The organism is Shewanella bicestrii, from assembly GCF_002216875.1.
Lineage (GTDB): Bacteria > Pseudomonadota > Gammaproteobacteria > Enterobacterales > Shewanellaceae > Shewanella > Shewanella seohaensis.
Map to the genome: position 1 here is coordinate 1786362 of NZ_CP022358.1, position 56951 is coordinate 1843312.

57 protein-coding genes and 1 pseudogene (2 of these 58 cut by a window edge) are annotated in these 56951 nt (G+C 47.2%); 35 read left to right on the forward strand and 23 right to left on the reverse strand.

The window, feature by feature from the left end; genetic code table 11:
• The 7 genes from CF168_RS07760 to CF168_RS07790 all read left to right on the forward strand — a co-directional run.
• A protein-coding gene (locus CF168_RS07760) for a TonB-dependent receptor plug domain-containing protein (RefSeq protein WP_089067511.1) crosses the window boundary here: on the forward strand, window positions 1-23 show its 3' portion. 2785 nt of this gene lie to the left of the window's left edge; 23 of the gene's 2808 nt are visible here — the last part of the coding sequence; the start codon falls outside the window, past its left edge; its stop codon occupies window positions 21-23.
• Between the two features lie 486 nt (window positions 24-509).
• Window positions 510-1292, forward strand: a complete 783-nt coding sequence (locus CF168_RS07765; protein ID WP_011717519.1) for a DUF3450 domain-containing protein — start codon at window positions 510-512, stop codon at window positions 1290-1292.
• Window positions 1292-2647: a MotA/TolQ/ExbB proton channel family protein gene (locus CF168_RS07770; protein ID WP_011717518.1), complete on the forward strand. Its 1356-nt coding sequence runs from the start codon at window positions 1292-1294 to the stop codon at window positions 2645-2647. Before CF168_RS07765 ends, CF168_RS07770 begins: the two co-directional genes overlap by 1 nt.
• Entirely contained in the window at window positions 2647-3174 is a 528-nt protein-coding gene (locus CF168_RS07775; RefSeq protein WP_011626575.1) for a MotA/TolQ/ExbB proton channel family protein, read from the forward strand. Before CF168_RS07770 ends, CF168_RS07775 begins: the two co-directional genes overlap by 1 nt.
• Window positions 3175-3187: 13 nt before the next feature.
• A complete protein-coding gene (locus CF168_RS07780; RefSeq protein ID WP_011623215.1) occupies window positions 3188-3592 on the forward strand; it encodes an ExbD/TolR family protein in 405 nt (134 codons plus the stop codon).
• Between the two features lies 1 nt (window position 3593).
• Window positions 3594-4217, forward strand: coding sequence for an energy transducer TonB (locus CF168_RS07785; RefSeq protein ID WP_011717517.1), 624 nt, complete (start codon window positions 3594-3596; stop codon window positions 4215-4217).
• Between the two features lie 2 nt (window positions 4218-4219).
• Window positions 4220-5467 (forward strand): tetratricopeptide repeat protein, encoded by a 1248-nt coding sequence (locus tag CF168_RS07790; protein WP_086902580.1) that lies wholly within the window; start codon window positions 4220-4222, stop codon window positions 5465-5467.
• A gap of 51 nt (window positions 5468-5518) precedes the next feature.
• Here CF168_RS07790 and CF168_RS07795 read toward each other — a convergent pair whose 3' ends face one another.
• Window positions 5519-6028, reverse strand: coding sequence for a diguanylate cyclase domain-containing protein (locus tag CF168_RS07795; protein ID WP_089067512.1), 510 nt, complete (start codon window positions 6026-6028; stop codon window positions 5519-5521).
• A gap of 80 nt (window positions 6029-6108) precedes the next feature.
• On the opposite strand from CF168_RS07795, the gene CF168_RS07800 reads away from it, so the two are divergent.
• The 5 genes from CF168_RS07800 (at window position 6109) to CF168_RS07820 (ending at window position 9717) form a co-directional block, all read left to right on the forward strand.
• Window positions 6109-7938, forward strand: coding sequence for a DUF885 domain-containing protein (locus tag CF168_RS07800; protein ID WP_089067513.1), 1830 nt, complete (start codon window positions 6109-6111; stop codon window positions 7936-7938).
• Window positions 7939-8117: 179 nt separating this feature from the next.
• Window positions 8118-8396: a peptidylprolyl isomerase gene (locus tag CF168_RS07805; protein WP_011623210.1), complete on the forward strand. Its 279-nt coding sequence runs from the start codon at window positions 8118-8120 to the stop codon at window positions 8394-8396.
• Window positions 8397-8470: 74 nt separating this feature from the next.
• Entirely contained in the window at window positions 8471-9007 is a 537-nt protein-coding gene (locus CF168_RS07810) for a GNAT family N-acetyltransferase (RefSeq protein ID WP_089067514.1), read from the forward strand.
• Window positions 9008-9077: 70 nt separating this feature from the next.
• On the forward strand, window positions 9078-9308 hold the full coding sequence (locus CF168_RS07815; protein WP_011623208.1) for an RNA-binding S4 domain-containing protein: 231 nt from the start codon (window positions 9078-9080) through the stop codon (window positions 9306-9308).
• 22 nt (window positions 9309-9330) lie between these two features.
• Window positions 9331-9717 carry a ribonuclease E inhibitor RraB gene (locus CF168_RS07820; RefSeq protein ID WP_011623207.1) on the forward strand — a complete coding sequence of 129 codons (387 nt, stop codon included), beginning with the start codon at window positions 9331-9333 and terminating at the stop codon, window positions 9715-9717.
• 53 nt (window positions 9718-9770) lie between these two features.
• On the opposite strand, the gene CF168_RS07825 is transcribed toward CF168_RS07820, so the two are convergent.
• A complete protein-coding gene (locus tag CF168_RS07825; RefSeq protein WP_089068927.1) occupies window positions 9771-10679 on the reverse strand; it encodes a LysR family transcriptional regulator in 909 nt (302 codons plus the stop codon).
• A 141-nt stretch (window positions 10680-10820) separates the two neighbouring features.
• Here CF168_RS07825 and CF168_RS07830 point away from each other — a divergent pair, with 141 nt between their 5' ends.
• The 4 genes from CF168_RS07830 (at window position 10821) to CF168_RS07845 (ending at window position 17687) form a co-directional block, all read left to right on the forward strand.
• Window positions 10821-11591, forward strand: coding sequence for a TSUP family transporter (locus CF168_RS07830; RefSeq protein ID WP_023267800.1), 771 nt, complete (start codon window positions 10821-10823; stop codon window positions 11589-11591).
• A gap of 278 nt (window positions 11592-11869) precedes the next feature.
• Window positions 11870-13072 carry an exonuclease SbcCD subunit D gene (locus tag CF168_RS07835; protein WP_089067515.1) on the forward strand — a complete coding sequence of 401 codons (1203 nt, stop codon included), beginning with the start codon at window positions 11870-11872 and terminating at the stop codon, window positions 13070-13072.
• A complete protein-coding gene (locus tag CF168_RS07840; RefSeq protein WP_089067516.1) occupies window positions 13069-16125 on the forward strand; it encodes an SbcC/MukB-like Walker B domain-containing protein in 3057 nt (1018 codons plus the stop codon). Before CF168_RS07835 ends, CF168_RS07840 begins: the two co-directional genes overlap by 4 nt.
• Window positions 16126-16391: 266 nt before the next feature.
• The gene (locus tag CF168_RS07845; RefSeq protein WP_086902587.1) at window positions 16392-17687 is read left to right on the forward strand and encodes a peptidoglycan DD-metalloendopeptidase family protein; all 1296 of its coding nucleotides are present in this window, start codon (window positions 16392-16394) and stop codon (window positions 17685-17687) included.
• A 332-nt stretch (window positions 17688-18019) separates the two neighbouring features.
• Here the strand turns inward: CF168_RS07845 and CF168_RS07850 are convergent, their stop codons facing one another.
• The 4 genes from CF168_RS07850 to CF168_RS07865 all read right to left on the reverse strand — a co-directional run bounded on the left by CF168_RS07850 (window position 18020) and on the right by CF168_RS07865 (window position 21055).
• Complete coding sequence (locus tag CF168_RS07850; protein ID WP_089067517.1) at window positions 18020-18478, reverse strand: hypothetical protein; 459 nt, start codon at window positions 18476-18478, stop codon at window positions 18020-18022.
• A gap of 126 nt (window positions 18479-18604) precedes the next feature.
• A complete protein-coding gene (locus tag CF168_RS07855) occupies window positions 18605-19114 on the reverse strand; it encodes a M48 metallopeptidase family protein (protein ID WP_089067518.1) in 510 nt (169 codons plus the stop codon).
• 55 nt (window positions 19115-19169) lie between these two features.
• Entirely contained in the window at window positions 19170-19607 is a 438-nt protein-coding gene (locus tag CF168_RS07860) for a DUF3010 family protein (protein WP_089067519.1), read from the reverse strand.
• A gap of 98 nt (window positions 19608-19705) precedes the next feature.
• Entirely contained in the window at window positions 19706-21055 is a 1350-nt protein-coding gene (locus CF168_RS07865) for a DEAD/DEAH box helicase (RefSeq protein WP_089067520.1), read from the reverse strand.
• A gap of 322 nt (window positions 21056-21377) precedes the next feature.
• On the opposite strand from CF168_RS07865, the gene rssA reads away from it, so the two are divergent.
• The 7 genes from rssA (at window position 21378) to CF168_RS07900 (ending at window position 28494) form a co-directional block, all read left to right on the forward strand.
• Complete coding sequence (rssA, locus tag CF168_RS07870; RefSeq protein ID WP_089067521.1) at window positions 21378-22325, forward strand: patatin-like phospholipase RssA; 948 nt, start codon at window positions 21378-21380, stop codon at window positions 22323-22325.
• A gap of 109 nt (window positions 22326-22434) precedes the next feature.
• Window positions 22435-23115, forward strand: coding sequence for a hypothetical protein (locus CF168_RS07875; protein ID WP_089068928.1), 681 nt, complete (start codon window positions 22435-22437; stop codon window positions 23113-23115).
• A 353-nt stretch (window positions 23116-23468) separates the two neighbouring features.
• Window positions 23469-25586 (forward strand): anaerobic ribonucleoside-triphosphate reductase, encoded by a 2118-nt coding sequence (gene nrdD / locus CF168_RS07880; RefSeq protein ID WP_086902592.1) that lies wholly within the window; start codon window positions 23469-23471, stop codon window positions 25584-25586.
• Window positions 25587-25691: 105 nt separating this feature from the next.
• On the forward strand, window positions 25692-26153 hold the full coding sequence (gene nrdG, locus CF168_RS07885) for an anaerobic ribonucleoside-triphosphate reductase-activating protein (protein ID WP_086902593.1): 462 nt from the start codon (window positions 25692-25694) through the stop codon (window positions 26151-26153).
• A 125-nt stretch (window positions 26154-26278) separates the two neighbouring features.
• Window positions 26279-26635 carry a YibL family ribosome-associated protein gene (locus CF168_RS07890; protein WP_011623193.1) on the forward strand — a complete coding sequence of 119 codons (357 nt, stop codon included), beginning with the start codon at window positions 26279-26281 and terminating at the stop codon, window positions 26633-26635.
• Window positions 26636-26898: 263 nt separating this feature from the next.
• Window positions 26899-27510: a GTP cyclohydrolase II gene (gene ribA / locus CF168_RS07895; protein WP_023267813.1), complete on the forward strand. Its 612-nt coding sequence runs from the start codon at window positions 26899-26901 to the stop codon at window positions 27508-27510.
• A gap of 207 nt (window positions 27511-27717) precedes the next feature.
• Window positions 27718-28494: a hypothetical protein gene (locus CF168_RS07900; RefSeq protein WP_430980741.1), complete on the forward strand. Its 777-nt coding sequence runs from the start codon at window positions 27718-27720 to the stop codon at window positions 28492-28494.
• 64 nt (window positions 28495-28558) lie between these two features.
• On the opposite strand, the gene CF168_RS07905 is transcribed toward CF168_RS07900, so the two are convergent.
• Complete coding sequence (locus tag CF168_RS07905; protein ID WP_089067523.1) at window positions 28559-29005, reverse strand: FlxA-like family protein; 447 nt, start codon at window positions 29003-29005, stop codon at window positions 28559-28561.
• A gap of 453 nt (window positions 29006-29458) precedes the next feature.
• Here CF168_RS07905 and CF168_RS07910 point away from each other — a divergent pair, with 453 nt between their 5' ends.
• Window positions 29459-30502: a PQQ-dependent sugar dehydrogenase gene (locus CF168_RS07910; protein ID WP_089068929.1), complete on the forward strand. Its 1044-nt coding sequence runs from the start codon at window positions 29459-29461 to the stop codon at window positions 30500-30502.
• Between the two features lie 135 nt (window positions 30503-30637).
• Here the strand turns inward: CF168_RS07910 and CF168_RS07915 are convergent, their stop codons facing one another.
• From CF168_RS07915 to CF168_RS07930, 4 genes and pseudogenes are all read right to left on the reverse strand, one after another.
• Entirely contained in the window at window positions 30638-31000 is a 363-nt protein-coding gene (locus CF168_RS07915) for a VF530 family DNA-binding protein (RefSeq protein WP_089068930.1), read from the reverse strand.
• A gap of 138 nt (window positions 31001-31138) precedes the next feature.
• Complete coding sequence (locus CF168_RS07920; RefSeq protein ID WP_089067524.1) at window positions 31139-32587, reverse strand: carbon starvation CstA family protein; 1449 nt, start codon at window positions 32585-32587, stop codon at window positions 31139-31141.
• Between the two features lie 195 nt (window positions 32588-32782).
• Window positions 32783-33493 carry a two-component system response regulator BtsR gene (gene btsR / locus CF168_RS07925; protein ID WP_089067525.1) on the reverse strand — a complete coding sequence of 237 codons (711 nt, stop codon included), beginning with the start codon at window positions 33491-33493 and terminating at the stop codon, window positions 32783-32785.
• Window positions 33490-35171, reverse strand: a pseudogene (locus CF168_RS07930) (LytS/YhcK type 5TM receptor domain-containing protein). Before CF168_RS07930 ends, btsR begins: the two are co-directional and overlap by 4 nt.
• 128 nt (window positions 35172-35299) lie before the next feature.
• Between CF168_RS07930 and CF168_RS07935 the strand changes: the two are divergent.
• Window positions 35300-35551: a YecH family metal-binding protein gene (locus CF168_RS07935; protein ID WP_089067526.1), complete on the forward strand. Its 252-nt coding sequence runs from the start codon at window positions 35300-35302 to the stop codon at window positions 35549-35551.
• A 269-nt stretch (window positions 35552-35820) separates the two neighbouring features.
• Here CF168_RS07935 and CF168_RS07940 read toward each other — a convergent pair whose 3' ends face one another.
• The 6 genes from CF168_RS07940 to CF168_RS07965 form a co-directional block, all read right to left on the reverse strand.
• Entirely contained in the window at window positions 35821-36162 is a 342-nt protein-coding gene (locus CF168_RS07940; RefSeq protein ID WP_089067527.1) for a replication protein RepA, read from the reverse strand.
• Window positions 36149-36817: an AAA family ATPase gene (locus CF168_RS07945; protein ID WP_086902600.1), complete on the reverse strand. Its 669-nt coding sequence runs from the start codon at window positions 36815-36817 to the stop codon at window positions 36149-36151. The genes CF168_RS07940 and CF168_RS07945 overlap by 14 nt, the downstream gene beginning before the upstream one ends.
• Before the next feature lie 77 nt (window positions 36818-36894).
• Window positions 36895-37197 carry a PilZ domain-containing protein gene (locus CF168_RS07950; protein WP_089067528.1) on the reverse strand — a complete coding sequence of 101 codons (303 nt, stop codon included), beginning with the start codon at window positions 37195-37197 and terminating at the stop codon, window positions 36895-36897.
• A 151-nt stretch (window positions 37198-37348) separates the two neighbouring features.
• Window positions 37349-37753, reverse strand: a complete 405-nt coding sequence (locus tag CF168_RS07955; RefSeq protein ID WP_011623180.1) for a phosphate-starvation-inducible protein PsiE — start codon at window positions 37751-37753, stop codon at window positions 37349-37351.
• 148 nt (window positions 37754-37901) lie between these two features.
• Complete coding sequence (locus CF168_RS07960) at window positions 37902-39074, reverse strand: NnrS family protein (RefSeq protein ID WP_089067529.1); 1173 nt, start codon at window positions 39072-39074, stop codon at window positions 37902-37904.
• Between the two features lie 412 nt (window positions 39075-39486).
• Entirely contained in the window at window positions 39487-39996 is a 510-nt protein-coding gene (locus CF168_RS07965) for a DUF2062 domain-containing protein (protein WP_089067530.1), read from the reverse strand.
• Window positions 39997-40028: 32 nt separating this feature from the next.
• Between CF168_RS07965 and CF168_RS07970 the strand changes: the two genes are divergently transcribed.
• Genes CF168_RS07970 through CF168_RS07985 form a run of 4 tightly spaced genes read left to right on the forward strand, consistent with a single transcriptional unit; the run spans window position 40029 to window position 45362 of the window.
• Complete coding sequence (locus CF168_RS07970) at window positions 40029-42350, forward strand: DNA internalization-related competence protein ComEC/Rec2 (RefSeq protein ID WP_089067531.1); 2322 nt, start codon at window positions 40029-40031, stop codon at window positions 42348-42350.
• Window positions 42351-42382: 32 nt separating this feature from the next.
• Entirely contained in the window at window positions 42383-44185 is a 1803-nt protein-coding gene (gene msbA, locus CF168_RS07975) for a lipid A export permease/ATP-binding protein MsbA (RefSeq protein WP_089067532.1), read from the forward strand.
• Window positions 44186-45193, forward strand: a complete 1008-nt coding sequence (lpxK, locus tag CF168_RS07980) for a tetraacyldisaccharide 4'-kinase (RefSeq protein ID WP_089067533.1) — start codon at window positions 44186-44188, stop codon at window positions 45191-45193.
• Window positions 45183-45362 carry a Trm112 family protein gene (locus CF168_RS07985; protein WP_011623174.1) on the forward strand — a complete coding sequence of 60 codons (180 nt, stop codon included), beginning with the start codon at window positions 45183-45185 and terminating at the stop codon, window positions 45360-45362. Before lpxK ends, CF168_RS07985 begins: the two co-directional genes overlap by 11 nt.
• Before the next feature lie 105 nt (window positions 45363-45467).
• Here CF168_RS07985 and CF168_RS07990 read toward each other — a convergent pair whose 3' ends face one another.
• Window positions 45468-45932: a hypothetical protein gene (locus CF168_RS07990; RefSeq protein WP_089067534.1), complete on the reverse strand. Its 465-nt coding sequence runs from the start codon at window positions 45930-45932 to the stop codon at window positions 45468-45470.
• Between the two features lie 163 nt (window positions 45933-46095).
• On the opposite strand from CF168_RS07990, the gene CF168_RS07995 reads away from it, so the two are divergent.
• A complete protein-coding gene (locus CF168_RS07995; RefSeq protein WP_089067535.1) occupies window positions 46096-46785 on the forward strand; it encodes an energy-coupling factor ABC transporter permease in 690 nt (229 codons plus the stop codon).
• A gap of 59 nt (window positions 46786-46844) precedes the next feature.
• Here CF168_RS07995 and CF168_RS08000 read toward each other — a convergent pair whose 3' ends face one another.
• The 3 genes from CF168_RS08000 to CF168_RS08010 all read right to left on the reverse strand — a co-directional run bounded on the left by CF168_RS08000 (window position 46845) and on the right by CF168_RS08010 (window position 51301).
• Complete coding sequence (locus tag CF168_RS08000) at window positions 46845-47201, reverse strand: glutaredoxin family protein (RefSeq protein WP_086902606.1); 357 nt, start codon at window positions 47199-47201, stop codon at window positions 46845-46847.
• Window positions 47202-47434: 233 nt separating this feature from the next.
• A complete protein-coding gene (locus CF168_RS08005) occupies window positions 47435-50653 on the reverse strand; it encodes a DUF748 domain-containing protein (RefSeq protein WP_089067536.1) in 3219 nt (1072 codons plus the stop codon).
• A 267-nt stretch (window positions 50654-50920) separates the two neighbouring features.
• A complete protein-coding gene (locus CF168_RS08010; RefSeq protein WP_086902608.1) occupies window positions 50921-51301 on the reverse strand; it encodes a VOC family protein in 381 nt (126 codons plus the stop codon).
• 351 nt (window positions 51302-51652) lie between these two features.
• Between CF168_RS08010 and CF168_RS08015 the strand changes: the two genes are divergently transcribed.
• From CF168_RS08015 to CF168_RS08025, 3 genes are all read left to right on the forward strand, one after another.
• Window positions 51653-52357 (forward strand): DUF445 domain-containing protein, encoded by a 705-nt coding sequence (locus CF168_RS08015; protein WP_089067537.1) that lies wholly within the window; start codon window positions 51653-51655, stop codon window positions 52355-52357.
• Between the two features lie 75 nt (window positions 52358-52432).
• Complete coding sequence (locus CF168_RS08020; protein ID WP_089067538.1) at window positions 52433-52780, forward strand: VOC family protein; 348 nt, start codon at window positions 52433-52435, stop codon at window positions 52778-52780.
• Window positions 52761-52967 (forward strand): DUF1289 domain-containing protein, encoded by a 207-nt coding sequence (locus tag CF168_RS08025; RefSeq protein ID WP_089067539.1) that lies wholly within the window; start codon window positions 52761-52763, stop codon window positions 52965-52967. The genes CF168_RS08020 and CF168_RS08025 overlap by 20 nt, the downstream gene beginning before the upstream one ends.
• 112 nt (window positions 52968-53079) lie before the next feature.
• Here CF168_RS08025 and cdd read toward each other — a convergent pair whose 3' ends face one another.
• Together cdd and sbcB are read right to left on the reverse strand one after the other, a co-directional pair.
• Window positions 53080-53970 (reverse strand): cytidine deaminase, encoded by an 891-nt coding sequence (gene cdd / locus CF168_RS08030; RefSeq protein ID WP_086902612.1) that lies wholly within the window; start codon window positions 53968-53970, stop codon window positions 53080-53082.
• A gap of 197 nt (window positions 53971-54167) precedes the next feature.
• On the reverse strand, window positions 54168-55580 hold the full coding sequence (sbcB, locus tag CF168_RS08035) for an exodeoxyribonuclease I (RefSeq protein ID WP_089067540.1): 1413 nt from the start codon (window positions 55578-55580) through the stop codon (window positions 54168-54170).
• Between the two features lie 175 nt (window positions 55581-55755).
• On the opposite strand from sbcB, the gene CF168_RS08040 reads away from it, so the two are divergent.
• Window positions 55756-56562: a hypothetical protein gene (locus CF168_RS08040; RefSeq protein WP_089067541.1), complete on the forward strand. Its 807-nt coding sequence runs from the start codon at window positions 55756-55758 to the stop codon at window positions 56560-56562.
• Window positions 56563-56595: 33 nt separating this feature from the next.
• A protein-coding gene (rlmA, locus tag CF168_RS08045; RefSeq protein ID WP_089067542.1) for a 23S rRNA (guanine(745)-N(1))-methyltransferase crosses the window boundary here: on the forward strand, window positions 56596-56951 show its beginning. Its footprint extends 460 nt past the window's final position; the window shows 356 of its 816 coding nt (coding positions 1-356); it begins with the start codon at window positions 56596-56598; its stop codon lies off the right edge, out of view.

Below are 56951 nucleotides of genomic sequence, written 5' to 3' on the forward strand. Positions count from 1 at the left end.
TACGTGCGACTACTAAGTTCTAATATTAGTTTTCCTAGTTAACAAAAGCCGAATACAGTCCAGTATTCGGCTTTTTTATTCAGTGCTGCTCACTTTTCTAAAATTATCGTCGTTTGACATATTCGTTTTAGCTTTGCATTCAGGATTAGCAATTTTGAATTAAAAAGCCCTTCATTTATCCGCCGCTTATACCACTCATGAGTGATTGTTCTTTGTACCTAAAGCAACCAAAACTTTTAGACTGCTTAAAAAAACACCTTTCGTAAAAAAATTCATAACTAAGACTTCTTTACACTAGTTTTTACGTGTCCCGAATGTTGACACAGGTCAACATTTTGTGAAATGATGCCAGCGGGTCTATGCCTGTAAAGGCATAGGAAAGGGAAGAAAAAACTAAGAATCACAAGAGAAAGATGGACTTACAGTAAGCATTTACTAAAGTAAGTCTTGCTTAAAGTGATGTTGCTGTTAAGTTAACTTTTTTATTCACTTCAAATTGGTTGGGAACTATGTCCAAGGTAAGCAATAGAACAAAAATCGCTACTGCACTTGTTGGCGTGCTGGCATTAGCGAGCAGCAACTTAGTAGTTGCAGATCCTCTTACCGACGTGCAAAAAGCGGATAGTATGATCCATGCTGATGCTGCTGCGTCGCAAAAGAATGTTGATAAGTATTTCGATCAAGCACAAGACATGCTTTTTGAGTATGGTTCTGTTGCTGATGAGCGTGAATCACTGAAGTCCTATAACGATTACGTTGCCAGCTTAGTCGCTGATCAACAAAAAACGATGGACGCGATTCAAACTGACATTAACGGCGTAGATAAACTGCGTCAGGGCGTTGTGCCTTTAATGTTTAAAATGGTTGAGTCTTTAGAACAGTTCGTTCAATTAGATCTGCCATTTAACTCTGAAGTTCGCGCTAACCGCGTTAAAGAGTTAAAAACACTGTTAAACACTGCTGAAGTAACTTTAGCTGAAAAATACCGTTTGATTCTGGATGCGTACAGCATCGAGCGTGAATACGGTAGTGCTGTTGCAGTTAACCAAGGTAAATTGACCTTAGATGGTAAAGAAGTATTAGTAGACTTCTTTAACTTAGGTCGCGTAGCTCTTTATGCTCAGAGCTTAGATCAAAAGACTGGCTGGATGTACAACCCAGAATCTAAGGGTTGGGATAAGTTAGATGACAGCTATTTGCGTGAACTGACAAAAGGTATCCGCATTGCCCGTAAACAAGGCGCTCTAGATCTATTCGCGTTACCAATTCCTGCTGCGGAGACTGCACAATAATGAAGAAGTTAATTACTACAGCTGTATTAGCTGCAAGTTTTTCTTTAACTGCTGGTATGGCTAGCGCTGCTGATGCGCCTAAGACCATCGATCAATTATTGCAGCAAGTTAAAGTTGATCGCGCTGCTGAAGGCAAAGTTAACAGCAAACGTGAACAAGAGTTCCAAGCTGAACGTGGCGATAAAGCGGCTCTGTTAAAGCGTGAAAAAGATGCTTTAGCGGCTGAAAAGCAACGCGGTAAAGACTTAAACCAAGCTTTCTTAGACAACGAGCGTAAAATTGCTCAGTTAGAAGAAGACCTGAAAACTGCTCAAGGTGACTTGGGTGAGATGTTCGGTGTGGTTAAAGGTGAAGCGGGCGATTTCGCTGGTAAGTTAGCCAGTTCAAACGTAAGTGCTCAATACCCAAATCGCGATAAGTTCATCGCTGATTTAGGTGCGCGTAAGCAATTACCAAAAATCGAAGAGTTAGAGCAATTTTGGCAAGAACAATTATTCGAAATGGCACAATCTGGTAAGGTTGTTAAATTCGAAGGTTCTGTAACTGGTATCGACGGTAGCGTTAAAAACACCACGATTCACCGTATCGGTACTTACAACTTAACTGCTGATGGCAAGTATGTTGTTTACAACCCAGAATTAGGTTTAATTCAAGAGTTATCACAACAGCCAGAAGGCTACCAAGTTAGTGCAGTAGGTAAGTGGGAGCAAACTACTTCAGGTACTGCGCCATTCTACATCGACCCAGCTCGTGGCGTGCTGTTAAACATCTTCACTAACAAAGCAAGCTTTGAAGATCGTTTAGAAGCGGGTGGTACTATCGGTTACATCATTATCGCTCTGTTAGCATTAGGTCTGTTGATCTCTATCGAACGTTTAGTGACTATGACTATCATCGGCGCTCGTGTTAACAGCCAACGTAAGAACATTGATAAGCCAGGTAACAACGCATTAGGTCGTATCCTGAAAGTGTATCAAGAGAACAAAGACGTTGACGTTGAAACATTAGAGCTGAAACTTGACGAAGCGATTCTGAAAGAAACGCCAGCGTTAGAGTCTCGCATTTCAATCATCAAAGTTCTGGCCGCTATCGCACCTATGATGGGTCTGTTAGGTACAGTAACGGGTATGATTGCAACCTTCCAAAGTATCCAATTGTTCGGTACTGGCGATCCAAAACTGATGGCTGGCGGTATTTCTATGGCGCTGATCACTACAGTTCAAGGTCTGGTTGCGGCTCTGCCTCTGATGTTAATGCACGCAGTTGTTGTTGCTCGTAGCAAGTCAATCGTGCAAGTTCTGGAAGAGCAAAGTGCTGGTATCATCGCAGCGCACGCTGAGAAGAGGGCTGACTAATGATGATTCACCTGATGGACATATGGGATTCCGTCAGGGGCTTCATGGCCTCCGGAGGCGACGTCCTCTGGTTAGTAGCGTTTGTGCTGTTCTTAATGTGGGTATTGATGCTTGAGCGTTACTGGTATCTTAATTGGATATCACCAAAGCAACATAAAGCAATCATAGCTGCATGGGATGCTAGAGAGGAAACCACCTCTTGGTATGCACACCGTATCCGTGAAGCTTGGCTGTCCCAAGCGAAGCAAGATTTGAATGCACGTATGCTGGTCATTAAAACCTTAGTAGCGATTTGTCCTATGATAGGTTTGTTAGGTACTGTTACCGGTATGATTTCAGTGTTCGATGTGATGGCAGTTCAGGGGACGAGTAATGCTCGTTTAATGGCGGCTGGTATTTCAATGGCAACAATGCCCACTATGGCGGGGATGGTTGCAGCATTATCGGGAGTATTCTTCAGTACTCGCCTTGATGCCAAAATGAAAATCAGCTTAGAAAAGCTAAAAGACAGCATGCCGCACCACTAGAGAGAGATTGAACATGGCACGTAAAAAGCATTCCAGTGTAGACGAGGAAGCGCAAATTGATATGACACCGATGCTCGACATCGTGTTCATCATGCTGATCTTCTTCATTGTAACAACGTCATTCGTGAAACCATCTGGTTTGGACTATAACAAACCAAAAGCTTCACAAGCGACTTCTAAGCCTTCGGCTAACATCTTTATCGGCGTCAGCAAAACTGGCGTGATCATGATGGAAAACCGTCAGGTTGATATCGAGCGTGTAACTGCAAACGTTGAGCGTATGCTAGCTGAAGCGCCTGAAGCAGCAGTGCTGATCCAGGCCGACAAAGATACGCAACACGGCTTAGTTGTTAAAGTTCTAGACCAAGTCAAAGCGGCTGGTATAGATAAGATTTCGGTATCTGCGGGGAACGATTAATATGCTAAGAGCACTAGTATCAATCATTATTGGTGCTGCTGTGACTTTTGGTCTGTTCGCTTTTATGGCGTTCTTGGTCGGTGGTGGGGCGCAACGCGCTGAAACATCGGCCGAGACCCCTGTAATTGAAATCACCATGGATAGACAGGATGCAAAAGCACAGAATAAGCCAAGGGTAGTGCCTAAGCCGCCACCACCACCAGAGCAACCACAAAAGCCTGATACTACGCCACCAGACACTTCATCAAATATTGATACGTCTATGTCGTTCAATATGGGTGGTGTTGAAGCTGGTGGTCATAGTGCCGGTGGTTTCAAATTGGGTAACATGATGACACGTGACGGTGATGCAACACCTATCGTCCGTATTGAACCACAATATCCAATTGCAGCGGCGCGTGACGGTAAAGAAGGTTGGGTGCAGTTACGCTTTACGATTAACGAATTAGGTGGTGTAGATGACGTTGAAGTTATCCAAGCTGAACCTAAACGTTTATTCGACAAAGAAGCAATTCGTGCACTGAAGAAGTGGAAGTACAAGCCAAAGATTGTTGACGGCAAGCCACTAAAACAACCAGGCATGACAGTACAACTAGACTTCACTTTAGATAAAGGAGGCAAATAACAATGCGTAATGCTAATAAAATCGCAGTTGCGTTATTACTGTCTCTTTGTGGTGGTGCCTTATCCGTTTCTTCAGCTGTTGCGGCTGAGAAATGTGAAATCGATAAGCGCCAATCTAAAGCGGTAGGTGAAAGTGCTGCGAAGAAGGTTCAGAAATCCTTTGAAGCTTACACCAATGGCCAGCTTGACGAAGCGATTGCCGTATTGTTGGAAGCCAACCCAAAGAACGATTTCGATAAAGCGTATGTTGCGCGTATGCTCGGTAACTTCTATGCCGAAAAAGGCAAGATGGATACTGCGATCAAGTACCTAAAACAAGCCGTTGAAGCGGACATTTTAGGTGGAACAGATCACGCGGCGACACTGCGCCTCTATGCCGACTTATTGCTACAAGAGAAGAAGTTTAAGGAAGCGATTCCTTACTATTACAAGTGGATGGACTTCACTTGTAAGGCTGACTCTCAAATGTATCGTCGTATCGGTATTGCTTACACAGAACTGAAACAGTGGGACAAAGTGATTGAAGTGGCTGATAAAGGCCTTTCACTCGCCGAAGCTCCTGATAAAGGTCTGTATCAGATGAAACTGACGTCTTACTTCAACCAGAAGAAGTATAAAAAAGCCGTTGGTGTGTTAGAAGTCATGGTGCCGTTATTCCCGGATGATGGCAGATTATGGGTTCAGTTAGCACAGTTTTATCTGATGGTAGAAGACTATGATAAGTCGCTAGCGACTTATGATTTGGCTTACCGTAATGGTTTCTTGGATACTGGAGCTAACATCACTCGTTTAGCTCAGCTGATGGCACAGAAAGGTGCGCCATATCAAGCAGCTAAAGTATTCCAAAAGAACATGAAGTCGGGCCTCATCACTGAAGATGCTAAATCTTACGAGATTTTGGCTGGTTTCTACCAAAACGCGAAAGAGTTCAAAGAAGCTGCTGAGTTTTATGGAAAAGCGGCTGCTATCAATAACGATGGCAAGCTGTACCTGAAACAAGGTCGTTTACTGAGCTTGAATGAGAAATACTCTGAAGCGATTCCAGTGCTTGAGAAAGCCATCTCTTTAGGTATCGAACATCCAGGTGAAGCAAACTTCGAATTGGCGTTAGCCCATTTAAGTTTAAAACAGTACAAGTCAGCTTATAACCGCGCTGTATTAGCCGCGAAGGATAAGAAGACTGAGAAGAGTGCAAACAGCTATATCGCTTATATCAAAGAAAAAGCGCGTATGCACAACGTTGAACTGTAATTCACTGTATTCGCAATGCAGATCTAAAAAGCCCCGTAAGGGGCTTTTTCTTTATTGCAGCTTGATAAGCAATTGGGATTGTTGCTGATTCCGTTCAAGCTCAAGTGATAGCTTTGAGACATTATTAAATAAGGATTCGATACGCTTTTCTTGGGTCGGTAAGCACAGGCAAGCGGCAAGTTTATAATCGATTTTCAGCTTGTGATTTTTACCGAATTCTTGATTAAACTCTTGAATATGTTGTTCAATACGCTTTAACACCACCTCAGTACCTTCCTCATCAATATTGAAAAGTCCTAACGCAAAATGATTGTGATCTAACCTTGCAATCAAATCTGTCGCCCGTAGCAGTGCTTCTTGTACCTGTTTAGTAAAGAATTCGAGTAAATGGGGTTGTTTGACGGTTTCATGAATGTGAGGGCACAGATACAATAACGCCAAGCTTTGCTGCTCACGTATGTGCCTGTGCCACTCTCGGTTGAATACCTCCATGAAATAGGTTTGGTTATAGACCCCTGTTTCAGGATCCCTAAAACCTGAGTTACGAAATGAGTAGATCATAGATGAATCCCGTAAGCAGACTTTGAACTAAGTATAGGAAGAGTTTGGCTATCACGGACCCAAAAGGAGAAATATAAAAGATGAAATTAAGTTTATTGGCGGGAACGATAGCGTTAGTGTTTGCTTTACAAGGCTGCTCAAAGCCAGAAACAACGGCAGCGGTACAAGAAGGCTCAACCCAAGCCGCTGCGGCGCAAACTGAAACTCAAACCGCTGAGTCTAAATACGTCGCCTTAGTCGATGCCTATTTTAAAGATTACTTAAAGTTAGAGCCGATTTACGCCACTTTTGTCGGTGTTAATGACTACAACGCGCAGTTCGGCGGCGACTTAACTGAGGAATATCTTAAGGCGCGTCATGATCTGAATACCCGTTATTTAGCGCAAGTGAGGGCGATTGACCTTGAGCAATTGCCTGCCGATTTACAACTCAGTTACGCGCTGTTTGTTTATGACCGCGAAATGGCCCTAGTGGACGAAACCTTCCCATCACGCTTTATGCCGATCAGCCAGTTCTACAGTACTGTGATCACTATGGTGCAATTGGGCAGTGGTGAGAGTGCGCAGCCTTTTAATACAGTGCAGGATTATCGCAACTGGGAGCAGCGTGTTAACGGCTTTATTGATTGGATCCAATTGGCCGAGAATCGTATGAATGAAGGTATTGCCAGTAAGGTGGTGTTACCTCGCGTGTTAGTTGAGCGGATTATTCCACAGCTTGATGCCATGCTTACTACGGATGCCAGCCAAAGCATTTTCTATTCACCGATTAATCACTTCCCAGAAGGGTTTTCGGATCAAGATAAAGCGGAGCTAACAGCAAGTTATCAAGCGATGATTAATGAGCGTTTAGTGCCTGCATTAACGGGACTGCGTGATTACTTCAAGCAGACTTACTTACCTAAGTCCCGCGCGACGGACGGTTGGTCTGGTCTACCAAACGGTAAAGCTTGGTATCAGCAATTAGCCAATTCTCATACCACCACAACCATGCCAGTGGATGAAATTCACCAAATTGGTCTCAATGAGGTCGCACGCATTCTTTCTGAGATGGACAAAGTCCGTGAGCAAGTAGGTTTTAAAGGTGACTTAAAAGCCTTTTTTGCTTCTTTATCGTCTGAGCCACAATACTTCTATAGCGATCGCCAAGGCTTAATCGATGGTTATATGGTGTTGAAAGATAAGATTAACCAAGTATTGCCACAATATTTTAATGTTATGCCAAAGGCCGACTATGTGGTTAAACCGGTAGAAAGCTTTAGAGAGCAATCTGCTGCTGGCGCGTCCTATGAATCACCAGCTGTGGATGGGAGCCGTCCAGGGGTGTTTTATATCAACACCTATAACCTAAAAGCACAGCCGAAATGGGGTATGACGACGTTGTCATTACATGAGGCCGCGCCTGGTCACCATTTCCAAATCGCCATTAAGCAAGAGCTAACAGGCGTGCCTGAGTTCCAACGTTTCAGTGGCTATACCGCCTTCGAAGAGGGCTGGGCGCTGTATGCTGAATACTTAGGCATCGAAATGGGGCTCTTTAGCGACCCTTATCAGTACTTTGGTAAGCTGTCAGACGAAATGCTGCGTGCAATGCGCTTGGTGGTGGATACGGGATTACATGCCAAAGGCTGGAGCCGCGAACAAGCGATTCAATATATGAAGGATAATTCGCCCATGGCCGAGTCGGATATTATTGCCGAGGTTGAACGTTACATGGCGATTCCGGGTCAAGCGCTCTCCTACAAAGTGGGCCAGCTAAAAATCCTCGCCCTGCGTGAACGTGCTGAAAAAGCCCTGGGTGATAAGTTTGACCTAAAAGCCTTCCATGATCAGATCCTCACCTCTGGTTCATTACCTATGGCGGTGATGGAGCAGAAAATTGATCGCTGGATTGCAGCGACTAAGGCTTAACACTGAGTCAATTCTGCTGCGCCGTTATCGATAACAAAATCAATCGCGGCGCGGTTTAAGACTTTTTAATTAAACAGAATGTTTTTATACTCAACATTCACATCCCGTTTTCAGTCATAAAAACGGAAACCATATGATATTTGGGGCAAATGTCTCAGGATTATTCAGGGAGTTTTATCATGGTTCAGGCTACAGCAAGACATTTGTTAGTGAGCAGCGAAGAGCAGTGCCAAGCACTTAAACAACAGATCCTCGACGGTGCAGATTTTGCGCAAATCGCTCGCGCCCATTCTTCATGCCCATCGGGTGCACAAGGTGGTGAATTAGGTTCATTCGGCCCAGGCATGATGGTGCGTGAGTTTGATGAAGTGGTATTTAGTGCACCATTAAACGTGGTTCAAGGTCCAGTTAAAACCCAGTTTGGTTATCACTTACTCGAAGTCACCAGCCGCGGTTAATCGTCTTCTTGCCGAGACAATGGCAGCGTTTGGCTGCCATTTTTTTTAGTTCGTCCATCCATTGGGGAGCCGCTATGCTTGAACTCTATACCGACAGACTAAGACTTCGCAGTTTACAAGAGCAGGATTGGCCACATTTCTTGGCATTACATCAAGATCCTGACATCAATCGCTATGTGCGTATTCCTGAATCTGCCGAAGTGATCCGGCAAAAGTTTGAGCAGCGCTCAGTCACCTGGGACTATGCCTCTGGCGATTGGCTTACGCTGACGATCGAAACGCTGGATAGCGGTGAGTTTATCGGTTTAACTGGCCTTCATTGCCATAGTGTGGAGGAGCAACGTGCTGAGGTTGGTTATTTGCTGGCGCACGCAGGGCAAGGTAAAGGCTATGCCACTGAGAGTTTACTGGCGGTTGTCGATTGGGCCTGTTTAAGTCTGTCAGTCCATAAATTGGTTGGGTACTGCGCTAAAGATAATATCGGCTCAGCTCGGGTGATGGAGAAATGTGGCTTTCAACTGGAGGGCATATTTCGGCAGCATTTTAAGATAGGCGATGAGTGGCTAGATGAATCCGCCTATGGGCTGCTCACCGATGAAAGGCAAAGATAAGTTAAATTATCTGCATCCCATGGTACATGCTGCTATAATGCCGCAGGTTTATTTTTTGAGGCGTGTTTAAGTGGCGCAAATTAATCAGTTAGCTTTGTATCCTGGCGAAGATTTTATTGAATTGTACAAAGTGTTAAAGGTACAAGGCATGTCGAATGCCGGCGGCGAAGCCAAGCATGTTATTGATGAAGGTTTAGTTACCGTCAATGGCGAAGTGGAAACGCGCAAACGTAAAAAAGTCGTTGCGGGTGACATCGTCAGCTTTAATGGTGAATCGGTTCAAATCATTGCGGCTGAATAAGCCTGAAACTGTGGAGTAGGATATGCAATTTCCAGACGACGATAATGGCAAAATGCTGGCTGCGATGGCCGAAGCCGGAATTGACCTCACTAAAGCCCTCGATGTTGATTTCTTTTTAGTTTTCGATGATCAGCGCGATGCTGAAACTGCACTCGAAGAGTTAGCTAACTCCGATTTAGAAGGCGAAGTTGAGCTGAACCTTAACGATGAGCTCGGTAAGTGGGAAATCATCGTATGCATCAACATGGTGCCAGACTACGATGACTTGGTTGAGCAAGAGACCATACTCAATGATTTTGCGGCCGAGTTTGGCGGCATGACCGATGGATGGGGCGTAATGCAACATCAAGAAGGTGATGATGAGTTTATGGATGACGACCATGTTCACGATGAACATTGCCATCACTAAGCCTATCGCCGGATAAGCGTAAAAAAACCACCGCTCAGGTGGTTTTTTGCTATCTAGGCTTTGTCGATATCTGACGATTGCCGATATGGTGCAAATAACTCGAGCATCCAATCGATAAAGGCTTGCACCTTTAGCGGTAGGCTAGGGGATTTGGGCGTGAGTAAGTAATAAGCGTATGGGCTGGTAAAAGGTGCTTGAAACGGGATCACTAAGCTGCCATTGGCCAATTGTTCTTCGATAAAAAAACGTGGGATCAGCGCTGCGCCCATGCCACTGGCTGCGGCTTGGCTCAACATATAAAAATGCTCGACGCCAAAGGTTTGTGCCTGCGTGAGTACTAGTCCCACTTTATCCGCCCAATATTCCCAAAGCTCTGGCCGTGTGGTGTGTTTAAGTAGCGTGACCTGATTGATGTCTTCGATGCTTTTGAGCTTAGGCGCGAGTGACGGCGCGCACACTAAGCACAAGTCTTCATCCATCAGCTTGATGTAATTAACGCCTCTGGGGAGTTGAGTGCTGCTGCGAATGGCGATGTCGTAACGACCTTGGCTGAAATCGACGGCGAAGTCACCAATCGAGAGATCCACATACAAATGTGGATGCCGAGATTTAAATTGCTCCATCCGGGGGATTAACCAGTTGATGGTTAAACTGGGTAACACATTGATCGCTAAAGTTTGTGGCCGCGAGCCTTGACTACGTAAATCGGCGGTGGCACTGGACAAAGTTTGCAGAGCCGCTTGCACATGTGGCAAGTAGCGCTTGGCTTCGTCCGTGAGAGCGACTTTTTTATGCAGGCGCACGAAAAGGGCAAAACCTAAGAATTCTTCTAGTACACGGATTTGTTTACTGATGGCGCCGTGGGTGACATGCAGTTCTTTGCTGGCAAGTGTCATGCTTTGCAAGCGGGCGGCAGACTCGAAAGCCCGTAATGCATTGAGGGGCGGCAAGGAAGTAAACATAGGCGTATCCGAATCGAGTAAATGATAAGGGTATTTAGTGTGAGCTTTGCTCACGCTAGCGCGACAATAACTCCTTTGCGTTTATAAGGCAAACGCAGTCTAATGCGAAGCCTTAGCTCCTATTACTCAATAATAACAATCATGGAATTTGAACTGACTCTACAAATTGCGGCATTACTCTTTGGCGTGGCTATGGTGGCGGGGTTTATCGACTCTATCGCCGGCGGCGGGGGCTTGCTGACTATCCCTGCGTTAATGTGGGCGGGTTTACCGCCGGCGGTGGCGCTCGGGACTAACAAATTACAGGCCTGCGGTGGCAGCTTTTTTGCGAGTTTGTACTTTGTGCGTAAGGGATTAGTTGATTTGAAGGCCGTTAAACTGTCCCTTATCTGTGCCTTTGCGGGCGCCGCCTTAGGCACTATTCTGGTGCAGTTGGTCGATGCCAAAGTACTGGAGTTAGTCTTACCTTTTTTAATCCTCGCGATTGGTTGTTATTTCTTGTTTTCGAAAAAGATTTCGGAAGATGACCGCCACCAAGTATTAACGCCTACCGCCTTTGCCTTTACCGCCGCGCTCGGTGTGGGTTTGTACGATGGCTTTTTTGGCCCTGGCACAGGGAGTTTCTTCGCGCTGGCCTTTGTGACCTTGGCCGGTTTTGGTCTGGCAAAGGCGACGGCACACGCCAAGGTGTTAAACTTCTCGACCAATATTGCTTCGCTTATCTTCTTTACCTTAGGTGGCAAAGTGATTTGGGTGCTCGGCTTAGTGATGCTTGCTGGGCAGGCAATCGGCGCTACCTTAGGTTCGCGCTTAGTCGTGACCAAGGGCACTAAGATCATTAAGCCTTTAGTGGTGACTATGTCCTTGGCCATGAGTGTGAAGCTGCTAGCCAGCCAATATCACCTGTTTTGATATAGCCTCTCTCATATTTAACTCTCCCTGTTAAGGCCGATTGCCTACTCGTGCTGCATAGTCCATGAGCACAGTTTTCGGCCTTATTGCTGCAAATCTCTTCACTCCCTTGGTATTCGCTATACTCCGCAGTCATGTTTAGGATAACCTAGCATTTTTAAAGCGTTTTTAGGGGCAATTGGCTGTGTTATTGCTTCGCGGCGCCTGAGACTTCACACGTTAAATGGTAAGCGTCCACGCGATAGAATCGGCTTAGTATCCATTAAGGTTTAGCAACGATGAGATTTATCCATACCTCGGACTGGCACATTGGTCGCCAGTTACATAATCAATCACTCTTAGAAGACCAAGCCTATGTGCTTGATCAAATAGTGACATTGGCAGAGCAGCACACTGTCGATGCGGTGATTATTGCCGGGGATATTTACGATAGATCGATTCCTCCGGCCAGCGCCGTGGCTTTGCTCGATGAGGTGCTTAATCGCCTCATCACAGAGTTAGGATTACAAGTGCTGATGATTGCCGGTAACCACGACGGGCACGAACGCTTAGGTTTTGCGGCTAAACAAATGGCGGCAAGTGGCTTGCACATTATAGGGCCGCTTCAGGCTGATTTAACGCCGATCCGCTTAACCAGCTCAAGTGGCGATGCTTACTTTTATCCGCTGCCTTACGCCGAACCTGCAACCGTGCGCCAAGTATTTGAGGCGGATGCTAAGGGGCTCAGCGTATCCAGCCATGAAGAGGCGATGGCGCTACTGCTAGAACAAGTCCGCAGCCACGACAGCCAAGGGTTACCTAAGGTCGTTGTTAGTCATTGCTTTTTAGATGGTGGCAGTGAGTCGGAGTCCGAGCGGCCATTGAGTATTGGTGGCGCCGATAAAATTTCCCCACGGCTTTTTAGTGAGTTTGACTATGTCGCCCTCGGCCACTTACACGGACCGCAATATAAAGGCAGTGAACATGTACGTTATTCTGGCTCGATTTTGAAATACTCCTTTAGCGAACAGCATCAACACAAGTCAGTCACTTTAGTTGACGTCACCGCGCACACTCCGGCGCAGATCCAACTCTTGCCCTTAACTGCGCTGCGCGATGTGCGAATTATCGAAGGAGAATTGGCGCATTTATTAGATCTTGGAAAGACCGATGCCAAGCGTGAGGATTATCTGATGGTCAGACTCCTTGATAAACACGCCATTTTAGATGCCATGGGTAAATTGCGCAGTGTCTATCCCAATGTGCTGCATCTAGAACGTACTGGATTAATGGCGGGCGAACAGGCCGTCGCACTCAACCGTGACCATATCAAAAAAGGCGAAATGGCCATGTTCCGTGATTTTTTCAGTCAAGTCTCTGGCGAGGAATTGAGTGATGCGCAGCAAGCGGTCATGGATGAGATTTTAACTAAGCTTCACAGGGATGAAGGCGATAGCGGTGGATCTACTCGCGTTGTAGCAAAAGGGGAGCAATCTGCATGAAGCCACTCTCGCTGTCGATGTCGGCCTTTGGCCCCTTTGCTTCGACTCAAACTATTGATTTTACCGAACTGGGGAATAACCCCTTATTCCTGATCAACGGGCCAACTGGTGCGGGCAAAACCACGCTGCTCGATGGAATTTGTTTTGCACTCTATGGAAAAACCACGGGTAACGAACGAGAAGGCAGCCAGATGCGCTGCGATATGGCCGATGATAGCGTACTGACTGAGGTAACCTTTCATTTTCAATTAGGCAGTACGGGTTATCGTATTCGCCGTGTCCCCGAGCAGGAGAGATTAAAGAAAAGCGGTGATGGCTCAACGGTACAAAAGAGTGAGGCACAGCTGTATAAGATTGCCCCGGATGGCAGCGAAACCCTTATCGTCGCCAGTAAAGTGTCCGACGCCACGGCGGAAATCGAGGCATTAACTGGCCTAGATGTGGAGCAGTTCCGCCAAGTGATGGTGCTGCCGCAGGGGAAATTTCGCGAATTGCTGATGGCCGATTCTAAGGCGCGTGAGCAGATTTTTAGCCAATTATTCCAAACCCATATCTATAAGCGCATCGAAGATACTCTAAAGGCTAAGGCGGCGGATATTCGTGCCTTAGTGAAAGAGCAGCGCGCCCGCCGTGACGGTATTTTGCAAACGGCAGCACTCACATCCGATGATGAACTTGCCGCTGAGTTTAGCCGCATTGAACCCGAATTCGCGGCGGCGACGGCAGCAAAAGAGCAAAGCGTTGCGGCGCATTTAGCGGCATTAAAACAGCGTGATAGCGCGCAGCAACTCTTTGCTGAATTTACTCGCTTAGAGGAATTGCAGGCTGAGGTGCTTCGTCTTAATGAGCAGCAAGCGCATATTGCTACCCAAACGACACGACTTGAGGTGGCCAAGCAAGCACTGCGGGTAAAACCCTTATTAGATAATGCCTTGTCGCGGGAGCAAGAAGCGAGTGTTGCAGCCGCTCAGCGCGATAGCGCGCAGTCGACGCTCGATGCCGCCAAGCTCGCCCTCACTCATGCAGAAACTGCGGCGCAGGAAATTATTCCCCTTGAACATAAGCTGCGTGAGGTTGAGCAGCAACACAGTCATCTCAGTGCCTTAGTGCCGCAGCTGGCTGAGTTTACCAGCCTGGAACAAGCTTTAACGCAGGCAAAACAGATACTGCAACACACCAAGTTGCAGGGGCAGGAGAGTAAAACAGCACTTGCCACCTTAGTTGAGCAGCGCGGTCATTGTGAGAATCAACTGCCTGCCTTGCAATCGCAAAGTGAGCTGCAACTTGCCACTGCGCAGGCGCTGCAGCAGCACCGTCATATGCTCGAGCAGTTTAAGCAGTGGCAGCAGATCTGCGCCAAAGTTGCGCACACTCAAGGGATTCTTGAGCAGGTCGGCTCACAAGGAAAAGCACTTAATACCCAATATCAAGCGGCCTCAACGGCTTACAAGTCTTTGCAGCTGACATGGTTTCAAGGTCAGGCAGCCATTTTAGCTAGAGAGTTAAAACCCCATGAGCCATGCCCAGTTTGTGGCAGTTCGGCTCATCCTCAGCCCGCGGTGAGTCATGAGGATTTACCAACGGATCTACAATTGCAGGCGGCGCAGGATGCCGAGGCCTTGGCGCTCGATAATCTCAATAAAGCGCGGGCAGAATATCGTGGACTGCAAAAGCAATTAGAAGCACAGCAACAGCAGGCTAATGAGCTGGCAACAGTCCTTGGCGATAAGGTTGAGTTGTCACTCGAATCCCATAGCCAAACCTTAGAAAGACTCATGCTGCAAGCGAAACAGGCCGATGCTGCGGCGCAAGCGCTGCAGCAATTACAGCAACAGATCAAAACCTTGCAGCTGCAAGAGTCGACTTTGACGCAGCAACTCGAACTTGAGCGTGAGCGCTACCGTGAACAAGAAGGCAAAGTCGAGCGGCTATCGGGTCAATTTGCGGAAAAAGCGCTGAGGATCCCAGAAGAATACCGAACACTGGAGGTATTGAATCAAGCGATTGCGAATAACCAGCAGCAACTCGAACAGATAAAGCGTCAGATTGATGTGCTCAGAACCGCGCAGCAGCAGGCAACACAGCAGAGTGTCGCGGCGCAAACGGCATTATCGGCGGCAATAGAGCGTTGTAATACTACGGCAGATCTGCAGGCGCAAGCACAGCAGACACTACTGACGGCGCTCGATAACGCAGGCTTTATTGATAGGGATGCATTGCGCGAAGCCTTGTTAACCGATGAGCAAATGCAGACGCTGGCCGAGGGTATAGAAACTTATCACAGACAGTGCGCCTTAAATCAGTCGCAACTGACTCAGCTTACAACCAAGTTGAGCGAGTCGACATCACCCGATCTTGACGCCTTAGAGGCCTTGCTCACTGAGCGACTCGCGCAGCTTAAAACGGCGGAAGAGGTATGGAGCCAACTCAATACTCGGCTCACCCTGCTTAACAATACCCAAACTCAGCTGGCGGTGGTCGATCAAAAGGCCAAATCCCTCGAGGATGAATACGCTGTGATTGGCACCTTGGCCGATGTTGCCAATGGTAATACGGGCAACAAAATTTCCCTGCAACGCTTTGTGCTCAGCGTACTGCTCGACGATGTGTTGCTTGCGGCAACGCAGAGGCTGCATTTAATGAGTAAAGGGCGCTACCGATTATTGCGTAAAGAGGACAGGGCGAAGGGCAATAAGGCCTCAGGACTAGAGCTTGAAGTCGAGGATGCCTACACCTCTAAAGTGCGTCCCGTGGCGACCTTAAGTGGCGGTGAGAGTTTTATGGCTGCCTTGTCGATGGCCTTGGGCTTATCGGATGTGGTTCAAGCTTACGCGGGCGGCATAAAACTCGATACCTTATTTATCGACGAAGGCTTTGGCAGCCTAGATCAGGACTCCCTCGAACTTGCCATTCGCACGCTGATGGATTTGCAGTCGGCGGGGAGGATGATTGGGGTGATTTCCCATGTATCCGAAATGAAAGAACAGATAGGCACTCGAATTGATATCTTGAAAACCTCCCATGGGAGTGAAATCAAGGTGATTTTGCCTTAGTCTAACTTAAGCGGAGAAATGTTGGCTTAACACATTGTTTTTATTGACATGACAAACCAGATTTTGCGCTATTTAACATCTATATACAGAACACACAATCGGTTTAAAGTGCTAACTGACGCATGTTTTTAGTAAATAGTGCTATAAAAGTGCAAAATAGCGTTTGTCATAATCGGTTTTTTGGGATAAGTTGACAAAATTCGGGCTTCCCCCTGAGGGACTGGTTCAAAAATATAACGCAATAACGATAACAAAAGGTGAAAGCGTTGCAGACAGGTAAACCCAATTTGGCTAATTTTCCGCAAATTCGTTTGCAGAATTTATCTTCAGCCCACAAGAATATTCTCCTCGTTGGTGGTTTATTAATCGGTGCGGCGATGTTAATGCCGAATGCCAACCATGTGGTTCCTACTGCTCAACGTATTCCCGTCGCGCTCGATCTTGAGACGATTTTGCCACAGGTTTCTGAGCCTGTTGAAACAGCCCCAATTGTTGATAATACCCCTCATTTTGAACGTGTCATTGCTTCTGGCGATACCTTAAGTGCTTTATTTTCTAAAGCTGGTGTTGATCAGCAAACCATGTATAAAGTGTTAGAAGCCGACTTAAACATTCTGGCGCTCGATACCTTATTACCCGGTAACCGTATCCAATTTTGGTTGGATAATGAAGGCCAACTGCAAAAGTTAGAGCTGTATTTTAACGCCGCACGCCAAGTGGTATTTACCCGTTATGAAGATGGCAGCTTTAACGTTGAAGAAATTAACGTTGAAGGTGTGTGGCAAAACCGTATTCTCACTGGCGATATTAAAGGTTCATTCTACGTTTCGGCGCAAAAAATGGGTTTAGCGGCGGCCGATATTCAGCGGATTGAAGATTTACTCAAAGAGAAAGTGAATTTTGCACGGGATTTACGTGCAGGTGATAAGTTTTCTGTTTTGGTAAATGATCAATATGTTGAGGGCGAAGCAACAGGAAGCAGCCAAATATTAGGCGTGAGCATTAAAACGGGCCGCTCCGAAATTAGTGCATTCCAACATACCGATGGCAGTTATTACGATGCTAAAGGCCAAAGCTTAGTGCGTGCCTTCCAACGTATTCCGTTAGCCAAACAACCACGCATGAGTTCTCGTTTTAACCCGACGCGTAAACATCCTATTACTGGCCGTATTTCTCCACACAATGGTACCGACTTTTCAGTGCCTATTGGTACTAAAGTTATTGCGCCTGGGGATGGTGTCGTAAGCTTAGTCACCGATCACCAATTCGCGGGTAAATATATTGTGATTGAACACGGTGGTAAGTACCGTACACGTTATTTACACCTTTCTAAGGCATTAGTGCGTAAAGGTCAACGCGTAACCCGTGGCCAAGTGATTGCTTTATCAGGCAATACTGGACGTTCTACCGGTCCACATTTGCATTATGAATTCCATGTTAACGGCAAGCCAGTGGATCCAATGAGAGCCGATATCCCGATGGCAAGCCAATTAGCGAACCAAGAATTACGTACCTTCACCAATATCGTGAAGAGCCGCCAAGCGTTAATGAACTTAGGCTAACCCATTCATTAATCCGAGCGAACCGAATATAAAAACGCCGATGAATTTGATGTCATCGGCGTTTTTATTTGCGCTGTGTTTAGCGATAACGGCTGGAAAACGCTGTATTCATCAAGATACTAGTTTAATGAGATTGATGCTTGGCCGAATAAGCAATGAGTGTTACTGCTTTAATAAGCGTTGAATAGAGTGAAACTGGCACTACATAAAGGGTACAAGCAGATATCGCCTTATAGATGGGCCGAGTGCCGATATAAGCAAGTCACTTGGCACTACATTAGCTTGTATCTAGTTTGATTCATTTACGCAGAATAACCGTCAATTCAAATGAATTAACTGGCCTGACGTTTCTGCATTGCCTTTAACGCACATTTACACAGACGACCTTTTAAAGCTGGGCAGCCTCCGCAGGGGGATTTTTTATAAGGACGAAGGGCAAAACTGCGTTCAGTGGCTAATGGACGGATACGCTTAATAACGGCGGACGATAAAAATTTAGCATCATTTGCGGCACTAAAATGGGCTTTAGCTAATTTAAGTTGTTTCTTGCGGGCGGTCTTATCGAGGGTTTGGATTTGCTGTTTCGCCACATATTCGGCTAATAATTGGCTTAAGTGTTTACGCTGCTGTTTTTTATGTTGAGCGCGAGTCGCATGCATTATTGGGGGATTTGCCGAATAAAGGTTTTGCAATTCAACAGGGCTATTAGATTTTGCCTGCTGCTTTTGCAGTTTCTTGGCCTGTTTGTTACACCACTTTTCTAGCTTTTTACCAATCTTTTGCTTTTTCATACGACTTTTTACACGGCTTGAGTGCGGTAACGGATAAGACAGTTTCATTCTAAATGAAAATTATTATCAGTCAACTGCGCGTGATAAATCGACGAGTAAAATGCGAGCTTACTCGAAAAAGTTTATTTAGCTTGAGTAGGGTGATTGGTTAGCGTCGATACAGGTTAGCAGTAAACGCAGATCGAATTCGAATTGATGGTAATCGGGCTCCATATAAGTACACAATTTATAGAAAGCTTTATTATGGTCTTTCTCTTTTAAGTGTGCGAGCTCGTGTACCACCACCATTCTGAGCAAGGGTTCGGGGACGCGCTTTAAACGTGAAGAGATACGGATTTCGTTCTTAGCCTTGATTTTATTCCCTTGCACTCTGGAGACGTAAGAATGTAAGCCAAGTGCATGATGACTCATACTAATTTTGTCATCGAAGATCACTTTTGACAGGGGAGAGGATTGGCGTAAAAACTGATTTTTTATCCCTTGGGTATAGTCATAGAGAGCTTTGTCGCTGCGGATCTCGTGGACCGTGGGATGACGACGCAGCAGAACATCCGCAAGCTTTCCACCTTCGAGTAGTTGCTGAACTTGGCGTTGGATATCCGGACTATAACCGCTTAAATATTTTAAGGTTTGCATTGTTTCTAGCTGGAGGAAACGAGCTTAGCGCTACAGTTGCGCTAAGCTCACACGCTTAAGCCTTACCGAAGATACGGCGATTTTGCTGAGCGTAGGCTGCCTCAAAGGCGGGTTGTTGGAAGCGTTTAAGATCTAAGCTGTCAAAATCAACTTGAGGTGGATTACGCTTGTTTTGTTCCTTGATAGCAACAGGTGATAACAAGGTCACCGGCAGATCGCCGAGTTGAATTGCGGCTTCGAGTTTAAAGCTGGTGGCAGAACCAGCCAGTTTGCCTTTTTGCTCGCGCTCGATAACGACGATTTCATCGACCTTATAATCTTCCATTAACTTATGGAAAGCGAAGTGAAATTCACGGATAGTTTCCGCTGAGGCGGATTGAGCGACGCTAAAAGACACTTTACGGCAGCTTGGTACGTTGAAGGTTTCACCTTCGTAGCTCAGCAGACTGATAATGGCTTCGCCGCCTTTTAATTCAACACCACAAATTCGCATGTTACACCTTTAAATATCAACATTTCTTACATATGGCAGGAGCATATTCCCACCCGTAATGTCGAGAGTCTGCACTATGGACTCTCGCGAGTAAATCATTAACGCTCGTCGTCATGATCCTGCAGCAATGGCGCCGCAGGTTTTTTACGCATGGGCGCATCACCCACATCAACCCCTGTGATAAAGCGTTTGTCACGGGAGGCGGCCGTTTTAACCGTTTTTGACTTGGTTTTTGCTTTGGCCTTGGTACCTGCCTTAGCGACCGCTTTAGTTGCGGCAGTCTTTGGCTTGTCTTTTAAGCCACTAAATTTAGCTTCGAGGCCCTGAATCACACTGATCTCAAAGGTCTTTCTAAGGAAGAGTTGTACTTTCTTAAAGTTATCCCAATCCTTAGGGCCAACGAGGGAGATAGCATCACCTTTGGCGCCCGCGCGGCCGGTTCGACCAATGCGGTGGACATATTCTTCGGCAAATTTTGGCATGTCGAAGTTGATGACGAGGGAGACATTGAGTAAGTCTAAGCCACGGGATGCCACATCTGTGGTCACCAGAATTTGCTGCTGACCACGGGCAAATTGATCCATGATTTGATTACGGGCCGCCTGCTTCAGCTCGCCACTTAGGGCGGCTGTGGCAAAGCCTTGAGCCGAGAGTTTGCTCGCTAAGCGATCGGTGTCGGCGCGGGTGGCGGTAAAAATAATCACTTGCTTGTGGGTTTCGTCACTGAGCAAACGCGTGAGCAGGGCTTCTTTATGATCTAAGTGATCACACAGATAAATCCGTTGGGTAATGTCCTGATGCTCTGTGTGGGCAGCGCCAATAGCAACATGCGACGGATTTTTAAGTAATGCTGCGGCAATCTCATTGATTTCACTGTGATCTAAGGTGGCCGAAAACATCAAGGTTTGACGACGCTTATGATCGGCGGCAGCGTTGATGGCTTTTAATTGTGGCGCAAAACCCAGATCCAGCATACGGTCTGCTTCATCGAGGACAAGCAGTTCTAATCCATTGAGGAAGAGGTTTTTTTGCTCTAAATGATCGGCGATGCGTCCCGGCGTTGCCACGATAAAATGCGGCTCTTTTGCCAGTGCTTTGGCTTGATCGTTAAAGTTCTCACCACCCAAAACGCTAATGGCTTTGTATTGAGTGTTGGCAACCAGCAAACGTAGCTGGCTATACACTTGGTGGGCCAATTCGCGGGTTGGTAATAAAATCAGTACTCTAGGATCGCGCTTGGTCAAGGCGCGGGTGGAGATTACTCTTTGCATTGCTGGCAACAAAAATGCCAAGGTCTTACCGGACCCTGTCTTTGATGATGCCATTAAATCTTTACCTGCCAATGCGATAGGCAGTGCTTGTTCCTGGATGGCGGTTGGGGTTGCAATCCCCATATGCTTTAAGCTTTGTAACAGACGCTGGTCCAGAGAAAAATCAGTAAACTGCAAAGGTATATCCCCTAAATCTGAGTGAGGGCAGATTATAGCCTTAAATCACTATGCTCAGCTATCTTGATTGGTCATTATCTTACTGAATCCGCTAAATAGCCGTTGTTATGGCTGGCGATTTAACAAAGGCGTGAGCATTAATCCCCCAACATGTGTATAACGGGCTAGGCAGCTCCTTGGGGTACGCGTATTCGATGGGCCTTGGATTCATTTCCACAGCGGCCTTTTAACGCGCTAAGTGGAATAAATCCATAAATGATTGACAGTACTCAGGGCGGAATTTAGCTTATTCAAATCATTGAGTTGTTAAGGGAAACATATTATGGGCAAGGGAACAAAACCCACCATTGGCATCGCGCTTGGAAGCGGAGCCGCCAAAGGTTGGGCTCACATCGGTGTACTCAATGGCTTGGCCGCCATGGGAGTCAAACCCGATAAAGTGGCCGGATGTTCAATCGGCGCGCTTGTTGGGGCGGCCTATGCCCATAATCATTTGACCGAGCTTGAGGAATGGGTGCGCAGTTTCTCAAGCTGGGATGTCCTCGGGCTGATGGATATTCGTTGGCGCAAGGGCGGTTTGATTGGCGGTGAGAAAGTCTTCGATGTGCTGCAATCACGTATTGGGGATATCAATATTGAAGATTTAGATCGCCCCTTTGCGGCCATAGCCACGGATTTGTATTCAGGGCAAGAAATCTGGTTTCGTCATGGTGATTTACGCCAAGCCGTGCGTGCATCTTGCTCTATGCCGGGGATATTAGCCCCCGTGCGTCAAGGTGAGCGTTGGTTAGTCGATGGCGCCGTGGTGAACCCTGTGCCCGTGTCAGTAAGCCGTGCCATGGGCGTCGATATTGTGATTGCTGTGGATTTGCACGGGTTTCATTCAGGGCGGCTGCAGGTATTACCCGTCAATATGACCAGTCATAAGGCGCCGGAGGAAGAAACCGAAATGCCCGCGCGCCAAGAAACCGGCTTTATGGATTTATTTGCGAGGGGGCGGGAGTATGTCAGCAGCTTAACCGACAAGTTTTCCCTCGGTACTAAATCCAATCCCGGTATGATTGCGGTGATGTCACAGTCGATGGGGATTTTAGAGCAGCGCCATAAACGGGCACGGTTGATGGGAGACCCTCCCGATGTTCTCGTCGTGCCAGAAGTGGCCAATATCGGCACTATGGAATTTCACCGCGCCGATGAAGCGATTGCGGCGGGGGAGGCGGCTGTCGCGAAAGTGGCGCACTTGATTGAAGCCGCGATTTGGAAAGGCTAAGTTGTGAGGATACTTAGTCTTCCAAGAATAATTTAGGCAAGTGACTGTTTGATTGGCTTATTTTTTGCTTTAACCCCATCACACAGTGTTAGATGCCGAATTATTGACGATGAATCCTCTTTTAAATGCCTTAAATCTGAACCGTAGCAGTGTTGCCGATGCCTATGGCCTGAACAGCAAGAAGACGGACACGAGTAAGACAGAATCCTTGACGGATGCCAAGTCATCCACCAAGGATACGCCTAAGACTGAAGCGAAACCGAGTGATGAGATTGCCTTGTCACCCCGCGCGCTTAGGGCGCAAAAAATCCAAGCCATGTCGAAGGATTTTTTTGCCGATGGCCAGTTTAGTGTGTCAGATATTCCGGCCCTAGTGTCTCGGCTGCAAAAGGACGGCATTTTGTCCGATGCACAGGTTGAGCGCCTGTCACAAAATGGCATTAATTTGCAGAGTCAAAAGCCGAGCAAGCAATCCCTGCAGGACTTTATCGACGACGAGCTAAAGTCTTTAGCGGAAAAGTCACCAAACAGTCCGATGATCAACACCTTAGTCGATGCTAAAAACGTATTGTCGAATATGGATGATGCACAATCTCCTGTGCTGGCACAAAAAGCCACTAAGGTATTTGGCCAGTTAACCGATTATCTAAATAGCAATCCAACACTGAGCGACAGCCAAAAACAGTTATGGCAGGGGCTTAAATCGACTATGCAAGTGGCTTCCTCCATGGGGATGCAGCAATCGGCATCGGGGCAACTGAGTAGTTATCTTGCGTTAGCCAAGCGTTAACTCTGTTTGAGTGTAAACCTTAGCTAAGGCAAACGCCGAGCTACGGGCTGCTTTTATTCCAAGGACTTTTTATTCCAAGGACTTTGGCTTTCTGGCCAAGGTACTTTTGTCGTTATTAGCGGGTATTTTTAGCGTCCGCTATCCTGCTTTATGGCCAAGGTCAAGGCTTAAAACTGAGATCATTGGGTTTGGCTACAGTTCTTCTTTGTTCTTTTTATCCATCCGATAAATCATGATCTGGATCATGGAATTTTAGGTGTTAATGCCGCTTAATTGCCTAGATATTGTGTTTGTTGATTATCTAAACACTATATGTAGTGTTAATTTTAATCGGAATGGAGAGGAACTGAACAATGCCAGTCGTGATCAAGCGGGATGGTTGCCGCACACCTTTTGATGAAACAAGGATAAGAGATGCAGTGATAGCGGCTGCAAACTCGGTTGGGATAGAGGATGCAGACTATGCCGCGACGGTTGCCGCTTGTGTGAGGGAGCGAGTGGCCAATCTGGCAGAAGTCGAGATCCACCATTTACAGGATGCGGTTGAAAACCTACTGATGGAAGGACCTTACAAGTCTCTGGCGCGGGTCTATATCGAGTATCGCCATGACAGAGACATTTGCCGCGATGCGACCAGTAAACTCAATCTCGAAATCCGTGGTTTAGTCGAGCAGAGCAATGCGGCGCTGTTAAATGAAAACGCTAATAAAGACTCTAAAGTGATCCCAACCCAGCGGGATTTACTCGCGGGGATCGTCGCGAAACATTACGCCAAGAGCCATATTCTGCCTAAGGATGTGGTGGCCGCCCATGAACTTGGTGAAATCCATTACCACGATCTCGATTATTCGCCGTTTTTCCCGATGTTTAACTGCATGTTGATTGATTTGGCGGGCATGTTGACCCACGGTTTTAAGATGGGCAACGCCGAAATTGAGACCCCAAAATCCATCTCCACCGCTACGGCGGTCACGGCGCAGATCATTGCCCAAGTGGCCAGCCATATTTATGGCGGCACCACGATTAACCGCATCGATGAAGTGCTCGCGCCTTTTGTGGCGAAGAGCTATGACAAACACTATCAAGTGGCACTTAACTGGCAAATTAAAGATGCCAAGGCCTATGCGACGGCGCTGACCGAAAAAGAATGTCATGACGCTTTCCAATCCCTCGAATATGAAGTGAATACCTTACATACCGCCAATGGGCAAACGCCATTTGTCACCTTTGGTTTTGGTCTGGGTACTTCGTGGGAGTCGCGTTTAATTCAGCAATCTATGTTGAAAGTCCGTATGACGGGCCTAGGTAAAAATCGTAAGACTGCCGTGTTCCCTAAACTGGTGTTTGCGATTCGCGATGGCATTAACCACAAGGCCGGTGATTGCAACTACGATGTCAAACAAATGGCCCTAAAATGCGCCAGCATGCGCATGTATCCGGATATTTTGAACTACGAGCAAGTGGAAAAGGTCACGGGTTCATTTAAAACCCCTATGGGCTGTCGCAGCTTTTTAGGCTCCTATAAAGAAAATGGCGAGCTGGTCCATGAAGGGCGCAATAACCTTGGGGTTGTGAGCTTAAACTTGCCCCGCGTAGCCCTCGAGGCCAATGGCGATGAGGCTGAATTTTATCGCATTTTAGATGAGCGTTTACTGCTTGCCCGCCGCGCATTAGACACCCGCATCGAACGTTTAAACGGCGTTAAAGCCAGAGTTGCGCCCATTCTGTATATGGAAGGCGCCTGTGGTGTGCGCCTGCGCGCCGATGATGATATCGCCCAAATTTTTAAAAATGGTCGGGCATCGATTTCATTAGGCTATATCGGTTTGCATGAAACTATCAATGCGCTCTATGGCACTGAAACCCATGTGTTTGATGATGCCAAACTTCGTGAAAAAGCGGTGGCGATTGTCGCGCATCTTAAAGCGGCTACCGATGCATGGAAGGCCGAAACAGGTTATGGGTTTAGCCTTTATAGCACCCCGAGTGAGAGCCTCTGCAGCCGTTTCTGTAAACTCGATGCGCGCCAATTCGGCGTGGTTGCAGGGGTCACCGATAAGGGCTATTACACCAATAGCTTCCACTTGGATGTGGAAAAGCGGGTGAATCCTTACGATAAAATTGATTTTGAGCAGCCATATCCTGCGATCGCCAATGGCGGATTTATTTGCTACGGCGAATACCCGAATATGCAGCACAACATCGAAGCGCTCGAAAATGTGTGGGATTACAGTTATAGCCGCGTGCCTTACTACGGTACTAACACGCCGATTGATGAATGCTACGACTGCGGTTTTACCGGCGAGTTTAGCTGTACCAGTAAAGGTTTTACTTGCCCTAAATGCGGTAACCACGAGCCAAGCCGAGTGTCTGTCACTCGCCGAGTGTGTGGTTACTTAGGTAGTCCAGATGCCAGACCATTCAACCATGGCAAGCAAGAAGAAGTGAAACGCAGGATCAAACACTTGTAACACTTTTGCCTTGTTTGTTTTGTTACACTGGCACAGCCGCACTGGTGGCGACTGTGCTTTGATGTTTAGCCCCTAATCATATTGGGCTTTAGCGCGGACGCAGCAATGAACTATCACCAATATTATCCCGTTGACGTGGTGAACGGTCCCGGCACCCGGGTAACCCTATTTGTGTCAGGTTGTGAGCACCAATGCCGAGGTTGCTATAATCAAAGTACTTGGGATGTGCGCTCAGGCCATTTGTTTGATAAGGCGATGGAAGATACGCTTATCGCCGATCTACAGGATGAGCGCATTGTGCGCCGCGGCTTGTCGCTCTCTGGCGGTGATCCACTCTTGCCCGCCAACCTTGAGGGGATCCTCGCGTTAGTAAAGCGAGTGAAAACCGAATGTCCGGGTAAAGATATTTGGCTGTGGACGGGTTATACCTGGGATGCGCTAACGGATAAGCAGCGTGCGGTACTGGAATATGTGGACGTGCTGGTGGATGGTAAATTCGAGCAGAGCCTTGCCGATCCGAGTTTGCCATATCGTGGCAGCAGCAATCAGGTGATCCGTTTCTTATAAAAGCGGTAACGAGGATCGCTAACTTGCTGTTATAATCCCACACCTTGACACAGTGACCCGGACATTCAGGCCCTAAATGGTGCACATATCGACTGGGATTCACTTAAGTAATTTAAGGTAAAATGATGAATTTAAAGCAAGAACTGCAGCAGCTTAACGATAAGCTAGATAAGTTTCGTCGTAAACTGGCGGCAGCAGAGCAACGTGGCGATGCCGTTATTGTGGCGCAATTTAAACGCGATATTGCGGCGGTCACTAAGCAAATCAATAGTGTAAAAACGCAGCAGTCGCGTCTTTTACAAAAGCAAGGCACAGATATTCAACACTTGCCATTCCACCGCGCCCTCACCAAAGCTGAGCAAGCCGACATGGGTCAACTGAAAAAGTCAGTCAAAGGCCTAGTGGTTGTGCATCCTATGACGGCATTAGGACGCGAAATGGGCTTAACTGAAGTAACAGGTTTTGCGCCAGCAAAGTTTTAAGTTTTATTGGCAAGTTATTCATTGAGTTGCAAAATAAGGCACATGCCTATTTTGCAGCGCCCTGAATGGTTGTTCGACAGATTGAGCTATACCCGTGATCGCGCTGCAGGCTTAGATTTATAGTTGATTAAATTACTAAAGTATTTCGTGATCACGGAAAACGCTTTAGAATAGGCGCTCAGTAGGCGAAGAGCCCAATCATCGTTTTGTTTATGGATGTTCCTTCCGTCTCATGGAATGAGAGTAGTCGTTAAGGTTAAGTCATGTCGATAAAATATGTCGCGACGTCAAAATTACCCACTCCCTGGGGCGTTTTTGCCATGCACGGTTTTGAAGATACCGAAACCGGTAAAGAGCATGTTGCCCTCACATTTGGCACCCTAAGTAGCGATGCCCCCGTATTGGGTCGTATTCACTCTGAATGTCTAACGGGTGATGCCTTGTTCAGCTTACGCTGTGACTGTGGCTTCCAGCTGCAAACTGCGATGCAAAACATTGCCGAAACCGGCAGTGGATTTATCTTATATTTGCGCCAAGAAGGCCGTGGTATCGGTCTGCTGAATAAGATCCGTGCCTATGAATTGCAGGATAAAGGCGCCAATACAGTTGAGGCGAATGAGCAATTAGGTTTCCCAGCGGACATGCGTAAGTACGATATGATCCAACCTATGCTTGAACAAATTGGCGTGAAGCATGTACGCTTAATGACCAATAACCCTCGCAAAGTCAAAGCGATGAAAGAAATCGGCATCGAAGTGGTTGAGCGTGTTCCCCTGCAAGTCGGTAAAAACCGCTACAATGAAGCTTACTTAAAGACCAAATCCACCGAGCTTGGCCATATGATGTCTGAGTATCATTTTACGGATGAAGAGTAATCTTTAACCCAAGCGATAACCGATTAGGCTTAGCAAATCAGGATCTGTTTGCATAAATTGAAGACCATCTTTAGCCGGTTACTCGTTAAATGCTTTTCCTGTTCGGCGCTATCAATGGGGTGTGTCTTTCCACTGTTGGCGTCGACCGCTCCCATTGTAAGCCACACCCCAGTGCAGACCGCACAGCAATCTCAGTCGCTTGCTCAAATGAGCCCCGAATCGCCGATTGATGGTCAAAATAATCCTAATTCCGTTTATGCCTTTGGCAGTTATCTTGGCACGGGTGTGTATCGTGCCGCCGATCAAAATGCCACAGTGGTGAGTATTCCCCTAAGCTTTGATTTCTTAAAGGATGAGAGCAGCCAAACCTGGCTGCGTTTACCCTTATCCTTCGGTTTTTTTGACTACTTAGCCAAAGATATTACCGATGGTGAATTGCCTTCCTCGGTCGGCACTATGACGATGACGCCAGGCATAGAGCATCATTGGCAGGCAACGGTAAACACGCGAATGGAAGCCTATCTGGATGTGGGCTTTGGGACAAATTTCGATACCGATGCCAACGTGGCAATTTTAGCCTCTGGCGTGAGTAGCTTGTATGATTTCAGCCTTGCTGGCGAAGACAGCGTCTGGGTGTCGAGGCTAAGGTTTGCAGGTTACAGTGAGCGGGTAGGGAAATTAACCGACCAATTTGCAGTGCTGCAAACTGGGGTGGATATTGGTCTTTCGCCGCGCTGGCAATGGTTGAATATTCAGATGCAGCCGAGAGTCTTTGCGGTTGGTTATTGGTATTTCAACGAGCTGGATTTTAGTCAAGATGCTGAAAATGAAACCATAGTCTCCGGCAGCTATGAGATTGGTGCCACGCTAGCGTTTTCTAAGCCCTTGGGCGGAGATCTCCTCGGCATAGATAGAATCGGGATCAGTTATCGCACTGGTGACGGGTTAAATATCTGGCGGTTATTATTTAGTTTTCCTATTTAATCTGTTTCAACCCATGCACATGAAGTGTTGATATCCAAACACTAACGCAGATTGGTGCTAAGCCTTAGCCTGCAGATTTTTGTGCATCCCGCATTTTCTTATCCATTAACACGGCAATTTGATTACCGAGTTGCATAATTTGCTCCTGCAATAGCTTACGTTGCTGAGCTGCGGCTTCAGAATCATCTCCTTCGAGTTTGGTGAGCATTTCCTGCAAGGCTTTGATTTGTTCCTTTATGCGTTTAATTTGCTCATCAATAATCGATGTTGGCTCTTCGGTATCAGTCGTTTCCGTCTGCTGCAGTTTTTCTGCTGCTTGTCCCCTTAAAGCTGCACCTACTTCAGTGGCGAGGGCTTGTCTTCCCGCATTGGAGATATTGACCGTTTCTTGAGGTGACGCGTCTATGGTCTCTGTTGAGCCGTTGGATGAAGGCGTGGTGGTGATATAGGCACTGGACACTGACTTAAAGGCGCCGCTGCTTGCCGTAGTATTTAATCCATTAATGTTCACGATAGATTCCTTTGAGACTTCAATGTGGCTGTTCAACTATCTTCATAAGAGTGACAAAAGCTGAGTCACACATCTGAGTGCTAAGTAGTGAGTGCCGAATGTGCTTTATCGAGTTATCGGCAGATGGATAAAAAACTCAAGCAGATTTTCATCCTTATTTTGCAAAGGGCGCGATATGTGGGATTAAGAACAGGGCAAACTGACAGTGAGTTATCGCTTAAGGGGACTCATAGTCGGATTGACCTGCTAAATCAGAGGATTTGGTAATACGGTATATCTAAGGTAACGTAACTAAATTAAACGAAGCTAAGTTAATTGTACGACAATAATTTTACCCTACTAGGATGCGAGTCAATGGATCATAAAAAACGCGCCGCACTATTCAATAAAGCCACTTTTAAGGCGGTTTCTCTCTTATCCCTCAGTGTCTTGAGTGGCATTTCAGCTCCGGCGATGGCCAAGAATATCTTAGATAAACTGACGGTTGCCGAAGGTTTTAACGTAAGTTTATTCGCTGATGATGTTGAAAATGCGCGCGAAATTGCCGTATCCGATAAAGGCATCGTCTATGCTGGCTCGATGAAGGCAGGGAATGTTTATGCCCTAATCGACCGCAACCAAGACGGCGTGGCTGATGAGAAAATCCTGGTTGCCTCAGGACTTAAGCTACCTTCGGGGGTGGTCATCAAAGATGGCGATTTGTATGTCTCTGAAGTCGAGCGCATCATTCGATTCAAGGATATAGACAATAACTTAAACTCACCCAAATTTGAGGTGGTCTTCGATGGATTTCCAAGTGAAACCCACCATGGCTGGAAAGTGTTAGGGGTTTCACCGACAGGTGAGTTAATCATTCCAGTGGGCGTACCCTGTAATGTGTGCGCGGAGAATGAACGCTATGGGCGTATTTTCTCGCTGAATCTGGAGACCAAAAAATTAACCACTATCGCCCAAGGCGTTCGTAATTCCGTCGGATTTGATTTTCAGCCCGGCACTCAAACTCTTTGGTTTAGCGATAATGGCCGCGACATGATGGGTGATGATATTCCTCCCTGCGAAATCAATAAGGTCAGTTACTTGGGTGAACATTTTGGCTTCCCTTATGTACATGCAGGTACGATTCTTGACCCTGAGTTTGGCAATGGTAAAGATCCTGCCAAATACACTGCTCCGGCGCTATCCCTAGGCGCACATGTGGCGCCGCTGGGTATTCATTTTTATCTTGGTAAACAGTTCCCTAGCGATTATCAACAGCAGTTGTTTGTGGCCGAGCATGGTTCGTGGAATCGCACTAAGAAAGCGGGTTATAAAGTGGCCGTGGCAACGATTGAGGAAGGTAAGGTGGTCAAATACACCCCATTTTTAACTGGCTTTATGCAGGATGAACAAACCTTTGGTCGTCCAGTGGCCTTTGCTGAATTGGCCGATGGCAGTTTACTCGTGTCGGATGATTATGCGGGGGCAATTTACCGTGTGACTTATCCGCAGACAAAGTAGCCGAAAGGTAAAGTCTTAAACGCTAACTAACCCAGCTGATAAACCCCTTAAAAAATAATGCGCGGGATAATCGAGTGAATTATCCCGCGCATTTTTGTCTGTTCTTATTAGTACGCTTTGAAAGTTCTCGCGAAATTAGTCGCGCTTGCCCCAGATATGGCTATTGATCTGGCCATCCGTTGTCGATGCTGCTGCATTCGCCTTAGCAGGCTTCTGCGCTGGTTTTGCAGGCTTTTTGGCCGGAGTTTTCGCCGGTGCGTTGGATGATTTTGCGGCTGGCAGCGGCAGTTTATTGGTTTTTAAATACAAATATTCCACCTTTTCACGCGCCCAGTCGGTTTTTCTTAAAAAGCGCAGGCTCGATTTGATGCTCGGATCTTCGGTAAAACAACGGATTTTGATACGAGCGCCGAGCTCTTCCCAGCCATAGTGTTCCACCAGTTGGGTGACTATGGCTTCGAGTGTGATGCCGTGTAATGGGTTATTTGTTTGAGTCATCTTGAATAAACAGCCGTGAACAATGGCAGGATTATACCAGTAATATGCGCCTAGGCTTAAGGTGATGGATAAAAAAACGGGCACTGTTGAGTGCCCGTTCAATTTGAGTCGCGATATTTCTAGTGGTTTTGCTAGAAATTAAGCTTCATCGGGTAATTCGCTGTCGCTATCGACTTCACCTTTACCTTTGGTTTTCACAATCAGTAAGCCTGTGATCACTAAGGTTGAAATGGTACCTGCAATGGTCGACAGGGTCATAGGTAAGCCCGCGCCTAAGGTTGCCGAGTTGAGCAGGAAGGTAATAACCACAGTAGTCATAAACATCGCTGGAATCGTGGTGATCCAGTGGAGTTTATTGTGACGCAGTAGGTAAGCAGAGGCCGTCCAAAGCATTAATACTGCGGTTGCTTGGTTAGCCACACCGAAATAGCGCCAGATCACGCCGAAGTCGACTTGAGTCAGTAAACCACCAATCACGAATAATGGGATAGCTAGGGCTAAACGTTTTGGTAACGCAACTTGTGGCATTTTAAAGAACTCAGCCAAGATCAAACGGGCAGAGCGGAAAGCGGTGTCGCCTGAAGTAATTGGCAGAATAATTACCCCAAGGATTGCCATAAAGCCACCGACAGCACCTAATAGACCAGTAGAGGCTTCGTATACTACGTTTGCAGGGTTGCCCGCCATGCCAGTGCTTAAACCTTCAACACCGTGGAAGTAAGACAGTGCAATCGCACACCAGAGTAGGGCGATGATACCTTCACCGATCATGGCACCAAAGAACACGAAACGGCCGTTCTTTTCGTTTTCAACACAACGTGCCATCAGAGGTGATTGTGTCGCGTGGAAGCCTGAAATTGCACCACAAGCAATGGTGATAAACAGTGCAGGCCACAGTGGCATGTCTTTAGGGTTTAAGTTTTGGAAGAAGTCACCTGCTTGCACATTGGGCAGCAGTGTGTGTTCGCTCGATAATATGATCGCAAAGGCTAAACCAAAGGACATGAAGAACAGCAGCGCGCCAAAGAATGGATACAGACGGCCGATAATTTTATCGACAGGTACCACAGTCGCAATCAGGTAGTAAACGAAGATAATTGCAACGAAAATGCTGACATCCCAACCAGTTAGCTTGCCTAACAGACCTGCTGGAGCAGAGATAAACACCACACCCACAAGTAACAGCAGGATGATGGCAAACACGTTCATAAAGTGTTTGGCGCTCTTACCTAAGTATTTACCCGCAAGGTTTGGCACAGATTGGCCGCCGTTACGGACAGACAGCATACCCGAGAAGTAATCGTGCACCGCACCGGCAAAAATACAACCGATCACAATCCACAGCATGGCTGCTGGACCGTAAAGCGCACCTAGGATTGGGCCGAAGATTGGACCCACACCCGCGATATTTAATAATTGGATTAAGTACACTTTGCCTTTCGACATAGGCACATAGTCTACGCCGTCGGTTTGGCTGAAAGCCGGTGTTTGACGTTTTTCGTTGATACCAAATACCTTTTCAACAAAGGTACCGTAGATAAAGTAACCGCCGATCAATAGACCGACGCAGAGTAGGAACCACATCATTTTAGTTATCTCCCCATTTTGAGTTGTGCAGAGTGTAAACAAGTTGTTTACACAAAACAGAGCTAACTGGGTGAGAGGTCGATAATGCTAACTCAGCGGTAATAGAATGGGGCGAGCGGTTGCATACGTATGTCATTCATAAGTATTAAACGCCCCGAGCGGTTAGGATATGAGCATCAGCGGTTAATAACCGGACTATTGGAAGCCAAACAATTGCTTAAGGCTTTTGAGATAGCGGCGGGATACGGGCACTTTGTCGCCAAGCAGGGTGGTGACTTCGGCGCCAGTATCGAGCAGTTCTATCTCGGCAATGGCTTTGGGCGAAATCAGATATTGGCGATGACAACGCACCAGCGGCGTTTTTTCCTCTAACACTTTCAAGGTGAGCTGGGTGTGGACCTTGCCTTTGGTACAGGCGACATGGATACCGCTTAAATCGCTAAAGACATATTCGACATCTTGAATGGGGATGACTTTTAACTTACTGCCGCTGTAACAGGGCAAATGCTCCAGAGTCGATGGCGCGATCAGATTCACTGCTTGTGGCGTAAGATCCTTACGCACTCGTTTTAAGGTTTGGCTGAGACGCTCGGCATCTATGGGTTTGAGTAGATAATCAAAGGCATGATTATCAAAGGCTTTGACTGCAAACTCATCGAATGCGGTCACAAACACGATTTTCGGCAAAGTGTCAGGGTCGAGCATGGCAATCAACTCCATGCCGGAAATCCGCGGCATTTGGATGTCGAGAAAAATCAATTGAGGTTTTTCTTTGGCAATGGTTTGCAGCGCTTCAATCGCATTGGAGCATTGGCCGATAATGTCAATATCGGCTTCTTGGCCGAGCAGATCGGCCAGTTCCTCACGGGCAAACAATTCATCGTCGACAATTAAACAAGTGATCACGTGCTAGTTTCCGTCTGTTCTATGGGTAAGCGGATGGTGACTTTGGTGTACTCATCCGGCTCGCATTCCACCTGAATACCATACTGCTCGCCAAACAGGTTTTGGATCCGTTTATGGACTAAATTCATGCCTAGCCCTTCAGAACCAATAATGGGTTGATAAAGCCCGGCGTTATCAGTGACTTCTAAGACCAATACCTGTTCATCCATCCGGCCTGTCACCTTGATTTGCCCTTGTTCAATCATATGGGAGGTGCCGTGTTTGACGGCATTCTCAATGATGGGCTGCAGGGTAAAGGCAGGCACTTTGCAGTGATAGAGTGACTCAGGGATAGCGATATTGACCTGTAATTTATCAATAAATCTGGCTTTCTCAATGGTGAGATAGGAGGCGATGTGATCGAGCTCATCCCCGAGAGTCACTAAACCCGTGGTGCGCTTTAAATTGATCCGCAAAAATTGCGACAACTGCTGTAACAGTTGCTTCGACATATCGGGATCGCGCTTAATAATCGCACTGATAGTATTGAGTGCGTTGAATAAAAAATGGGGATTCACTTGAGCTTGCAGCAATTTGAGTTCGGCTTGGGTCAGTAGATTTTGCTGCTGCTCAAAACGGCCATAGAGGATCTGGTTTGACAATAGCCGCGCGATCCCTTCTCCTAAGGTGCGGTTAATGTTCAAGAACAGTTTATTTTTGGGCTCATATAACTTGATGGTGCCAATGACTTCGGTGTCGCTGCGAAGTGGGATCACCAGGCTCGATCCGAGTTTACACTGGCTCGAAATCGAGCAGGAATAGGGCATCTCCACTCCATCGGCGAACATCACTTTGTTCTGGTTAATGGCCTCAAGGGTGATTTTTGAAGAAATCGGTGTGCCAGGGATATGATGGTCGGCGCCTATGCCGATAAAAGCCAAGAGTTTTTCGCGGTCAGTAATGGCCACTGCACCGACATTGGTCTCTTGGATTACAATTTGCGCGACTTTACCGCTGCTCTCTTCGTTAAACCCCTTGGAGAGTAGGCCCACGCGCGCTCGGCAATCTTGAGCGCCTTGGTCGAGAAGCTGGAGGAAAGCTTATCGAACATGGTTTTTTGGTCACGGATCATGCTCATAAACAGCGCCGCACCGATAGAGTTAACCAAGAGCATCGGCGGCGCAATTTGCCGAACTAATTCCCAGGCATCATCGAAGGGGCGGGCGATCAGTAGAATAATGCTCATCTGCATCATTTCAGCGTAAAAGGTCACTAGGCAAACTAACAGTGGATTGTAGATAAGCTCGCTCTTGCCCGCGCGGCGCAGGTAAAAACTGATCATGCCCGCCGACAGACCTTCGAGGGTAGTGGAGATGGCGCAGGCTAAATCGGTAAACCCCCCCATGCTGTAGCGGTGCAAACCACCGGTGAGTCCGACGAAAAATCCCGTGACAGGACCTCCGAGTAAGCCACCTAAGACTGCGCCCATCGCGCGAGTATTGGCAATGGCGCCCGAGGTTTGCTCGCCAAAATAGGTTGCCATGATGCAAAAGCTTGAAAAGATGAGGTAAATAAATACCTTGTGCGGTAGGCGGGGGGCGGTTTCGGCGAACAGTTTAAAGAGTGGCGTTTTACTGACCAAATACACTATCACTAAGTAGAGTGACATCTGTTGAGTCAGGAGCAAGATCAAGGACATAGTGGCTCACTTTATCGTCAATGCAGTCGGCACAGGCATAGAAATCGGCAGTATGTGCGCAAGATCAGGGTTAAAATTCAACAGTTCGGATATAAAGCTTAATCTTATTTACATCTTTTGGAGAGACTATGTCCGATTCTGTTCACGGTCATGACGTTATGGCGCTGATGGTAGCGCAAGAAAATCCGCTTTTAAAGCCTGAGTTTATCGCCTTGATGGCACAAACCTTTGGTGACAATGCGCGTTATCATACCTGCAGCGCCGATAATCTAAAGGCAGAAGAGCTAATCAGTTTATTGATCCGCAAGGGGAAAATGCTGGAGTCTGTGCAAGGGCTCACACTGGTCGCGGGTCGGCAGTGTAATCATTCACACCACTAAGATGATTGAAAGTACTCTTGTTAATCGAAGCCTAGCTAATCGAAACCTAGCCTAATTGCAGTCAGGCTTCATATGAGCCTCGGCGAACTGACCTTAGTCGATATAGCATCAGTCCAGTTTAGCGCCATTGGCCGCATTAGATTGCGGCCAATGAAATCTCCCGAAAGCGCAATTTTATAGAAGGAGAAGGTTGCATCCTAGCAGTTGCTATTGCGGAAAATTTAATCTGTTATCGATAACCGATTAATATCAATGGATAAAGAGCAGGGTTAGCCTTCATCTTTCTTACTTTTATTGACTACTTTAAGCTGTTCATCAGCGGTCTTTCGGCTGAATTCATCAATCAAAATACGCAGCAGACGCGATTTGGCGATTTTGGTTTCTTTTGCCAGGCCATCGAGCTGGGAAATACTGGTTTCGGTTAGGGTAAAAGTCGCGTGACGGTAAATCTTGGCGGACTTTTTATCTAATCCCTTTGGCTCGGGAGTGGGGATGCTAAGAATACTCGCCTTACCAAGAGCATAGTTATTGGCATCTTCAATAAAATCATCAACAGAAACCGACTTGATGACTTGTTTGGGTTTCTTACGTTTAAGATCAGTTAAGCTCATAACTATTTTCTGGAGGTAAGGTGAACAGCTCATCCACAATTGCGCGGATTTCGTCGGCCGCTTTTCCATCGGGCTCAATTTCCATCACGGACGATCCTTTTTCCTCACTGTCATCGTAAATATTGCGGCAGAACGTGACTGAGTTGAGCACGCGTAGGCCAAAGGATTGGACAACTTCTTTCGCCTCAAGGATGCGTTTGACCTGTGTGGGCAGTGCGGGACATTGAGTGAGAACTATGGTGGCCACCATTTTGGGGTTAACCATCTTACAGGTGCTGAGCATGTCTTCCATATGGGGCAAGGTTTTTAGATCGCGACGCTTGGGTCTTAAGGGGATCACCACGTAAGTGGCCACCGACATCGCGGCGCGCATCGCAAGGTTATCTTGGCCACCACAGTCGACAATAACATAGTCGAAACGCTCATTGAGACTGAGCAAATCGTTACGAATTTTGCCATAGAGTTGAATACAGTTAATAGCAGGGAGGCTAGGGTCGTTGTTTCGGGCTTGGATCCAATCGGATGTGGTACGTTGTGGGTCACAGTCGACCATCAGCACATTGGCGTCAAATTTCTGTTTTATATAAACCGCCAGATTTTGCGCGAGGCAACTCTTGCCACTGCCACCTTTTTCACCACCCACCAGCAATATCATAGCTATGTCCCCTGTACGAATAGTTCAACTAATTCAGTGTAGAACAGCTCAATCGACCCTGCGTAGCTGGATTGAAATTAAAGCAATTGCATGGCGACATGATAACTTTGATCATGACGTTTAGAGCAGCGGCAGACCTGACCTTTAACACTATTCTCGTGATCTGTGTCTGGATTAAAGGTCACGCTAACTAAATCACCCAATGTGAAGGGTTTTTTGTAATCAAACAGTATGCCTCTACGGGCTAAATCGATGCACACACCTTGGTCGGTATGCTCTATACCGTTATTGTCAGTCCAATGTAAAAGTACACGTTCGGCTTCCATATCCACGCGAAGCGACCCACGTTTTTCATCAAATCCTGTTGGATGGTCACCCATAACTCAATTGCCCCGTAAATAATTGATCTCAGTAAAACTAGCATAATTGCTTTTTGGCAGAATACCAATGTGAAAGCGAGGTCTTTGACGGGGATTTTACTGGCAGGAACAACGCGCCATTGCGTTTGGCTGGCAATGGCGCGTGGGAGAGTTAATTATCGTATTCTTGATTTTTAGGGTAAGGCATTTTTAATTGGCCCCAACGGATAACGATAACCGTAGCCGCTAAGATCAACGTAGAGAGTGAAATGGCGGCAATTCGCCAGTCATCCATGCTCTTCATATCTAAAATTAAATACCGCGCTAGGGCGACAATCGCAATGTACAGCGGCATACGCACGGGTAATTTGCCTGATTCGGCGTAGTTGGCCACCATGGCGAGCACTTCAAGGTAAATAAACAATAACAGCAGATCGGCAAGTGCTACGGCGCCGACATTAAAAACATGAACAATTTCTTGGCCGATGGCAACAACGGTCGCAATCGCAATGATGATTAATACTAGATGCTCAACGGCTTTTAAGCCCTTGGCACCGTATTGACGATAAAATGGCATAGGTACCCCCTACTGAATATTTTTATAAATAGTAACAGTAAAAATACCTTAGGTAGGGAAAAGAGGCGTGATTCTCTGTGACTCAATTCACAAGATAACAAATGCTGGTTGAGCCACAGAATCAAGCGCCACGATTTTAGACGCCGCGTTAGCCTGGGCGTCCATCGGCCCTTACGCGACAAAGCATGGGCCCATAGCAGTAGCAGAAACAACCAAAGGCTATCATCCACAGTGCAATGGCGGCGAGCATGAGTTCGATAAACCTGGTACTTAACAAGCCCGCGAGGACGCGCAGCACTGTGGCGCAGAGGATCAAGGCAAAAGCCAGTGCCATGGGGCGCGGTGGTGTTAGCGTGCGGCCAGTATGTCCGAGTGAGACCCGTGACATCATGGCGAGGATCATTCCGCCTAATCCCCCAACAGTAATTGCATGCATGCCAACGGAAAGTGGTAATCCCGCTGCAATCAGCCCTAAGCCGATGGGGATGCATAAGTAACTTAAATGCAGCGACCATAATAGTGGAACGGGCCAACTCGCGCGCCATCCCCACCGTGACCAGCGAAATAACAGGACTACGCCTGCGACGCCCGCCAGAAGGCGAGTTAATAGGGTTTCAGTGAAAAATAGGCTTAGCACGAGGGCAAAGAGGCTCGCAAAACTGACAAACTCAATGGCTGGGATCGGGGCTTGCTTTTGCCATTGGGTTGCGCGCTCAGTGAAAAATGGGATCACCCGTCCACCGAGCAGCGCCACTATCACGGCGACTAATATCACAGCGCCATAGAGTCCGTTATTCATCCAATTCAATTGATTCGTCATTAAGCCGTAATAACTCACGCCGTTGAAGAGGGTGAGTAAACTCAGAATGGGAATAAACACAAAGTTGCGCCACTGGCGAACCTCTATCACCGAAATGGCTAACAAGACCGCAATTAAGGGTAAAAACAACAGATCGATGGCCATAATGACAACAAATGGAATGTTGAAGGGCAATATGAACAGCAACCGAGGCAGTAGCCAGACTAAAAATAGCCCTGCTAAAGGCAAGCCTTTAACGCCGGGACGCCCCGTCCAGTTTTGAACGGCCGTCAGTAAAAAGCCTGCAACCACTGCGCAGACAAAGCCGAAAATCATCTCATGGCCATGCCACCAGAGTGGATTGAGTGTACTTGGCAGTAACGACTTGCCGGAGAGCAAACCGCCCCAAATCCCCAAACTTAAGAGACTAAACAGGCTGGCAAACAGGAAAAAGGGTCTAAAACCTAAGCGAAATAAGGCCACTTTAGGTTGTAAGTGTGCGGGTTCATCAATATTCAGCATACAGAGCAGTGGTGAAGGTGAACATGGGAATATTTTAAGCTGCAAATAAAATGAATGTATATATCTCCTTTTGAGTAACAGTCAGTTTACTGCGGTGAAAGCTGTTTATTTTGCTGTTAGCTGCAACGGATTGGCTCTTAGATGCGAGACGAGATAGCTGGCTGCTTAACGATTCGAGTTTAGCAAGCGGCAAGTGTGACAAAGTCTGGGAGGGGAATGCGCAGAGGAGTTAACTGATTCAATATTCAGAGCTGGTGAGCCAGAGAAACTCGATAGAACAGATTAAGCTAATGGTATCTAATCCAATCAATAACAAGGCATCTAAGCGCTAGTCAAAGTGCTTAGATGCTATTGGATGCGTTTAGATACAATCCGGGTGAGCTATGGGATGATGCGGCAAAGATTCGCCAAATTATTTTGTCTTACGCTTTTGCCATTTAAACATGATGGAATATTTCCACAGATTACTGATCGTCAGGTATCCCACGGCGGAAAATATTACCCCTAATACTAAGCAACCTAGCAAAAATGCGGGACCAATGGTGGCCAATGAGGATTCAATCCATTGCCAGCTGGCTTCAAAGGCAAACTCCTGCGGCGCATGACCCAGAATTTTTGCGCCCAATAAATAAGCGCCATAAAACATCACCGGCATGGTGAGCGGATTGGTGATCCACACTAATGCGACAGAGACAGGAATATTGACATTAAACAGGATGGCGAAAGCGGCGGCGACGACCATTTGAAACGGCATTGGGATCCAAGCGACAAACAAACCTATGGCAAAGGCCCCCGGGGCTGAGCGGCGATTAAGCGCCCACAGATTGGGGTTATGTAATAAGCGACCGAAAATGCGTAGGTGTTTGTGCTCACGCAGGGTTTCAGGCTTAGGCATATATTTTTTGATTAATTTTTTTGGCATAGGCTGAAATTGCTGTCTTAACTTAATTCACTATGAATGGATTCATTTTTGGCTTTAGTGCCACCTTATTATCAGCGATGTTGTGGCCCTCGCTGCTGCCAATCAATTGTTTACCCTACCTTTGCCTTGGGGCTCTCATCTTATTCAAAAAAGCGCCGAGTTTGTCTGGCATGCTTTTCGCGATGTGTTGGCTCACGGGGTTTTGCTTAGTCTTATCTCGGCAGGATCTTCCTTTATCACAACAGCCAATTCAAGTGAGGGCCGAAATCATATCACTAGTTAGTCAAAACAGCGACTGGGTTAGCTTCGATATTATTGTCGATAAACCAAATTTAATCTTTTGGCCAAGGGCTAAGTTGCGACTCACTTGGCAATCTCCTGAAGCGGTGCAAGTGGGGCAAGTTTGGTCATTTACGCTGATGCCTAAAAGTATCTCAAGCGTGTTAAATCAAGGCGGTTACAACGAACAAAAGCAATTGATTAGTCAGCATATTGTTGGCAAGGGACGAGTCATTCATGCCCAACCGCTCACGACTCATTTTTCATTAAGGAATCACCTGATTAGCCAATTATCCCCTAAGTTGTCGACATTCACGCAGGGAGATATTTTGCTGGCGCTGATTTTGGGCGATAAGCAACTCATACCCGCCAGTAAGTGGCAGGCATTAAGGCAAACGGGAACCGGGCATTTAGTGGCGATATCTGGGCTGCATTTATCTGTGGTCACCGCTTGGGTTTATGTGTGTACGCTGTTTCTATTGAGCCGCTTCGCGGCGCATCCCAGTCGGCGCAATCTAGTGATTGCACTATTGCTCGCTGGAGGCTGTGCCTTATTTTATAGCTATTTAGCGGGATTTGCCGTTTCGACCCAACGCGCGTTAGTGATGATCCTATTGATCATGCTGCTGAGTTTATTAAGACGCTACTCGAGTGCGTGGGATCGTTTACTGTTTGCACTTTTTATTGTGCTTTTGCTCGATCCGCTTGCCTGTTTGAGTGCCGGTTTTTGGCTATCGTTTTGCGCCTTGGCGATTATTTTGTATACCTTGGAAAGCGTGCCGCGTATTCAGCCCGTTGAAGGTAACGCGAGCTTTAGAGCAAAAGCGAGAGGGAGACTTGCGCAGTTTTGGTCAATTCAATGGCGTTTAAGTCTGGTGTTAGGGCTGGTGCAGGCGGTGTTTTTCGGCGGCCTTAGTGTACACAGTCTGTGGATGAATATGCTGGTGGTGCCGTGGTTTAGTTTAATCGTTATCCCCTTGTCTATGCTGGCGTTTATCCTCTGGTGGTTGGGCACACTTTTTGGTCAAGCATGGTTTGGCTTGTTCCATCTGGCTGATTTAACACTGTTACCCTATGGCTGGTTGCTCGAAGTCAGCGGTGATTTACCCGCCCATTGGCATTCGGTTTCTGAGACCTTGCTCGGGGCCAGTCTGTGCGTACTGCTGGCCTTAATACTGTGGCGTTACCTTCCGCATCATCGTCGATATGGACTCTGGCATTTACCCATAGTCTTGCTGTTTATTCCGTTCATATTAGTAATTTTCCCACGGATGACCGAGTCATCTTCACCTCAGTGGACGCTGCATCTTCTCGATGTCGGGCAGGGTTTAGCCGTGGTGATTGAGCAGGATAACCGGGCACTTATCTATGATACGGGCGCCGCCTTTGGTGAGGATTTTAGCTATAGCGAACGGGTGATTATCCCGTTTCTTAACAGCAAAGGCTTAACTCAGGTGGATTACATTGTTGTGAGTCATGGCGATAACGATCATGCTGGTGGTGCCGAGGTGTTGGCCAAAGCCTATCCAAGGGCAAACTGGATAACCGATGTGGCTCATTTAGCTGGCATGCCCTGTTTGCCGCAGCAAATTCAGTGGCAGCAATTAACGTTAAACTTTATTTCCACGCAGACAGCGCTGGGTGGGAATAACGCCTCTTGCGTGCTGCGAATTGAGGATAGCGTGCACAGTGTGTTACTCAGTGGTGATATTGAGAAGGAAACCGAAGCAGTATTGATTGAGCAAGCACTCAAAGGCGCCGAGCTTAAAAGCCAAGTGCTTATTGCGCCGCACCATGGCAGTCGCACCTCATCAACCCCTGCCTTTATCGATGCGGTCGCCCCTGAGTTAGTGTTGTTTCCGGCAGGTCTGAATAATCGTTATGGTTTCCCAAAGCCCGATGTGGTTGCGCGTTATCAGGCGCGGGGGATTGCTTATTTAACGACAGGGCGAGAAGGGCAGATCAGCGTTTCTTTTGGTGCTGAACGATTGGAGGTGAAGACCTATCGGCGTGATTTTGCGCCATTTTGGTATAACCGCTTGTTTAGATTTGGTGACTTGATTAATCCAGAGTAGAATGGCCACTTTGCCATAATTTAGTGTTTTCAATGACAGCATCTCCTAAAGACGAAATGTGGACAGTTTTCAAGCGACTACTGAGCTACCTCAAACCGATGAAGGGCATGTTTTTGCTTTCAGTTGCCGGCCTGATTGTATATGGGCTTGTCGACGCGGCCTTTATTTCTTTTATCGGCCCTTTTATCGATAAAGGCTTTTCCAGTGCACCGGCGATCAGTAACGGTATCGCACTCCCCACTAGCCAAGGCTTCCATGCCGATAACCAAGTGTTATTAATGGCACCGATAGTGGTTATTTTGATGTTCTCCCTGCGCGGTTTTGCGAACTTTGTCTCCACCTACGGCATTTCTTACATGAGTGCGCGTTTGATCATGGATATGCGTCAGCAAGTGTTTGAGCACTATTTGAGCCTGCCCGTGAGCTACATGGACAAAGAAAACACCGGGAACTTGATTTCAAAAGTGACCTTCGATACCGAGCAAATTGCCCGTGCATCGGGGAGTGCCTTGATTTCCATCGTGCGTGATGGGGTGACGGTTATCGGTATGCTTGCGCTGATGTTTTATAACTCTTGGAAGCTTTCCCTCTGTATTTTAGTGATTGGCCCGATTATGGGATTGGTGATCACTATTGTCAGTCGCCGCTTCCGTAAGGTATCGAAACAAATCCAAACGGCGATGGGCGATGTCAGTGCCGCGACCGAGCAGATGATCAAGGGCCATAAAAACGTCTTGGCTTTCGGCGGACAAGAAACCGAAACGGCGCGTTTCGCCAAAGTGAATGACAGAAACCGTCATCAAAACATGAAACTCGCCGTGGCGCAGGCCATTAGCCAGCCGCTGATCATGGTAATTGGCTCCTTTGCCTTGGCCTTTGTGTTGTATGCAGCGAGCCTAGATAGCATGAAAGCCGATCTGACCGCAGGTACCTTCGCGACCATCCTCGGCGCTATGATGGCCATGTTGCAACCGATCAAAAACCTCACGCGTGTGAATGCCGAATTTCAGCGCGGTATCGCGGCCTGTACCACGGTCTTTGAACTGTTAGACACTTTGCCTGAATCCGATACCGGTACTTATACCGTCAAGCGTGCTAAGGGCAACTTACGTTTTGATAATGTGTCCTTCAGTTATGATGGGCAGGAGCGCCGTGCCTTAGATAAAATCGACTTCGAGGTCACCCAAGGGCAAACCTTGGCCTTAGTCGGACGTTCTGGCTCGGGTAAATCCACTATCGCCAGTCTGGTAACGCGTTTTTATACTGGCTTGGAATCTGGTGACATTCTGCTCGATGATGTGAGCATCTATGATTACTCATTGAAATCATTGCGTAATCAAGTGGCGCTTGTGTCGCAGCAAGTGACCCTGTTTAACGATACCATTGCCAACAACATCGCCTATGCCTACCCCGGTGAAGCGACCCGCGAGCAGATTATCCAAGCGGCGACCTTGGCCCATGCGATGGAATTTATCGAACAACTGCCCGAAGGTTTAGACACCCAAGTGGGTGAAAACGGCGTGTTATTATCGGGCGGCCAGAGACAACGTATCGCGATTGCCCGCGCTATGCTGCGTGATGCGCCAGTGCTGATCCTCGATGAAGCCACCTCGGCACTCGATACCGAATCTGAAAAGGCGATTCAGCAGGGGCTGGATAATCTTCGTCAAAATCGCACCTCGGTTGTGATTGCCCACCGTTTATCGACCATTGAAAGTGCCGATCAAATTTTAGTGGTCGATCAAGGCCGTATCGTCGAGCGTGGTACCCATAAATCCCTGCTGGAACTTGGCGGCATGTATGCCAAGTTATACCAAATGCAGTTTGGTAGCTAAATGCAGGCACTGGTGAATAAAATTTGGTATGAGGGCCACCCATTGCGGTGGCTCTTGCTGCCGTTTTCTGTGCTATTCGCTTTAATCACCGCGATTCGTCGCAGCTTGTTTCGCTTGGGGCTCAAATCCCAAACCCCATTACCCGTGCCCGTTATTGTGGTGGGAAACATTACCGTTGGTGGCAGCGGTAAAACCCCCACAGTCATTTATTTGATTGAACTGCTACGGCAACAGGGGTTTAACCCTGGCGTTATCAGCCGTGGTTATGGTGCGGATATCCAAGGGGTAAAAGTTGTTACCGCTGCGGATAGTGCGGCGGCTGTAGGCGATGAGCCCGCCATGATAGTGGCACGCACTGGCGTGCCTATGGTGGTGGGAGCCAAACGTGTCGATACCGCCAAGGCGTTGCTGGCACAGTTTGCCGTGGATGTGATTATCTGTGACGATGGCTTGCAACATTACGCCCTTGGCCGTGACATTGAGCTGGTGGTGATTGATGGAAAACGCGGTTTAGGGAATCGTCATTTGCTTCCAGCAGGGCCACTACGTGAAGGGGCTTGGCGCCTAAATCAAGTGGATTTTGTGGTGGTCAATGGTGGACCCGCGCAGGCGAATCAATATGAGATGCAACTGAGTCCGAGTGCGGTGTTGCCGGTAAATCCCAAGGCTGAGGCCGTGTTTGACCCGACGCAACCCGTGGTGGCGATGGCGGGCATTGGTCATCCGGCGCGTTTTTTTGAGACGTTAACGCAGCAAGGTATTCAACTCGCGTTATCCCATGGTTTTGATGACCACCAAGCCTACGATAAACACGTGTTATGCGAGCTTGCGGCATCTCGCCCGCTGATGATGACAGAAAAAGATGCGGTTAAATGTCGCGATTTTGCACAAGAAAACTGGTGGTATTTGGCTGTGGATGCCAAGCTATCGCCACAATTTGATCAACAGCTGCTGAGCCGTGTGCGCTCTGTGGCTGAAGCTAAACAAGGAAAATCCCATGGCGTTTGATAAAAAACTGTTAGACATAGTCGCTTGCCCAGTGTGTAAGGGAAAATTGGAATACGATAAAACAACGCAGCAACTGATTTGTAAGGCAGACAAATTAGCCTATCCAATCACGGATGGGATCCCTGTGTTACTCGAAAACCGTGCCGTTCCTTTAAACGAAGCAGTTTGATCTGCTGGGCCATTGTGAATCATCGGTAGGCCATTTGGGGCTTAAGATGCATTCAGTCTATAAATGACAAGCTTAAGAGGGCGATAATCTCGCCCTCTTAATGTTTTAAAAACGCACGAATTTTTGTTTGTCTTCCTCGGTGGCGCCTTCTTTACATTCTCCGCGAATTTCGCCACGTCCTGATTCAATATTTCGACTCAACTCGAAATAACCCTCGCGGCAATATCCTGTCATTTCTAAGGTTTTATCTAATCCCAGCTCAACTTGTTTGCCCCAAATCTCGAGTGAGTCGGCCTGCTCTTTGCGGCTACGGCGTTGCTCTCTAGGATCTTGGGCGACTTGGCGCATGCGTTCTTCGTGGGGGAAGGGACGCTCGGCATTATCCTTTTTCGATTTGTCTTCGGCTAAACCAGCTTGATAGGTAAAGAGTTTCAGGCCATCGGCGCGGATATCTGTGGTGAGCTTATCTTTAAACTTACCCGCAAATTCAGCGGGATCTATCGGGGCGCTGCTACAGGCGAGTAGGGTAAAGCAGCTCAGCAGTGTCAGACTTAACGATCTTAATGGCATATGAGGGATTACTCTTAGGTGATTCACTTATCGAAGAATACCTTAATATGCCGCGAAATATCATGCAATTATGGGTTTTATTCGCGATATACTCACTCTCGTATATCGCTTATCTTTACCGCTTTAGCACGCCGAATGGCGCTGTACCGAGGGAGCCTTACTCATGTTGGACTTTTGGGCGAATCGTTTTGCACAAATCGAATGGGATATCAACCCATTGCAGTGCCTGAGTCTGTTGCTGCTGGGACTGTGGATTTATGCCATCTGGCCCAAGGAAGAGTTACAACAGGTACTGAAGGACAAAGGCCTACAATGGCGACTGTTACTGACCTTGATTGCGGTGAACACCCTGTGGCTGCTCAATGCCAGTATTCAAGTGGGATTGCATTTACACTTTTTAGGCATAGTCACTTGCCTACTGATGTTTGGTTGGCGTTTAGCCACGGTTGCCTTGCTGCTACCGAGCGCTTTTTTCAGTGTCTTTGTGTTAAAGCAGCCCGCCGAGTTTGGTGCCTTTAGCCTGTTTGCGATTGCGATTCCGCTGTTCTGTGCTTTTATTCTCTACAGCCGTAGTTATCATTTGTTCCCTAAGCATATTTTTGTGTTTATTTTTGTTGGCGCTTTTATTAACGCTGGTTTGTCGACGGTTTTTCATCAATTTAGTTGGGCATTCTGGCTATGGTGGTCAATGGATTATGATTGGGGCGTGTTGATTGATAACTATCTGATGTTAATCCCGCTATTAGCGTTCCCCGAAGCGCTGCTCAATGGCATGGCGGTGACGCTTTTGGTGGTGTACCAACCCCAGTGGTTGTTTGACTATTCCGATCGCGAATATCTTTGGCGTAAATAAACGTGGTGCCTGCAAAGCAAGAGGCAAATAAAAAGCGCGCCATAGGGCGCGCATTTCACTTAGGCAAAGCGTTGATCTAAGTAGTTAATAATTTCTTTCGATTCATACAGCCATTGTACTTGGCCATTTTCTTCGATGCGTAAACAAGGAACCTGTTGTTTACCGCCCTTTGCGATGAGCTCATCTTTGTGCGGTGATTGTTTTGCATCAACCGTTTGAATATTCAGTCCTTGACGACGCATGGCGCGGCGCACTTTAACGCAGAATGGGCAGGCATTGTACTGATATAAGGCCAGTGCTTGGGTCTGGGCGTCAATCTGTTGTTGCTCTGCCTGTGGGCGCTTGCGCTTCTTTGGAGTGAACACAAAGTTCAGTAACAAAATGATCCGACCTAAAATCCAGCGAATAATAAACATAATTACCTCGAATAAAGTGTGTTAGCGCGCCGCAGTATGGGTAGTGCAAAAGGGCATTTCGTTGTCGAAAAGACTTGGCGAAATGTGATTCCGCTCGCATAAAGCCGCAGAGTGTAACCTAAGGGATGCGTGAGGCCAAGCAATTGAGAGTGAGGCTGTTTGTCGACTTGCGGTATAAAAACGCCCAGTGGACACTGGGCGTTTTATTATCCATGTTTTGATGTTGGTGAGTATTAGTTCGCGTCGATGCTCATATTCACCTGCGCCGCATCTTGGTTCAGGGTCACGCGGCTCTCGAGTAGGAAAATCCGCTCCGGCGCGATCCCTTTACTGTCGACAAGATAGGCCTTCACCGACTTCGCCCTCTCTTGGGCTAAATCACCAAGCATACCTTGGCTGACGTTTTGCGCTTTTACCGTGAGGTTATACAGGGCGATGTGCCAACGGGTGGTGAGCTCCTCTTTGCTGAGTGGTGCATCTTTGGTTTCGGCAATAATAGTGTCTTTCACATCATCCGGATTGGTTTTGACTTCCTGCTCGTACAGTTTGACCAGTGCATCGGCCAGTGGACCTTCGGTTGGGAATTGGCTCGGACTGAGATCCGCGGGTAATTCCGTCAGTGGCAGATTGGCTAGTGTGGCCAGCTTACGCTTCATCATACGCTCGGCAATCGCTTGGCTATCCTTGACGGCATCCACGCTACCCTCGAGGCTCAACTTGAGCATTGGGCGATCGTCTAAGCCTTTAGCGAGTTTATCTAAGCTTTCCAGCTCATGTGGACTGAGTACAAATTGCCCTGGATTGAAGGGGATTTTATCCAAGGTTTCATCGGAGCCCACCAGACCCGCAAGGAAAGAGAAGGGCGCTGTCACGGCTTTAGTGATCACATTGGTGATGGCCGTCATGATAATACCGCCGACACTAAAGCTGGGTGAGTCTAAGTCGCCGGAGACTTCCATACCAAGGTCAATCACGCCGTGGCGGTCCTGCAATAGTGCAATCGCTAATGTCACAGGTAAACTGGTGGCTAAGTCACTGTTACTGCGTTTACCCAGTTTGAGCTGATCAATCACTAAGTGGTTGCTGCCCTTGAGTTGGTTTTGCTCCAGTTTGTAGTTGAGCGCTAAGGATAATTGTCCTTTATCGATGTAATAACCTGCATAGGTGCCTGAATAAGGATTCACAGAGGTTAGCTCGACACTCTTAAACACTAGGTCTAAGTCAAGATAAGGCTTATCCAGCAGTGGGTTAATATCCCCTTTTAGGGTCACTGGCGCATAACGGTCAATTTTACCCTTAATATCGACCGATGCCTTAGTGCCGGGTTTGGAGGATAAGTGACTGATATTGCCTTCAAGCTGCTCAATGCCTGAGGCAAAGTTAGGTGTGAGGGAGTTATCGGCGAAAAACGCCGAGCCTTGGTTAAAGCTGATTTTCTGAATATCTAAGCTTAACTCGGGCTGCTTAGCCGTTGCATCGGGGCTGCTCTGCGGCTTAGCCACTGTCTTTGCCGTTGAAGCAGTAATCTTAGGTGCGTCGGTCGTAGGCGTTTCCACAATCAGATTACTGATATTGGTCGTGCGATCCTTAGCGATAACCACTTTAGCGTAGGGCTGGTCAAAGCTTAAATGGTCGATATTAATTTTATTCAGCTGTTGGTCAAAATCGAGCTGATTAATATGCATTTTTTGCCATTTAACCAAGGGCGCTTTACGAATGTTGTCGAGGATACTCAGCTCATCCAGTTCAACACTGCCTTGATAAATCGCTTTGCCTTTACCATCGGCGTTTAGCTTGCCCTCACTGCTGAATAGGCCGCTGCTGAGCTGCATATTCACATAGGGTGCAAGGTAGGGTTGGAATTGGGCTAAGGCGAGCTGCTCGACTTTCAGGTTTGCACTAATGGCTTCGCCTGGCACATCGACCTGCCCTTGGGAGAGGAAGCGCCCTTTGTCATTCAGACCAAAGGAAAGTTCGTAGTCGATGGGTGCCTTTAAATCACTCACAATGGCTTGTGTTGCAAAATTAAGGGGATACACACGCCATTGCTGTGGGGTTTGGGTGAGTTTATGCTCCTCAAGTTGAATATCGTAGTTTTCGATACTCAGCCCGCCCAGTGTCACTAACCAGGCATCTTGCTGTTCAGTGGCGCTTTTTTCCGAGGCCGTTTGGGAAGACGTTGCGGCTGACGTGTTCGTCTTAGTTGGCGCTTCTGCTGTTTGCGCTTCTGCAGGCGAGTTCGGCGCAGCCGCTTCGGTGCTGGCAGCCATAGATTTTGGCATTAACAGCTGCGCTAAATCGATGCCTTGTTCATCCAACTTGGCCTTAAGGCTTAAACCTTCACTGTGGATTTGCTTAATGTTGATGCGTTGCTTGGCGAGGTTGAGATTAATTCCATCAATCGCCAGCAAGGGTAAGGCGATAACGGACTGGTCGCCATTGAGTAAATCAACTTTCTCTACAATCACTTGGCCGCGATCGGCCGTGAGTTGTAGGTTACCATCCGCTGGCAACTCAACTTGGTAATGACTGTTGATACTGAGTTCACCCGCCGCCAGTTTTACCTTGAATTGGTCAGCTATAAATGGCCAGAAGGGGGCGAGTTGCAGTTTTGCGAGCTGTACATTCCCGACAAGTTTAAAAGGGAAAAGCTGGAATTGTCCGGCAAGGCTGACTTCACCCGCATGGGCATCCTGTAGCTGGGCGACAAATTGGTTGTGCAGGATGCTCGGAGGATTCGATGCCGTGCTGGCCTGAGCCGTAGACGCAGCCGTTGCAGGCTTATCCTGATATTGAGTCGCTTGAGCAGTTGCAGGGCTAGCGGGATTGGCCGTCATCAAATACTCAGTATCTAACTGACTGAGTTTGAAATTGATATTGGGATAATCAACCAAAGCATGGGTGATGTTATCCTCAAATTTGACCTTACCCGCCGTTAAGCTGAATTCACCTAATATCACTCGCGGTGGTCGGGTATTTTCTGTGGTGGTTTCAGGCTCACTCGGGGTTTTCGCCTGATTAAGCCGAGTCAGGATGTCGTCAAAATTGAACTGAGTTGTCCCTTTTGATTGAAAACGGCTGACATTGGCGAAGGGCCCTTGCAGCTGGATATGGTCAATCACCAGGGCTTGATTAAACACGGATTGCCAGAAGTTCACTTCAAATTGAAGCTGAGATAATCCCGCAAAGGTTTGATTGTCACTCTCTTTAACTTCGAACTGTTCGATATTGACTCTATAGGTAAAAGGATTAATTCGCAGATCCTGTAATGTCACAGGGCGGCCCAATACTTCGGTAAGTTTCTCTGGGGCGAAAGACACTACGGCCTTGGGAAGTACCAGTCCAAGGATAATCAGGTAACTTAAGTAGGTTATCGCTAAATAGGCGAGAATTCGTTGGTATCGTGGGCGGCTAAAGAACGCGAGTTTTAACCGTGATAGCTGAGTCAACATAGTGAGATTAAGGCTCCAATACGCACGCTGGCGCGAAATCTATCAATTAATGCGGCTATTCTAGCGAATAATGCTTAAGTGTGCATGATTTGTTTTGATTTTTCCCAATAAAATCTGAGCATTACCTTGCGATAACCCATTTAGGTGATAAGCGATGTTAAGTGATAACCCTAGATTCACAGGGGCAACATTTTTGTGCCGCTCAAGTTTGGCTGACAAGTCTCGCCCTATATTAATAATCAGAAGATGTTCGAGCTCAATACTCTGTTATACCGAGAGATAACTTATCGCCGCGATAATGGCACCCTGTGGGTCTTTTATCCAACAAAAACGACCTACTTTGGGAATATCCTCTGGGCCAAAGAGAATGTCACCGCCAAGTTTTTTGGCATTAATTGCCACTATATCGACATCGGCGACTGTGACATAACCCGTCCAATGGCAAGGCAGTGCGGGGATTAGATTATCTGTGATCCCTCCGATGCCGACACCTTGATTTTCAATAAGATGATACTGACCATGGGGCATTTTGACCGTTCTAAACTGCCAACCAAACACTTCGCCATAAAAGCGCATGGCTTCTTCGGAATCGTGGGTACTGAGTTCATGCCAACCTAAGGCACCAGCGGTGTTAAATGCAGAGTCCATAAGCGCATCCCTTATGTTTTGAGTTATTGAGCAAACGGGTGAAGTGATAGCCACCTTGAGTGTAGACGATGCTTTTCAATAATTCCTAAGCGCCTCGAGAAATGTGCAATTATTTTTGTCTAATAATCATTAAACTAAGTTAATGTTAATTAATGAAATAACCTCATTCGCTTCGCTCATCGTTGTCTAAGTAACGCCGGTTCGATACCGCTTGAGTTAGCTGGGTTTTCGCGATGTTTTATTGGTCTTTGGTTACGCTTCGCAACTCTTTCAGCATTAGACCTGCATCCCCTTCGCTTGCTAAACTAGCGCCATTTGCAATCGCATCGATAGCTTAAGAGGGGAGTAAGATTGAATAAGAGTTTAGTGACAAATGTGTTAGCGGCCATTTGTGTGATTTTGGGATATGTACTGAGCTTACCCATTCTGTTTAATGTGGGTTTGTTTGCCCTATCCGGTGCCATTACTAACTGGCTTGCGGTGTATATGCTGTTTGAGAAGGTCCCAGGTTTATATGGTTCGGGCGTGGTGCCATCGCGTTTTGAAGAATTCAAAGCGGGGATTGCACATCTTATGATGAAGCAGTTCTTTACCACAGAGAATATCGACCGTTTTCTGTCGGAAAAAGAGGGTATTAGCCAAATCGATTTGGCGCCAGTGATTGATAAAGTCGACTTAGCACCATCCTTCGATGCCTTAGTTAACACTGTGGCACAATCTTCCTTCGGCGGCATGTTATCCATGTTTGGCGGCACTGAGTCGTTAATGCCGTTAAAGGAACCCTTTATCGAGAAGATGAAAGCCTCCTTGGTGGAAATGTCCGAGAGTGAACAGTTTCGCAACTTATTGAAACAAGAGATTGAACAGCCGAGTGTGATGGCCGATCTGCAAACGAAGATCGCCAATATCGTTGAACAACGCCTGAATGAATTAACGCCGCAAATGGTTAAACAAATCGTGCAGGAGATGATCCAAACACATTTAGGTTGGTTGGTCGTGTGGGGCGGGGTATTTGGTGGCGCCATCGGACTTGTCGCCGCCTTAGTACAAGGTTAATCTGGCAATAGCCAGCATACTAAAGGGAGCATTGGCTCCCTTTTTTATTTTGATTAATCATGAGCAGGGAACGTTATGGATCACCACAGTATTAATTATTTAGAAATCCCCACCACAGATATTGGCCGCTCCAAGGTCTTTTTTAATACGGTATTTGGCTGGCGCTTTGAAGATTACGGCCCGCAGTACAGCTGTTTTATTGATGCGGGGATCACGGGAGGGTTTTATCAAGCAGAGGTGAGTTTTAACCTCGAAAAAGGTTGCCCGCTCATCGTGTTGTACAGCAAGGACTTAGAACAAACTCAAGCGGCGGTGAAGGCGACGGGTGGTGTAATCAGCACGGCGATTTTCAGCTTTCCCGGTGGACGGCGTTTCCACTTTATCGAGCCTGCGGGCAACGAATATGCGGTCTGGTCAGAGTAATCACCTCGAACATCCCTGCGTGCGAAATTGCTGCCTCGATCAGCAAGATATCTGCATGGGCTGCTTTAGGCATTTGGATGAGATCTTAGCGTGGCGCACCATGACACAGGCGCAGCGCGATGATTGTTACTTGAGAATGGCTGAGCGAAAGGCGTTGTTCGAGGCTAAACGAAGCGCTAATCCTTAAGTGTTAATCTTTAAGCTGTAGGCGGTAAATTAAGAGTATCTTATTGTAACAGCTAGAAAAACGGCGCTTAGCAAATACACGTGTATAAAGCTAAAGCGCCGCTAGACTCGCGTTACACAGGGTCGACCACAATGTGCTCAAGTTCGATGGCCGCAACGGCATGTAAAGCATCCATGGTTGCGCCCACTAAACTGATTTTCCCCTGTGATGATTCGACCAACACCGCACGGCGGATCTCGCCAAAATCACGGTTATGTCGAGTCAGATTCGATAAGGCCATCTGCATTGGCAGCATGGAAGGGTTAAACGCCGCGTTTTCAGCGTAGCGACCACAATAGGTTGCACCATCTGCCGTTTCTAATACGACGGCCGCGTAACTTTGAGTATAAGGTGCATAGCTTAAACCCGCATGATCTAACGCCTCAATCACCATAGGATCGCTGCTATCGAGGGCAAATTCGGTTTCATGCTTGACCAGCAAGGGCGACTGTACATTTAAGTCCTTTGGCCCAAATGCATAGGGTAAGTAATAGGACAGTAAATGGCTGTCTTGCGATGGCAGGTGGATCTTAATTTGGCCACCCTCGACGAGTTCGTTCATAAACTGACGGCAATGACCACAGGGGCTGGCATTGACTATCATGTCGACAATTTGGCTCTCGCCACTTAACCATGCGTGGCTGATGGCACTTTGCTCCGCATGCACTGAGTGAAACAGGGCCTCGCCGGGCAGTTCTAAATTGGCGCCCATATAGATATCGCCACTTTTCCCTTTGGCAATCGCTCCGACATAAAACTCACTGATCGGCGGTTTTGCTAAGGCGGCGGCAATAGGCAGCAGTGCCAGTAACACTTCGGCTTCGGTCATTTTGCTGCTTTGGACTAACTCTGCCAGTTGCTGTGCATCAATATGTCCCGCAAAGTTTTGATGTAATAGTGGAATTAATGCGTCAGCCAATGGTGTTGGCAGCTGGGTTATGCTTCTGATAAATCTATCTTGCATTTCCCGACTCCTTGTTTGTTAAGTTCATGGAAGAACATTCTAGTAATTTTGTTACGGTATAAATGCGAGTTAGTTCGCGTTTACACCTCAATTTAACGCCAGATAGGTTACATCTGAAAGTCGTTATCACTGTCTGGCGTTAAATAACGGTCTTATTTAGCTATCTGCTTATCGGTTGTTTTAGCGTTCGCGTCGCTTTAGAGCCCGCGTAAATAGTGACACAGGGCCGCGAGTAACTTCTGTTTGTGTTCATCACCCTCGGTATCTTGCAGCAGATTTTCAAGCTTCAGTAAATAATCCTGATCACTCAAACGTTGCTGGCAGAAGGTGCGCCAACGCTGGGCTTCTTGATCATTTAGCAGCTCTGGGTAGTTACGTGCCCGATAGCGAAACAGCATCTCGGGGATACGTCCATCGTCAAACTGCAGATCCAGCGCCGCTAGATTTTGTGGCAAGGTATGGCGAATGATCTCCATCTTGGCTTTATCGGCGGGGCTGAAAAAACCACCGGAATACAGCATCAAATCGGGATCTGTGGTTGTCACTTCGCCTTCATGCTCAAAGAGTTGCGCGAGTTTTTCCCGCAATTCTGGGTGAGCCTTTAAGCGTTTGTATTGCTCTCTGGCAAAGGCTTTATCGATATTGAGTCTTTCAGCTTGGGCATCATCCAAAATCTTGGCCGAGGTAATAAAAGGACATTTGTTAAGGTGAACTTGTTTGACTGGGATAGGTAACTCATCCGCGGCAAGTTCTGCTCTTGGTGTATACATGCGAGTTTTTATTTGCTCAACATCCAGCTCAAACAGCGGGCTTAAATCCATCGCTAAGTTAACGCAAATGATGGCGTTTTTGTTGCTTGGATGGTGGGCTACTGGGGCTATCAGCGTCGTACAACCCTGCAGCGCACTGATTTTGGAACTCACATGGGCAAGCGGTTGCATATTCAATACATCGATTTGTGCACTCACGGCCTGTTTACGGCGCAGCTCAAAATAGTATTGATATAACTTGGGTTGCTTTTCTTTAATCAGCTTGGCCATGGCGATGGTGGCGTACACATCGGACATGGCATCGTGAGCTTTTTCATGGCTTAAACCATTGGCTTGCGTCAGGTGCTCTAACTTAAAACTGGGCGAGCCATCTTCTTTTAAAGGCCAATGGATCCCGTCTGGTCTAAACGCATAGCAAGCTCTGACTAAATCGATGATATCCCAACGTGTATTGCCATTTTGCCATTCGCGGGCATAGGGATCGATAAAGTTACGGTAGAATCCGTAACGGGTGACTTCATCGTCAAAGCGTAAGGAGTTATAGCCTGCGACACAGGTATTCGGTTGGCTGAAGAGGGTATGAATACGCCCCATAAATTCGGTTTCAGGCAACCCCTTTAAGTTGGCTAATTGTGGTGTGATCCCTGTGATTAAAATGGCTTCGGGCGAGGGGAGATAATCCGTTGATTGTTTACAGTAAAAAGTCTCGGGTTCACTGATGATATTGAGATCTAAGTCTGTGCGGATCCCGGCAAATTGGGCCGGTCTATCCTTGGCGGGATTGGCTCCGAAGGTTTCATAATCGTGCCAAAAAATACTTGGCTGAGATGCTGTATACATAATTTCAATCAAATGACGGTTTTGTCGAATGATAGCATCTTAACACTTAAACTCACCGCAATATTCATTAGCAAAAACCGAGATTGAGAAATTATATTGAAAAGATAAGCGCTTAAGAGGTGATCTTTACCTCGGTTGGCAGTTACAATTCCCCTTCGAACAGGGAAAGAGTCTTATGCATCATCAATATCTTAATGAACCTATGGTACTCGACGTTGGGCAGAGCTCGACGCTGACCTTAACCTTGCCCAGCAATATCAGCGATTTTATTGTGCTTGAGGCGATGGGGGCACCATTGCTTGAGTTGATTGTGGTGTCTGAAACACCGCAGCCGCAGATTGCTGTCCGTTTTCAACCCATCTTAGGACTTAAACTCAATGCCGCGATAGCGGAAGCGACAAGTTTTGCCGTATCGACGTCAAGATCTTTGGGGCAAGGAGTTCGGCTTTACCATCGTCTAGGCACAGCACCCAAATTTTGCGCGCAGGAACTGCGGGCAGGCATTGCAATTAAGGTTGATGCACAGGCTGGGATCAGTGTGTCACTGCAAACAGCATCTAAATTTGAGCTCGTCGCACTCGAGTCAGATGGCCGAGGTTTGCATGAGCCCAAAGTGTTGATGATGGCAAAAGCGATATTAGCGCGGGAATATGACTATAATGCTACCGCTGAATCCTTGGCCGTATGCTTGACTGAAATAGAACAAGTGCGGCTCGAGCTACAAGCGTTTTTGCGCGGAGACTTGGGGCATTGTCATACGGGGTTAGCCGAAGAAGCGGTGCGACTTGACCCCTTGCTGCAACAAAAGCGTCAATGGTTATTTCGCACTTATACTCATATGTTCGAACGACCTAACTTCAGCCGTGCGGCCAATGACGGTTTGAATATCGATAAAGCCTTAAGGAAGCTCGAATGTTTTGAGCTGCTCGCCTCCCCTGAGTTACTGCAAATGGTGGAGCGACTCATGGAAGATGAGGCATAAGCCAGACATTCCAATCATTTATAGAGTTAACCAATGCAATATATATGCCCTTTGTGTGCCTTACCGCTCACCTTGACTGAACGAACTTGGGGATGCCCGCAGGCACATAAGTTCGACATGGCCAAAGAAGGCTATGTGAATCTGCTTCCCGTGCAGAAGAAAAATTCCAAAGATCCCGGTGACAATCAACAGATGATGTTGGCTCGCAGGGAGTTTTTAAATGCGGGTTATTATCAAAGTTTAAGTGACAGAGTGAATGCGTTGGCACTTGAGTATGCCAACGAGGCGCAGCAGATCCTCGATATCGGTTGTGGTGAGGGGTATTACAGCCATCGTTTATACAATGCGCTTGTTGCCGAGCATCCGTGCCAGTTACAGGGTGTAGACAT

What these genes read in the sequence shown, in the direction of transcription:
- CF168_RS07940 (WP_089067527.1), bottom strand. Translation starts at nt 36,162, where the DNA reads ATGAGCTTAACTGATCTTAAACGTAAGAAACCCAAACAAGTCATCAAG.
- lpxK (WP_089067533.1), top strand. Translation starts at nt 44,186, where the DNA reads ATGCAGGCACTGGTGAATAAAATTTGGTATGAGGGCCACCCATTGCGG.
- CF168_RS08010 (WP_086902608.1), bottom strand. Translation starts at nt 51,301, where the DNA reads ATGGACTCTGCATTTAACACCGCTGGTGCCTTAGGTTGGCATGAACTC.
- CF168_RS07985 (WP_011623174.1), top strand. Translation starts at nt 45,183, where the DNA reads ATGGCGTTTGATAAAAAACTGTTAGACATAGTCGCTTGCCCAGTGTGT.
- CF168_RS07835 (WP_089067515.1), top strand. Translation starts at nt 11,870, where the DNA reads ATGAGATTTATCCATACCTCGGACTGGCACATTGGTCGCCAGTTACAT.
- CF168_RS07970 (WP_089067531.1), top strand. Translation starts at nt 40,029, where the DNA reads ATGAATGGATTCATTTTTGGCTTTAGTGCCACCTTATTATCAGCGATG.
- CF168_RS07775 (WP_011626575.1), top strand. Translation starts at nt 2,647, where the DNA reads ATGATGATTCACCTGATGGACATATGGGATTCCGTCAGGGGCTTCATG.
- CF168_RS07995 (WP_089067535.1), top strand. Translation starts at nt 46,096, where the DNA reads ATGTTGGACTTTTGGGCGAATCGTTTTGCACAAATCGAATGGGATATC.
- CF168_RS07825 (WP_089068927.1), bottom strand. Translation starts at nt 10,679, where the DNA reads ATGTTTACTTCCTTGCCGCCCCTCAATGCATTACGGGCTTTCGAGTCT.
- CF168_RS07965 (WP_089067530.1), bottom strand. Translation starts at nt 39,996, where the DNA reads ATGCCAAAAAAATTAATCAAAAAATATATGCCTAAGCCTGAAACCCTG.
- CF168_RS07875 (WP_089068928.1), top strand. Translation starts at nt 22,435, where the DNA reads ATGAATCCTCTTTTAAATGCCTTAAATCTGAACCGTAGCAGTGTTGCC.
- CF168_RS08000 (WP_086902606.1), bottom strand. Translation starts at nt 47,201, where the DNA reads ATGTTTATTATTCGCTGGATTTTAGGTCGGATCATTTTGTTACTGAAC.
- CF168_RS07840 (WP_089067516.1), top strand. Translation starts at nt 13,069, where the DNA reads ATGAAGCCACTCTCGCTGTCGATGTCGGCCTTTGGCCCCTTTGCTTCG.
- CF168_RS08025 (WP_089067539.1), top strand. Translation starts at nt 52,761, where the DNA reads ATGCGGTCTGGTCAGAGTAATCACCTCGAACATCCCTGCGTGCGAAAT.
- CF168_RS07955 (WP_011623180.1), bottom strand. Translation starts at nt 37,753, where the DNA reads ATGCCATTTTATCGTCAATACGGTGCCAAGGGCTTAAAAGCCGTTGAG.
- CF168_RS07785 (WP_011717517.1), top strand. Translation starts at nt 3,594, where the DNA reads ATGCTAAGAGCACTAGTATCAATCATTATTGGTGCTGCTGTGACTTTT.
- CF168_RS07805 (WP_011623210.1), top strand. Translation starts at nt 8,118, where the DNA reads ATGGTTCAGGCTACAGCAAGACATTTGTTAGTGAGCAGCGAAGAGCAG.
- CF168_RS07795 (WP_089067512.1), bottom strand. Translation starts at nt 6,028, where the DNA reads ATGATCTACTCATTTCGTAACTCAGGTTTTAGGGATCCTGAAACAGGG.
- CF168_RS07765 (WP_011717519.1), top strand. Translation starts at nt 510, where the DNA reads ATGTCCAAGGTAAGCAATAGAACAAAAATCGCTACTGCACTTGTTGGC.
- CF168_RS07850 (WP_089067517.1), bottom strand. Translation starts at nt 18,478, where the DNA reads ATGAAAAAGCAAAAGATTGGTAAAAAGCTAGAAAAGTGGTGTAACAAA.
- CF168_RS07855 (WP_089067518.1), bottom strand. Translation starts at nt 19,114, where the DNA reads ATGCAAACCTTAAAATATTTAAGCGGTTATAGTCCGGATATCCAACGC.
- CF168_RS07915 (WP_089068930.1), bottom strand. Translation starts at nt 31,000, where the DNA reads ATGACTCAAACAAATAACCCATTACACGGCATCACACTCGAAGCCATA.
- CF168_RS07860 (WP_089067519.1), bottom strand. Translation starts at nt 19,607, where the DNA reads ATGCGAATTTGTGGTGTTGAATTAAAAGGCGGCGAAGCCATTATCAGT.
- CF168_RS08020 (WP_089067538.1), top strand. Translation starts at nt 52,433, where the DNA reads ATGGATCACCACAGTATTAATTATTTAGAAATCCCCACCACAGATATT.
- CF168_RS07780 (WP_011623215.1), top strand. Translation starts at nt 3,188, where the DNA reads ATGGCACGTAAAAAGCATTCCAGTGTAGACGAGGAAGCGCAAATTGAT.
- nrdG (WP_086902593.1), top strand. Translation starts at nt 25,692, where the DNA reads ATGAACTATCACCAATATTATCCCGTTGACGTGGTGAACGGTCCCGGC.
- ribA (WP_023267813.1), top strand. Translation starts at nt 26,899, where the DNA reads ATGTCGATAAAATATGTCGCGACGTCAAAATTACCCACTCCCTGGGGC.
- CF168_RS07945 (WP_086902600.1), bottom strand. Translation starts at nt 36,817, where the DNA reads ATGATATTGCTGGTGGGTGGTGAAAAAGGTGGCAGTGGCAAGAGTTGC.
- CF168_RS07770 (WP_011717518.1), top strand. Translation starts at nt 1,292, where the DNA reads ATGAAGAAGTTAATTACTACAGCTGTATTAGCTGCAAGTTTTTCTTTA.
- CF168_RS07800 (WP_089067513.1), top strand. Translation starts at nt 6,109, where the DNA reads ATGAAATTAAGTTTATTGGCGGGAACGATAGCGTTAGTGTTTGCTTTA.
- rssA (WP_089067521.1), top strand. Translation starts at nt 21,378, where the DNA reads ATGGGCAAGGGAACAAAACCCACCATTGGCATCGCGCTTGGAAGCGGA.
- CF168_RS07990 (WP_089067534.1), bottom strand. Translation starts at nt 45,932, where the DNA reads ATGCCATTAAGATCGTTAAGTCTGACACTGCTGAGCTGCTTTACCCTA.
- CF168_RS08005 (WP_089067536.1), bottom strand. Translation starts at nt 50,653, where the DNA reads ATGTTGACTCAGCTATCACGGTTAAAACTCGCGTTCTTTAGCCGCCCA.
- CF168_RS07820 (WP_011623207.1), top strand. Translation starts at nt 9,331, where the DNA reads ATGCAATTTCCAGACGACGATAATGGCAAAATGCTGGCTGCGATGGCC.
- CF168_RS07910 (WP_089068929.1), top strand. Translation starts at nt 29,459, where the DNA reads ATGGCCAAGAATATCTTAGATAAACTGACGGTTGCCGAAGGTTTTAAC.
- CF168_RS07900 (WP_430980741.1), top strand. Translation starts at nt 27,718, where the DNA reads ATGAGCCCCGAATCGCCGATTGATGGTCAAAATAATCCTAATTCCGTT.
- sbcB (WP_089067540.1), bottom strand. Translation starts at nt 55,580, where the DNA reads ATGTATACAGCATCTCAGCCAAGTATTTTTTGGCACGATTATGAAACC.
- CF168_RS07950 (WP_089067528.1), bottom strand. Translation starts at nt 37,197, where the DNA reads ATGGGTGACCATCCAACAGGATTTGATGAAAAACGTGGGTCGCTTCGC.
- cdd (WP_086902612.1), bottom strand. Translation starts at nt 53,970, where the DNA reads ATGCAAGATAGATTTATCAGAAGCATAACCCAGCTGCCAACACCATTG.
- CF168_RS08040 (WP_089067541.1), top strand. Translation starts at nt 55,756, where the DNA reads ATGCATCATCAATATCTTAATGAACCTATGGTACTCGACGTTGGGCAG.
- CF168_RS07810 (WP_089067514.1), top strand. Translation starts at nt 8,471, where the DNA reads ATGCTTGAACTCTATACCGACAGACTAAGACTTCGCAGTTTACAAGAG.
- CF168_RS07935 (WP_089067526.1), top strand. Translation starts at nt 35,300, where the DNA reads ATGTCCGATTCTGTTCACGGTCATGACGTTATGGCGCTGATGGTAGCG.
- nrdD (WP_086902592.1), top strand. Translation starts at nt 23,469, where the DNA reads ATGCCAGTCGTGATCAAGCGGGATGGTTGCCGCACACCTTTTGATGAA.
- CF168_RS07790 (WP_086902580.1), top strand. Translation starts at nt 4,220, where the DNA reads ATGCGTAATGCTAATAAAATCGCAGTTGCGTTATTACTGTCTCTTTGT.
- CF168_RS07920 (WP_089067524.1), bottom strand. Translation starts at nt 32,587, where the DNA reads ATGATGTGGTTCCTACTCTGCGTCGGTCTATTGATCGGCGGTTACTTT.
- msbA (WP_089067532.1), top strand. Translation starts at nt 42,383, where the DNA reads ATGACAGCATCTCCTAAAGACGAAATGTGGACAGTTTTCAAGCGACTA.
- CF168_RS07960 (WP_089067529.1), bottom strand. Translation starts at nt 39,074, where the DNA reads ATGCTGAATATTGATGAACCCGCACACTTACAACCTAAAGTGGCCTTA.
- CF168_RS07890 (WP_011623193.1), top strand. Translation starts at nt 26,279, where the DNA reads ATGAATTTAAAGCAAGAACTGCAGCAGCTTAACGATAAGCTAGATAAG.
- CF168_RS07830 (WP_023267800.1), top strand. Translation starts at nt 10,821, where the DNA reads ATGGAATTTGAACTGACTCTACAAATTGCGGCATTACTCTTTGGCGTG.